This is a genomic window from Flavobacterium sp. N2820 (assembly GCF_025947285.1).
In the GTDB taxonomy this organism is placed as follows: domain Bacteria; phylum Bacteroidota; class Bacteroidia; order Flavobacteriales; family Flavobacteriaceae; genus Flavobacterium.
The window spans coordinates 460,772-518,442 of the sequence record NZ_CP110008.1 but is presented as its reverse complement, the minus strand read 5'-3'; the positions used below and the strand labels follow the sequence as shown (position 1 = coordinate 518,442).

Below are 57,671 nucleotides of genomic sequence, written 5' to 3'. Positions count from 1 at the left end.
TGAATTAGTTGCTGCAACACATCATTTTATCCAAAATAAGTCGATTTTTGAATCCTATTCTGTAGGTGATTTTGAGCAAGAAGCTTTAGCTAAATTGGACGAATTATTTCAGAAAAATAACATTCAAATTATGGTTGGCGGTTCAGGATTATATGTCGATGCGGTTTTAAAAGGATTTGATGATTTTCCAGATATTGATGATTCAGTTAGAGAAACTATTAATTCGAAATTTGATAGTTTAGGAATCGAATATTTACAACAACAATTGCAAGAATTAGATTCGGAATATTACACAAAACTTTCAGTTGAAAATCCACAAACACTACAAAATCCACAACGAATGAAACGGTTTGTTGAAGTTTGTTTGGGAACAGGAAAACCCTATTCAAGTTTTATAGGAAAGCGCAAAAATGTTAGAAACTTCACTCCTATTGTCATAGGTTTAGACGCAGATAGAGACGTAATGTATGACAGAATCAATCAACGTGTTGATATCATGCTAAATGAAGGACTTTTAGCCGAAGCGCAATCACTTTATCCAAACAAAAATTTAAATGCCTTACAAACCGTTGGTTATAGAGAATTGTTTGATTATTTTGATGGAAAAATCACTTTAGAATTCGCTATTGAACAAATCAAAATGAACACCAGACGATTTGCAAAACGCCAAATTACTTGGTTTAAGCGAACTGAAAATGTGAGTTGGTTTGATTATTTAACCGATAGAGAAGAGATTATCAGCGCTATAAAATCAAAAATTCATAATTCATAATTCATAATTCATAATTCATAACTCTTTTTTATGCCCATTTCACCCAATTTTACTTCAATTTTAGAACAAGAATACGAAATCAACTTTCTGCAATGCTATCCAAATGGTTTGTTGAAATATACCGATTTGTGCAATATTTTTCAAATCACAGCTGGAATTCATGCTGATTTAGGTGGAATTAGTTTTAGCGACATGCAAGAACATCATCAGGCTTGGGTAATGAGTAAAATGCGTTTAGAAATCATAAATTTACCCAAATGGAAAGAGAAAGTTACTGTAAAAACATGGATAAAATCGTTAGAAAATTCGCGTTCGACTCGTTGTTTAGAGTTGTATCATGGTAATGAAAAATTAGCAGGTTGTGAAACCTATTGGGTTGCTATGAATACACAAACTCGAAGACCGGAAAATTTGGCTTTGCAACACGAACATTTTACAAAATTTCCAGAACATAATGCTACCGAGAAAGAAGTTCAAAAAATTAATTTGAATATTGATTTTAAAGCTATGAATAATTACAAAGTGCAATTATCAGATATTGATATTGTGAACCATGCCAATAATGTAAAATATTTGGAATGGTGTTTAAATACGATAGATCCAAAAATGATTTTGAGACAAAAAATAAAAGGTTTTGAAATGAATTTTTTGAAAGAATTAAATTTGAATGATGATGTTGTAATTTCTAATTGCGAAACGACTTATACCATTGCTAAAGAAGACAAAATTTGTTTTGCTTTAGATTTGATTCTATAAAAAACGCTGTCAAAATTTATTTTTTGACAGCGTTTTTCTTCAATTATATTTGATTCCGAAACAAAATCGGAATTAAAAATATATACTTATTGTTTGATAAGTAATCTAAAACCTTCACCGTGAACGTTTAAGATTTCTACGTTTTCATCTAATTTTAAGAATTTTCTCAATTTAGCGATGTACACGTCCATACTTCTTGATGTAAAGTAGTTATCGTCTCTCCAAATTTTTGTCAAGGCTAATTCTCTTGGCATTAAATCGTTTTCAAAAAGTGCTAACATTTTTAATAATTCACACTCTTTTGGTGACAATTTAATTGGTTCTTGACCTGGAAAAGTTAAGAAACGTAGTTTTGAATTCAAATGAAACTTACCAATTGTAAACTCAAACTGATTGGTATCAGGTTTTACTTCTGAAGCTTTACGTTGAATAATTGCTTTGATTTTGACTAACAACACTTCTGAATCAAAAGGTTTGTTTAAATAATCATCTGCTCCAACTTTATAGCCTTTTAAAACATCTTCTTTTAATGTTTTTGCAGTTAAAAAGATGATTGGCACTTCTTGATTTTTCTCACGAATTTCTCTAGCTAATGTGTAGCCATCTTTGTAAGGCATCATTACATCTAAGATGCACAAATCATAAGTGTCTTTTTTAAATTTTTCAAATCCTTCCATTCCGTTTTTTGCTAACGTAACGTCGAAATCATTGATCATTAAATAATCTTTTAAAACGGCTCCAAAATTTGGATCATCTTCTACTAGTAATATTTTTTTTCCTTCCATAGTAATTGTATGTATCTTTTAATTTATTAATGGCATTTTTATAATAAAGGTACTACCCTTTCCTTTTTCGCTTTCTACATAAATTTGTCCGTTGTGGTCTTCTACAATTTGTTTTACATAGGCTAAACCAAGTCCGTGACCTTTTACATTATGTAAATCACCTGTGTGTTCTCTATAAAATTTTTCGAACACTCTTTTTTGAGCTACTTTGCTCATTCCTGCACCTTGATCTTGAATTTTTATCAAGATAAAATCTTTAATATTTTCAGTAAACACATCAATAACGGGTGCATTTGGCGAATATTTTATAGCATTATCCAGTACATTAACTAACACATTTGTGAAATGTACTTCATTTAATAAAATTGTATTTCGTTGTGCATTAAAATGTGGGTGAATAACACCTTCTCTATCTTCCACAATTAAGCTAACATGATCAATTGCATCTTCGATAATTTCTGAAACATCTCTTGGCTCTTTAGAAATATCTAATTCATTTTTTTCTAATTTTGAAATTCTAAGAACATTTTCAACCTGAGCATGCATTCGTTTGTTTTCCTCCTTAATCATTTGAAGATAACGTTGTACTTTTTCTTTATCATCAATAATTTTAGGGTTTCTTATTGCATCTAAAGCTAAATTAATTGTTGCAATAGGTGTTTTAAACTCATGTGTCATGTTATTGATAAAGTCGGTCTTAATTTCAGAAATTTGCTTTTGCTTAATCAACTGATTTAATGCGCTTGAATAAGTTAATACAATAACCAATGTAAACAACAGTGACAAACTTGTGATTCCAATTAATGACGAAAAAACGAATTTGCTTTTTTGTGGAAATCCTACTAATAACTGATATTTTGACAATCCTTCGTTATCTTGAAAAATTGGAATTCCGTAAGTTATTTTTTTGTCGTATTTAAATTTATCGGAACGAATTTTTGTCGCTAAACCATTGCTATAAATTCCGAATTCAAAAGGCGTTTTAACACCATATTTATTTAACTCTGCTTTTAATAATTTCTCAAGTTCTTCGTTAGAAATTCTTTGTTGTAAGGCTTTTTGAGCAACAATATCTTTAAAAGCAACTTCAAAATTAGCTCTATCCAAGCTTGACAAACTTCCCGATTTTTTAATCGTAATATTAGGCTGTGAATTCATTTGAAAACTTCCGTCGTTAATTGAGTTTCCATTGTATATTTCTGTTTTTCTTTTAGAAATAACTTTATCAAAATTGACTGAATTTGCATTTTTATCAAAGAACGAACCTGTAATTCCGTAATTTTCGGCAACAAGTGTATTAGAATAGATTATCGTTTCATTGGTTTTTGTATCACGTTCATAGAAGTAAATTTCTTTTAAATCTTCTTCTTTTGGTACGGTTCCAATACTATCTTTAATTTTATTATATTGTTTATAAAAAGAGACTAATTCTTTATCTTTTATTGCATTTGACACATTACCAAGTACTTGCTGCACATGATATTTGAATTCTTCTTCATTTTTATTCAAAGAAGTTGTTATCCAATACAATTGAACTACAATAATTCCAATTAATGACAAACTCATTAAAAAGACCAATAATCTAAACCTTGATTTATTCATCGAGACAAATTTAACATTTTAACATATCTTGTTAAAATACATTAACCAAAGATTAACATAAAAACCTTTTTTTATGGTTTTGATAAAATTTTAAGAATTTGGTCTACTTCTTTAAACGTATTTTGTAGTTCAATATTATATACTACAAAATCACTTTTTTGGATTTTTTCTTCTTCGGGTAATTGATTTTGAATGCGTTTCAAAATGCTTTCTCTATCCACATTGTCTCGTTTCATTGCTCTTTCAATACGAATTTCTTGTGGAGCTGTTATTAAAATAACCTTGTCACATGCTGTATTGCCACCTGTTTCAAATAAAATTGCTACCTCTTTGATAACAAAAGGAGCATTTTTATGCTTTTTAAGCCATTTTGCAAAGTGATTCTTGACTTCAGGGTGAACAATTGTGTTTAGTTCTGATAGTTTTTCTGGAGAATTGAAAACTATTGCTGCTATTTTTTTTCGATCTAAGTTTCCATTCTCGTCAAGAATATTTTCTAAAAAAATAGCTTGAATTTTTGTAGAAACTCTTTTAGAATTCATTAGTTTCTTGGCTTCCTCATCAGCAATATAAACTGGAATTCCTTTTGAAGCAATATAAGTTGCTACAGTCGATTTTCCGCTGCCAATTCCGCCAGTTAAACCAATAATTCTTGTCATTATTTAATTTTTAAAAAATAATTCTGGAAATGCCTTTTGTGGTTCTTGTTTTAAAACAAAAATTTTATAAAATGAAAGTAAAAATCCTTTTCCATAGCCATAAAATTGAATGATTGCCGCATACATTGAATACGTAGCAATTTTAAAACTTTTGTTCATAAACAAAGATGAACAAAATAAGAGTGCAAAATAAAACACATACAATCCCAAGAAATAAGGAAATTTTACAAAGGTCAACAAAACTGAAACAATGAATCCTAATAAAAATAAGCTTGGAAACCAAAACGTAATTTTTGAATATTCTGGATACCACGAATTCAGAATTGGTCTTGCTTTTCCGAATTTATTAACTTGTATTTGGAATTTTTTCCAGCTAATTCTTCTTTTATGATATACGAAAGCTTCTTTTATTAATTTGGTTCGGAAGCCTAAATTCCATAATCTAATTGATAAATCTGGATCTTCACCGGGATGAATATTTCCGAATCCATTTGATGCTTCAAATGCTTTTTTAGACAATCCCATGTTAAAACTTCTTGGTTGAAATTTATCAACTTTTTCACTTCCTCCTCTAATTCCGCCAGTAGTTAAAAAAGACGTCATAGTAAAATTTATAGCTTTTTGAACATCCGAAAAAGAATCTAATGCAGCATCCGGCCCACCAAAACAGTCGACATAATCTCTTTGTAAACTTGTGGTTATATGTTGTAAATAATCCTCTGGAATAATACAATCAGAATCTAAAATAATGAAGTAATCACCTTTTGCAACTCTCATTCCATAATTACGAGAATCTCCTGGCCCTGAATTCGCTTTAAAATAATATGATATTGAAAGCTTTGAATTGTATTTTTCAATTATGTGTTCACAAGGAATAGTTGAACCATCTTCAACCACAACTACTTCAAAAATAAATTCAGTCTTTAATTTTGACAAACTTTCTAATAGTTCGTCAATTTCGTCAGGTCGATTATATACAGGAATGATAAAAGAAAAATACATGTTCTAATTTTTACAAATATAGCAAAAAACAAAAGTCCCGCCAAAGCGGGACTTTTTAATATATTAGATTTTTATCTCTAATTATTGCTTAACAACTTTAATTGTTTTGATTGTATCTCCAACGGTTACATTAACAATATAAGCACCCGAACTTAATTGAGACATGTCAATTTGAGTTGAAGTTGCGTTTACCGCAGTTGAGATAACTTCTTGTCCTAATAAATTCATTACTCTTACAGAAGAAATTTCAGAAGAATAAGACACATTGAAAATATCTTTTACTGGGTTTGGATAAGCAACAAAGCTATTCTTATCAAAATTATCAGAACTTAATACTTGTTGTACTTCAATTCCAAAATCTCCGTTTGTAGCAGTTCCCCATCGGTCAACCTGAATATAGTAAGTGTTTCCAGGTGTTAAACCAGCTTGATTGATAACAGAGTTAAAATTAATTGTTGTTCCGCCATCTTGGTCACAAGCAAGTGCTGTACCTAAAGTAGTTAAATCTGAACAAGTAACACCCGTTGCAGCATAAAGAGCAATTTCAGTATCAATTAATGTAGCTCCTGCGATATCGGTAGTTATAATAACTTGACCAGAAGCTGGTGCTACAAAACTAAACCAAACTGAACCGTTGATTCCTGTGTTAAAACATGCAGGAACCGGCTCATTAGTTTCACCAGTAGCTGCTAAATTAGTAAAAGCTGTACCAGTTGAAACCGCATCAACTATTAATGGAATTGCATTACATAAGTTATCATTTGCTGGTGGCACAGGTAAAGTGGTAAATGAAACAGTTGTCCACTCACTGTATAAACTAGCACCACAATCTGTTCTAACATGGAAATAATATTGCGTGTTAGGAGTTAATGGGGTTGCATTAAATGTTTGTGCACTAATTACCGTTCCATTTCCAACAGGGTCAGCTGAATTGTTATCTAAAACATATTCATAATTTCCTGTAGTAGTTGTCCAAGATAAATCAGCTGAGTTCACAGTAATGTTAGCTACTGAAGCATTAGGTGTAATACATAATGGAGCTTCAATAACAGAAATATCATCTAAACTAATATCTCCATAAAAATCAGTTCCTCTAGTTGCTTTAAATCTGAATGTCAATAAATCAGCAACTGCATATGCAGATGCATCAATACCTACACTAACCCAAGGATCGGTTGTTGCTGTTTGTTGTTGTCCAGAAATTGACCAAATACTTGTCCAAGTTGTACCATCAAAAACTTCAACTTCTAAAGATCCCATAGTTGCTCCATACATGTGGTAATAAAATTCTAAATATGGTGTAGTTAAAGCGGTTACATCTACAGTACCTGGTGTTAAATATGCAATAGCACCTGTAGTCCCAGAACTAGCTTCTGTATAAAAATATTTAACTCCACTATTTGCTCCAGAAGGACCTGTATTTGTAGAAGGTGTTGAACCTGCACCATCCACATCCCATCTATAAGCAGCTGTAGTTGCAGTTGGATTAGAAGTCCAGCAATCACCAATTGTTGAATTGGTAGTTAAAGCAGCTGTTTCAACATCATATGTCCAAGGCGCAATGAAATTAGAACAAGAAGTTGTAAAAGATAATGGACCAACCCATACACTAGTACCTAAACCTCCACAATCTACTTGTACATAAAATTCATAAGTTGTGTTTGAAGTTAATCCTCCTAAAGTGTACGGATTTGTAGTAACTCCTAATTGTTGCATACCTGTTCCTAATGTAAAACCAGGTGCACCATATTCGATATTCCAAAGTGTAGCAGTTCCATTTTCAACCCATGATAAATTAGCTGAAGAAGAAGTAATGTTTGCAACAGCTAGAGTTGTAACTTCTGGACAAGCTGGCGTTGGTCTAATTTCAAAATTATCAACATAAAAATTAAGATCCGTAGTCCCATTTACTGCCCCTTCTAATGCTCTGAAAGCAAAACGAACATTTTGTCCTGCATAAGCATCTAAATCAATAATATTTGGTGTACCAGTTGTTGACGGTACATTTGTATTGTTATAAGTATATAATACAGTCCAGTTGGTAGTTCCATTTGAAACTAAAACTTCCACTACATCATCAGCTTCCCATGGATTTGTAGATGGAGCAGTTGTATTCCACTGAGTAACAGCTGCATCAAATTTCAATTCAAATCCTGTTGCAGGAATTGCATATAAAGGCGATATAATCCAATCGTTTAAAGTAGCTGTCCATATTTCAATTCTAGCAGAACCAGACGTTCCAACATTACCAAAACCATCAGCAATCCATGAACTAGCACCAAATGTAGCTGGTCCAGCAATTAAATCACCATTATCAGCTTCTTCCCAACAGTTAGGAACATAAGTAGTAAATTGTTCTAAAGAAGGTACTGTAAATACTGAACATGTTGTTGTGAAATTTATTGGCCCTACCCAAGCACTAAACAATCCACCACCACAATCAGATCTTACATAAGCCTCATAAGCTGTTACTGATGTCAATGAATTATCTATAACTGTAATGTCTGCAACTTGTATCCCTGCACTTGTTGGTGTTCCAGTTCCTTGAGGCTGAATTACATATTCAAAATCAAATTGTCCATCTGCTGACATATCACTCCAATCCAATTGAACCGATGTATCTGTAACATTACTAGCTACAATATTTGATGGTGGTAAACAAGCGGGTGCTTCAACAAAAGCGATATTATCTAATGAAATATCACAATTTCCTCCAGCACCTCTAATTGCTCTGAATCTAACTTGAATAGTTCCTGAATAAGTAGCTAAACTAACTACTTTTAAAACCCATGGATCACTTCCTGCAGTTTGTTGTTGACCAACGATAACATCAACGCTATTTGTCCAAGTTGTTCCATCAAAAATATCAACATGTAGTTCACCAATATTACTACCAAACATATGATAATAATATTGAAGTGATGGAGTTGCTAAGGCGTTAATATTAACTAATGGTGTATATAATTCTGCTTCAGCTCCTGTGGTTCCACTTGTCCCCTCGGTGTAAAAATATTTAACTCCAGAAAAAGCTCCAGAAGGTCCTGTAGTTGCAGTAGAAGGAGTTCCACCGTTGTCATCAACATTCCATCTAAATGCAGCTGTAGTTCCTGTTGGATTCGAATCCCAACAATCATCAATAGTAGAATTCGTTGTAGCTGCTGCTGTTTCAACATCATATGTCCAAGGTGCAACAACTGGTGCGCACAATGTAGTAAAAGATAATGGACCAACCCATACACTAGTACCTAAACCTCCACAATCTACTTGAACATAAAAATCATATGTAGTAATAGGAGCTAAACCACCTAATGAATAAGGATTAGTATTTACTCCTAAAACTTGAGTTCCTGTTCCCAAGGTAAAACCAGTCACTCCGTATTCAATATTCCAAAGTGTAGCGGTTCCATTTTCTAACCATGATAAATCAGCTGAAGCTGAAGTAATATTATTCACTGCTAAAGAAGAAACTTCTAAACAAGCAGGAGTCAATCTAATCTCAAAATTATCAACAAAAAATTCAATTGCAGCTGCACCATCATTTGGTCCTTCTACTGCTCTAAATGCAAATCTAACAGTTTGTCCTGCATAAGCATCTAAATTAATAAAATTTACATCCCCCATATTTGAAGGAACATTAGTATCATTATATGTATCCAACACTGTCCAATTTGTAGAACCTGTTGTTGAAACCAAAACCTCAACAAAATCATCTGATTCCCAAGGCGATGTTGGTGCTGTTGTTGCTCCCGATTGCGTAGCCGCTGCATCAAATTTTAATTGATAACCTGTTGTAGGAATAACATATTGTGGTGATACTACCCAATCATTATCTGCTGCTACAGACAAAAGTACTTTAATCGCACCTGTAGTGCCGTTATTCGCAAAACCATCTACAGCCCAAACTCCAGCACCAAAAGTTGCTGGACCAGCAACTAAATCTCCGTTATCTGCTTCATCCCAACAGTTTGGTAAAAAAGTATCAAACGGCTCTAAAGAAGGAACCGTTAAAGGTGCACATAAAGTAGTGAAATTTATTGGTCCTACCCAAACACTTTGGTCTGTAACATTACAATATGACCTAACATAAACTTCATAACTTGTTGCAGGTGATAAAGTTGAATTTGTAAAAGAATTTGAAGTGGTTGATGTTCCAGAACCAGTAGGTAAACCAGTACCTTGAGGCTGAATTACATATTGCCATTCTGTTTCAGATGCTCCTGTAGTCCATGATAAATCAACTGAAGACGAAGTTACATTTGTTGCAGTTAAATTTGTTGGTGCTGGACATAATACTGTAAAGTCAAATGCTATCCAAGGTCTTCTATAATTTGAAGTAGCAAGAGATGTTCCAAGAGTCCCAGTTGTATTATTAACATACTTGGTAGTATTATTATTTCCTGTATTAATACATGGAGCGCTATACTCATATTCCCAACCAATAGTGGTGGCATTTCCTGTATTTACATATTCCATGTATACAGCTAAATTATTTGTTCCGCTGTAAGTAAAGTTAGTACTAAATGCAAAATTTTTCCAACCAGCAGTTGTTCCAGCACTTGCAGCTGGATCAGCATCATAGACCAATGTAGCAGTCGCAATTTCTGTAGCCCAATCTATAGCTCCAGCACCGAAATCTGTTGCAGTTGTTTCTTTTAAATACACTTTGAAGTTAGGCGTTCCTCCTATTGCTCCAGCAGCTGTAAGTCTTTTAAAATAGACATCTGTAAGCTCTTGACCAGCAATTCCCACTAATTGAGAAGCAGGATAAATAACCGCCGTTCGGTTTGTTGCACTAGCATTTGTAGTACTATTCATGGGGCCATAAACATTACTAGCTATGGTTCCATTACATGTAGCAACTTGAAAGAGCTGAGCATTGACCTGCCAACTCAAAAAGAAAACAAATAATAGATACGTAATTTTTTTCATGATATTGTTCTTTAATAAATAATTTTGTGAAATTAATAATATTTACACACATAAAAACAATATAAATCAATATATAACATATTTAATTTACAATGTTATAATAAAACAAAAAAGTCCCGATAAATCGGGACTTTTAATTATAAAAGATTTAAAAATCTAATTATTGCTTAACAACTTTAATTGTTTTAATAGTATCTCCTACTGTTACATTAACAATGTAAGCACCAGAACTTAATTGAGACATATCAATTTGTGTTGAAGTTGCATTTACTTCAGTTGAGATAACTTCTTGTCCTAATAAATTAATTATTCTAACAGAAGAAATTTCAGATGAGTAAGATATATTGAAAATATCTTTCACTGGGTTTGGATACGCAACAAAGTTATTAGCATCAAAATTATCAGAACTTAAAACTTCTGTAACTTGTAAACCAAAAGAACCTTGACTTGTTCCAAAACCATAATCATCAACTTGAATGTAATAAGTATTACCAGCTGTTAAACCAGGTAAATTTAATACTGAATTATAATTAATTGTAGTTCCACTATCTTGGTCACAACCTAATGCAGCTCCAAGTGTAGTCATATCTGAACATGTTACCCCAGTTGCAGCATAAACAGCAATTTCAGTATCTGTTGCAGTAGCACCGGCGATATCAGTTGTAATAATAACTTCACCAGAAGCAGGAGCAACAAAACTAAACCATACTGAACCATTAATCCCTTGACTAAAACAAGCAGCTGAAGGCTCACTAGTTTGTCCTGTAGCACCAACATTATTATATTGTGTTCCTGTAGAAGTAGCATTAACTGTTATAGGAAGCGCATTACATAAATCATCATTTACAGCTGGACAAGTATATGTGAAAGACCCTAAAGGTAAATTACATGTAACATCTGAACCGTGTAACACTGTTAAAGATACTGAAGATCCATCAGCAAATGGACCAACATTTACAACACCAACTGCAGCTATAGGCCAAGTTGTTGTTCCATCTGTGATAGATGGTGTACCACTACCTAAAGCAGTTACATCAATAGCAACAGAGAATTGCGCATTTGCACAATCTGGAGTTACTGTAGATGAAGCAATTGCAGCAGGAGCACAAGAAGCAGCAACTATATTAATAGTAAAATCTGCTGTTTCACCGTAAGATGCAGAATAACATGGGTTTGAAGGTGTTTGTAAACCATCAGTAGCTACAATTCTCATTCTGTGTTGACCTAACGGTGCAGTACCAGGCATAACAAAAGAGGCATTTAAAGTATTTGGACTAGTTGCACTAGATAAACCAGTGTATACTATTTCAGATGGTGCAAAGTTAAAATCATCATTAAAATCAATCCAAATCACAGTGTTATAATCAAAAACTGATGTGTTAAAAGCAATCTGAACATTATTACTAATTCCTTGTGACATAGCTACAACTGTTGCAGTATGATCGTTATATACAGGAGCAGTTGCTACAGTATTTGGGAAATCAGTTGCAACAATTTGAACATTTGTAATACCCGTTCCATCAACAGATGTTGGTGCAGAAACACAGTAACAACCGTTTGAATTGGTAACAAAACTCATTTCTGTACAACTTGTTGCAGGTCCTACCCCATTATAAGGTAATAACGTATAGTAATAAGTAGTACCAATTGTTCCTACGAAAGAATAATTCAATACATTACCTAAGTCAGCATTATTTAAAACGTCTGAAGCACCAGTTGATGTACCTATTGTTAAATAATATCCATCAGCACCAACTGTAGCGTCCCAAGTAATTGAGTTTGCAAAATTCCCACAAGCAGCATCAGGAGTAGCGACTACGTTAGATGCACATGAAGGAGGTAAAGAAGGTGTTAATCTTACTTCAAAATTATCAACAAAAAACTGTAAGTCAGCACCACCATCAGTAGCACCTTCAACAGCTCTATAAGCAAAACGAACATCCTGACCAGCAAAAGCATCTAAGTCAATAATGTTAGTTGTTCCTGTTGGAGCTGGTACATTTGTATTATTATATGTATATAAAACAGTCCAGTTTGTATAACCAGCTGTAGATACTAATACTTCAACAAAATCATCAGCCTCCCACGCAGTAGTTGGAGCGTTAGTTCCACCATATTGTGTAGCAGCTGCATCAAATTTTAATTCATAACCTGAAGCTGGTATATTAATAGTAGGTGAAATAACCCAATCATTAGCTTGTGCTAACCAAATATTATAGTTAATAGCACCTGTAAATCCAACATTTCCAAAACCATCAGCAAACCAACCAGATGCTCCAAATGTAGCAGGACCAGCAACTAAATTACCGTTATCTGCTGCTTGCCAACAAGCTGGTAAAAATGTATTAAACAATTCTAAATATGGTGCTGCATATGTTGCACATTCAGTTGTAAAGTTAACTGGACCAACCCAATCACTATATAAACCACCACCACAATCTGCTCTTACATAAACTTCGTAAGGAGAATTTGGTGCTAATGGAGTAGCAGTAATATCATTAGTATCAACCACAGTAATATCTGCAACAGCAACACCTGCTCCAGTTGGAGTTCCTGTTCCTTGAACTTGGATAGCATATTCAAAATCAAACTGACCTACAGCTGACATATCCGACCAGTCAACTTGAACTGAACCAGAAGTAATGTTAGAAAGTGTCAAATTATTAACTGGTAAACAAGCAGGAGCTTCATCAAAAGTAATATCATCAATTGACATATCACTCTCGAAACCAGCGCCTCTAATTCCTCTGAAACGAACTTGAATTGTTCCAGTGTAAGCAGATAAATCAACCACTTTTTGTAACCATGGATCAGTAGCAGCAGCCTGTTGTTGACCAATAATCACATCAACATCATTAACCCATGCAGTACCATTGTAAACATCAACGTGAAGCTCACCCATATTTATACCACGCATATGGTAGTAAAATTGTAATGTAGGCTCTGTTAAAGCACTAATATTTACTAAAGGAGTATATAATTCTGCAACAGCTCCTGTTGCTCCACTTGAAGCTTCTGTGTAAAAATATTTCACACCTGAGTAAGCACCAGCTGGTCCTGTAGAAAAATTTGAAGGTGTTCCACCTGCAGCATCTACATCCCATCTAAATGCACCATTATTAGCAGTAGGAATTGATGACCAACAATCAGAAATAGAAGAATTCGTTGTTGCTGCAGCAGATTCTACATCATAAGTCCAAGGAGCTACAACTGCATTACATAATGTTTTAAAAGTAATTGGTCCAGACCAAGTACTAAAATCTCCACCTCCGCAATCAGCTCTCACATAAACCTCATAAGTTGTGTTTGCAGCAAGAGGAGCAGCATTAATATCTAAAGTTGCACCAGTAACCGAAGTACCCGTTACAGCTGTACCTGCTCCTGTAGGAATACCTGTACCTGGAGCTTGAATTACATATTCGAAATTTGTTTGAGATCCTGTAATATCAACCCAAGACAAATTAACAGAAGAAGAAGTAATATTCGACGCCGCTAATGTTGTTGGGTTTAAACAAGTAGGTGATAAAGCAATAGAAATATCATCTAGAGAAATATACCAAGGAGTACCATTCATAAATCCTTTAATCCCCACATAATAAGTACCTGAAGTAGCTGGAATAAAATCTCCAACAATTTCTTGATAATTACCATTAATTATTCCTGTAGCAGCAACAATTGAATTAGTCATAGCAGCTGCATTGTTTGCAACACCATAACTAATTGCCATATTTGAATTTGCTGCTGTTGCACCATCTTGACGAGCATAAAGAGAGACTCTGTAGCTAGTTCCTGCTACTAAATCTATAGGAATAAATAACCAATCTTCATTACCGTATCTTAAAAAAGCATTATAAGATCCAGTTCTTGGTGTTCTATTGTAATCTGTAAAAGTACTATTTGCTGTCCAAACTTGAGTACCTGTTACTGTAGCTTGAGTTAAACATCCACCAACTGTTGCGTTGTGAACATATCCAGATTCAAAACCTTCAAAATAAGGAACTGAGTATGGATTACATGGTGTTTGAAAAGTAAATGGTCCTGACCATGCACTAAAAGTTCCTCCACCACAATCTGAACGTAACCAAACATAATATGGTGTATTAACACTTAAACTAGTAAGGTTATCCGTTAATGCAGCAATTGGTGTTCCAGCTCCTGTTGGTGCTGTATTTACACTAGAATAGTAATATTCATATCCAGTTGAAGGAACTGGAACCGCAGCATTCCAAGAAATTGTTGCTGATGTAGGTGTTATTGCAGAAGCAACAAATCCTCCTGGCGCAGCACAACTTGGTGGTGTCCATGTAAAAGTTAAACCAGAAGCTGGAATAACTGTTGCTGTTAAAGCACAATTTGCAGCGTTTGTTCCACCAGCTGTAGTCGCTGACCAATCAGCAGTTGTAGTTCTATTATTAAAATCTGCATTAGAAGCGCCTCTCAAACCAACTTGTCTAGTTCTATCTGTTGCATTTTGAGCAAAAGTTCCATAAACTACTTCAATTAAATTAGTAGTTTCATGCAGTTTAATTTGGAAATTATAGTTATCTCCAGTTGCATTGTAATGTCTATAACTTTTCCATTGAACAGTTAAAACTTGATTTGGAGCAGTTCCTGATAATTGGTAACTTAATTCTCCAGTAGTTGCATTACCTTGCAAATCGCCATTTAATGCAGCTACAACATTATTTGAAGTTCCATCTGTTAATGCAGTGTATGAACTTGCAACAGTAGCTCCAAGTGCTAAAAAACCATTAGAATTCACACTAAATTGAGTGTAATTTGCACCATTGTAATAAAAACTAAATCCGATTGGATTCGCAGGAAACGAAGTGTCATCATTAGTTGCAATTCCAAGAACTGTACCGCCAGTAATTTCATTATAGGTTCCGGTCGATTGACTAAAACCATATGAACTTACTTGGGCATTTATTTGCCAACACGTAAAGAGGGCAAACAACCATAAAGTAATTTTTTTCATAAATAATAATTAATTAATTGTTAAGCAAATGCTAATATATTAATTAATATTATATCAAAAATTAATATTTATTTCACTATCGTTAAAATGCAAAAAAAAACGATGAAAAACAAAAAAATCCTGAACTAGTCAGGATTTCATAACAAATTTATTAAAATTGTGATTATTTTATACTTGGCACTTTTACCATTTCATTTGTATCTGCAAGGTAATCAACACCTTCAAAACCAAAGCCAAATAAATTTAAGAAATCTTGCTTATATCCTGCTAAATCTCCTAATTCTACTAAAGATTCTGTTGTTGATTCTAACCAAAGTTTTGCTATTTTTTCTTGTACATCTGCACGCATTTCCCAATCATCAATACGAATTCTTCCTTTTTCATCTGTTGGCACTTCATTACCAGTATATAATCGATCTGCATATAATCTTTGAATTTGCTCGATACAACCCTCATGAATTCCTTCAGCCTTCATAATTTTATACAATAAAGATATATATAAAGGAATTACTGGAATTGCTGAACTTGCTTGTGTTACTAATGCTTTATTAACAGAAACATAACCTTTTCCATTGATATCCTTTAATTTATCTGTGATTTCAAAAGCCGTCGCTTCTAAATGATCTTTTGCTCTTCCAATAGTTCCTTTTCTGTAAACAGCTTCAGTTACTTCTGGCCCAATATATGAATAGGCAATAGTGGTTAATCCATCGGCTAAAACACCAGCTTCTTTTAATGCATCAATCCACATTGACCAATCTTCACCTCCCATAACAACTACTGTGTTATCAATGTCTTCTTGATTAGCTGGCTCGATAGAAACTTGTGTTACATTTCCGGTATGAAAATCAACTGTTTTATTGGTAAAAGTTGAACCAATAGGCTTTAAAGTTGAACGATGTAAAACACCTGTAACAGGATGTTGACGTACCGGAGAAGCTAAACTATAAATAATTAAATCAATCTGACCTAAATCAGCCTTAATCATATCAATTGTTTGTTGCTTTACTTCGTTTGAAAATGCGTCTCCATTAATGCTTTTTGCATACAAACCCGCCTTTTGAGCTTCCATTTCAAATGCTGCAGAATTGTACCAGCCTGGAGAAGCTGTTTTTCCTTCTGATGGTTCTTTTTCAAAAAATACACCTATTGTTGATGCATCAGAACCAAAAGCAGATGTAATTCTTGAAGCTAAACCAAAACCTGTTGAAGCTCCAATTACAAGAACTCTTTTTGGTCCATTAATTTTTCCTTTTGATTGTACATAAGCAATTTGATTTTTTACATTTTGTTCGCAACCTTTTGGGTGAGCTGTCAAACAAATAAATCCTCTCATTCTTGGTTCTATAATCATCTTGTAAATTTTATATTGGTTTGTAATTATTCTATTTGAATAACAAAAGTAGGCTAAAATTTTAATTCAGCAAAGCTTTTGCATGTTGTAAGGCAGATTCAGAAATGTCTTTTCCAGAAAGCATTTCTGCAATTTGTTGAATTCTGTCTTCAGGCGATAACAGTAGTAATTCTGAAATTGTAGTTTCACCTTGACTTCTTTTTACCACTTTATAATGCGAATTTCCTTTAGCTGCAATTTGTGGTAAATGTGTAATTGCAAATACTTGCATGGTTTTACTCATTTCTTTCATGATTTCACCCATTTTTATAGCAATTTCTCCAGAAACACCTGTGTCAATTTCGTCAAAAATAATGGTTGGCAGCTTTGAATAATTAGCCAAAATAGCTTTAATTGCTAACATAATTCGCGACATTTCTCCTCCAGAAGCTACTTTTTTAAGCAATCCGAAACTAGTTCCTTTATTTGCCGAAAAAAGCAAACTCACTTCATCTTTTCCATTTGAAAGATAAGAGGCTGTAGTTGTAATTTCAAACTGAAAATTAGCTTCTGCCATACCTAATTGAGAAAGAATATATTTGATTTTTTCTACTAAATTTGGAATTGCATTTTTTCTGTTTTTAGAAATTATTGTTGCAATAGAATCTATTTCATTGGTAATTTCTTGAAGCTCTTTTTGTGTTTTTAAAATAGCAATTTCCAAATCATCTACTTTCATTACTTTGCTATCTAATTCATTTTGAATCACCAACAATTTTTCTATCGAATCTACTTGATGCTTTTTCTGTAGATTATATATGGTTTGCAATTTTGTATTGACCAATTCTAATCGTTCAGGATCGGCAATTATTTTTTCGTTATTTAGCTCGCATTCGTTAAAAACATCTTCTAATTCTAACAAACTACTTACCAAACGCTCATGAAGATTTGTATAACTTGGAGAAAAAACAGAAAGCTTTTGAAGCGCTAATTTAATTTCTTTAAGATTTACCAATGCGCCCACTTGTTCCTCATTTGCAATAACTAAAATGCGTTCAAAATTTTCTTTAATCAATTCCACATTGCTTAATTGCTCTAATTCTTGCTCTAATGATTCTTGTTCACCATCGGTTAAATTAGCGGCTAAAAGTTCGTTCAATAAAAAAGAATGATATTCGTGCTCTTTCTCTAAAGTTTCTTTTTCGGCAATCATTTGCTTTACTTCTTTTTGTTTTGCTTTTAAAGAAGTAAGTATTTTTTGGTAATTAGAAATAGTCTCCTGATTATTTGCCACCGCATCCAAAATTTCCAATTGGTAGGCTTCTTCGGTCAATTCACGAGTTTGTTGTTGAGAATGTATATCCAACAAAAAAGAACTTAATGCTTGAAGTTCTTGGAGATTTACTGGGCTATCATTAATAAAGGCTCTCGATTTTCCAGAAGGCAAAATTTCTCTTCTAATGATAGTTTTAGCCTCATAATCCAAGTCATTTTCTTCAAAAAAGGGTTTTAAGTTGTAGTTAGAAATCAAAAAAACAGCTTCAATAATACATTTTTGTTCTTTATCTTTTAAAGAAGTTAAATCGGCTCTATTTCCTAAAACTAACCCTAAAGCACCTAAAAGTATTGATTTTCCAGCTCCTGTTTCTCCAGTAATAACAGAAAACTGATTGGAAAAATCAGTTTCAAGCGATTCAATTAACGCATAATTTTTTATTGAAAGTGAAAGTAGCATATTTTTTTTTTGAATAAAACGTTATCTTATTTTATTCCATTTTTGAGAATTTAAAGGCGAAATCTTATTTAATGTTTCTACAAGTTGTGATACATTCATTTTTGGTCCGCCAGAAAAAATAGAAACAATTTCATCTGATTTAATATCAAAAAATGTTCTTGTAATCAATGAATTTGGTCTTATTTTTTGAATTTCGGAAAGTAGTTCTAATGATTTAGCAACCCCTTCTTTTCCTTTTAAAACATTTTCCGACATTTTATCCATACCTTCTCTGTGGTACACATACATTGCTGTTCTAAAGGGTTCAAATGTATTAGAAAGCATATCTGAAATTAAAAAATTTCTATTATTATTTCCACTTTCTGCTTGACTCCAACCTTTAAAACCACTAGATTGAGCAACATTTACAATATTAGCCGCTACTTCTAAATAATCTGTTCCTCCGAGTTTTGAAAATGAATCCATTTCAATACCGATAATTAAATTAGAATAAAAAGCCAAAACCGATACTAAATTTGAGGTAAAATTATTAGCATCATAAATCATATTTTCAAATTCAATAAATCGAAAAACAAAATTTTTGTCATTTATATTTAAAATTGGACTTGACATGGTTGAATTAAAAACAGGTCTAGATGCTTGCACTTGCAATGTAGCTTCAAAATTATTTGAACCATAAGAAGTAACATTTATAAAAAAATTGCAATCTATTTTTTCTATATCTTTTACTTCGTTTTCTGTCCATTTAGTATTATTCAAAAATTCGGTAACTTGTTTTTCTAAATTTTTGAATAACTGCGGATTTCCGTTATTTACTTGATTGTAATTTACTGATACCGTTGCACGTAACTCTTGAGAAAGAGCAACATTAGTATATAAAAAGACTAAAAGTAAAAATAGATTACGCATCATAATGTTGGATGATTTTATTAATAATATCTAAAGCAACTGCTTCTTTTGATTTTAAATCCATTGGTTCAATTTGAAAATTTTTATCAATAAAAGTAACTTTGTTGGTCGATTTTCCAAAACCAGCACCTTCATCATTTAATGAATTTAAAACTATCAAATCTAAGTTTTTTTTCTGAATTTTAAGCTTTGCATGTTCAATTTCATTTTCTGTTTCCAATGCAAATCCAATTAAAAACTGATTTTTCTTGATTGTTCCTAGCGAGGCTAAGATGTCTTTTGTTTTTGCTAACTCTATAGTAAACGTTGCATCATTCTTTTTTATTTTCTGATGGGCAACATTTTTAGGTTTATAATCGGCAACTGCTGCAGCTGCTATTGCAACATCAACTTTATCATAATACGTATGGCATGCATCATACATTTCCTGTGCAGAAGTAACTCTTACAAGGTTAATTAGGGGATTGTCTATTTTAAAGTGAGTTGGTCCAGAAATTAGGATTACTTCTGCCCCTTTATTAGCTGCTTGATTAGCTATATCAAATCCCATTTTACCAGAAGAATGATTCCCAATAAATCGCACAGGATCAATTGCTTCATAAGTAGGACCTGCGGTGACTAATATTTTTTTCCCTTTTAAAGGTAATTTTTCTAAAACATCATTTTCTAAAAAGGCAATAATGTTTTCTGGTTCCGCCATTCTACCTTCTCCAGATAAACCACTTGCTAACTCACCAGTTTCGGCAGGAATAATAATGTTTCCAAATGATTTAAGCTTGTGAAAACTATCTAAAGTTGAAGGATGTTTGTACATATCCAAATCCATTGCTGGCGCAAAATAAACAGGACATTTGGCGGATAAATAGGTAGCAATAAGTAAATTATCACAATTGCCATTTGCCATTTTAGATAATGTATTAGCAGTTGCAGGTGCTATTAGCATTAAATCTGCCCAAAGCCCTAATTCTACGTGATTATTCCATTCCCCAGTACTTTCTTCTTCATTATAAAAAGTAGAATACACCGGCTTTTTAGAAAGTGTTGCTAAAGTTAGTGGTGTAACAAAATGCAAAGAAGCAGGCGACATTACAACTTGTACTTGTGCACCTGCTTTTATAAAAAGTCTAACCAAATTGGCTGTTTTGTAAGCAGCTATACCACCAGATATACCTAGCAAGATTTTTTTACCGCTTAAAACAGACATATTGAATTATTTAGAGTCTCTGTAGTAGATTTTACCTTCTTCCCACTCTTGTACTGCTAAAGCGTGAGGTTTTGGTAATTTTTCATAGAATTTTGAAACTTCAATTTGCTCTTTGTTTTCAAAAACTTCTTCTAAACTATCGTTGTATGTAGCAAATTCTTCTAATTTCTCAATTAATTCCTTTTTAATTTCGGTATTAATTTGATTAGCGCGTTTAGCCATGATAGTTATCGCTTCATAAATGTTTCCAGTAGGCTCTTCTAATTTACTTTTATTGTAAGTAACAGTGTTTACAGGAGCATTTGTTTTCTTTAAATCCATGATTTAGTTTTATTTAGAAAATTGTTGTAATTCTTTTTCGATTTCAGCTAACATTTCATCAGCTTTTTCTTTGTACTCTGTTGCACTGTTGAATTTCATCAAACTGCTGTGAGTAGATTTAGCATAAGCTAAACGTTCTTGTTTCTTAGACTCAATACTATTGATTGCTAATTTGTATGCCGAATCTAATCTATAATATAATGCTTGTTCTTTAAAAGGCGTTCCTGGGTAATCCGCAATAAAATTATCAAAAGCTTTCAACGCGCCTTTAAAATCAGAAATTGTATTGTATTGCTTTGCAATTTCAAACGCTTTCTTTTCTTGTTTTTCTCTTAACTCTTTAACATAAACATTTGCTTTTTCTAAGTATTGAGAATTTGGATATATATCAATAAAACGTTGTAATTTATCCAACGCTTTTTGAGTATCAACTTGGTCTAAACTATAAATTGGTGACAATCTGTAAAAACATTCTGCCGCTAAAAACGCTGCTTCTTCTCTTTTTTCACTTTTTGGATAAGTCGCTACAAAATTTTCAAATTGATACCCCGCTAAATAGTATTGTTCAGATTTATATAACGAATTAGAATACAAGAAAAACATACGCTCTGCACTTGGCTTACCTTTGTATGCCGGAGCTATTTGCTCATACAAACGTATTGCTTTTATGTATTTTCCTGTTTCATACATTTGATTTGCGGCTTCACTTTTTACAGCTACATCATCAGACTTTAAAGCTTTTTGATATTGACTGCAAGATGCCAACAAAATTGAAACAAGAAGGAAACTAAAAATTTTATTCATTTTTTCTACTTTTAACTTTTTAAATACCCAATAAACCGATACCTAAAAAGCAACTGCAAATTTAGATATAATTTACTTACTATAAAAATCTTTTTTTTAACTTAATTTTTTGGTGAAATTATGCAATCTTAAAGCTAAATCTTCATTTACATTTACTAAAGGTAATCGCATTGTATTTTCTGATAAGCCTAATGATTTAAACACTTCTTTAATTCCTCCTGGATTTCCTTGTTCGAAAATCATATCAATACTGTCTGCTAAAAGATAGTGCAATTTATAAGCTTCGTCAACCTTTCGCTGTAAACCTAAACGCACCATTTCTGAAAATTCTTTTGGAAAACCTTCGCCAATTACAGAAATTACTCCTGCTCCACCCGCTAAAACCATTGGTAAAGTAATCATATCATCCCCAGAAATTACTAAAAACCCTTCTGGTTTATTTTGAATTAATTTCATTGCTTGAACAATATCGCCAGCAGCTTCTTTAATTCCGATGATGTTTTTAAAATCATTTGCTAATCTAATTACGGTTGATGGCAACATATTGCTTGCCGTTCTTCCGGGAACATTATACACAATTACGGGAATTGGAGATGCTTCGGCAACCGCTTTAAAATGCTGATAAATACCCTCTTGTGTAGGTTTATTATAGTAAGGAGAAACCGATAAAATTGCAGAAAAATTAGAAAAATTTCTAGTTTTTAATTCTTCAACAACTTTCATGGTGTTATTTCCACCAACACCTAAAACCAAAGGCAATCTTCCTTCATTAGCTTTAACAATTGTATCAATTACTAATTCCTTTTCATCTTGAGAAAGTGTTGCCGTTTCTGCAGTGGTTCCTAAAACCACAAGATATTCAACTCCTCCATCAATTACATGATTTACAATTCTTGTTAAGGCCTCAACATCAACCGAAAAATCTTTTTTAAATGGCGTAACAAGTGCAACACCAGTTCCTATAAATGATTGCATTTTTATATTTTGTTTAAAATTTTTAAATATTTGAATAATTCCGATGTAAATTCTTTGTAGTTATCAACTAATTCTTTGATAATAAAATGATTTACTCTTTTATCCACGGTATCAAATCCTACCTTAAAATTTGCCTTAGATTTAATAGATAAAAGTAAAATTCCATATTTATTTACGTCATAATAGTTGATCAACAAGTCAAATGGTTTTTCTAAAAAGTCGACCACTTCTGCCTTGTTAATTTCTCCAGAAAGCGAAATGTTTTTTAACGACAAGAAAGGTTCGCTAATCACTTCTTTTGATTTGATTTTATCTTTATAAACTAAAATTGTAATTTGCTCTTTTCTAAAACCTTGACTTAAAATAGCTTCTACCAAGCTCGCTGTCTTTGAAAAATAAGTTTCATCAACTAGCAATCCAATTGTTTCTATTTTTTGCTGTTCTAAAATGGGCTGCTGATTTTGTAACCTTTTAGTAACGTTTTTTTTTAGAAAAAAATTCTTTAAAATCTTATAAAACATAGTATTTTTACATCTCGGACAAAATTATAAATTAAGTCTTTTATTATGATGGTAAATGTAAAAAAGAATACGATATCTTTTCGTTATTTTGTTATATTATTAACATTTAGTTGCTTCTTTTCGTGTAAAACTAATGAATATTATAATTATAAAGTTGAAGGTAAGAAAATTGGAGTAACTGCCGAAAAAGGAGAAAACACTCAAATCGAAAGCTATATTGCTCCCTATCGGGAACACATCAAGAAAGATTTAGATAATGTTTTAGCATATTCTCCTGAAACGTTAGATAAAAGTAAAGGTAAATGGCAAACCACTATTGGTAATTTATTAGCGCAAGTTGTTTTTGATTTTGGCAATCCAATTTTTCAAAAAAGAGAAAATAAATCCATCGATATATGCCTTTTAAATCATGGTGGTATTCGCTCCATTATTCCACAAGGAAATGTAACTACTCGGACTGCTTTTGAAGTGATGCCTTTTGAAAATAGCCTGATTGTTGTAGGATTAAAAGGTAGTAAGGTCAAAGAAATGGCTACTTATTTAATGACCGAAAAAAAGCCACACCCTCTTTATGGAATCAAAATTTTTGTAAATAAAGATAATTTGAATGTTAACCGAATTGAAATCAACGGAAAACCTGTTGAAGACGATAAAATATATTATGTTGCAACATCTGATTATCTTTCAAATGGCGGTGATAATATGACTTTTTTCAAGGAAAGTGACCTGAAATTTGATATGGATTACAAGTTGCGAAATATGCTGATTGACTATTTCAAAAAAGCAGATACATTACCTGTAATTACTGATGAAAAAATTATTTTAGAATAACTTAATCCTAAAAACATGAAAAGAAGAGATTTTATCCAAAAAACCGCTGCAAGCTCTGTAGTATTAGGGTTAAGTAATATAGGAATTAGTACTATTATTTCACCAGAAACCAAAAAAATTACAATTCTTCACACAAATGATGTACATAGTCATATAGATCCTTTTCCAGCAGATCATCCCCGAAATGCCAATATGGGTGGCGCTGCCCGAAGAGCGGCTTTAATTGAAAGTATTAGAAAAGAGGAAGAAAATGTATTGTTGTTAGATGCTGGCGATATTTTTCAAGGAACACCTTACTTTAATTACTATGGTGGTGAATTGGAATTCAAATTGATGAGCATGATGCAATATGATTTAGCCACTATGGGAAACCATGATTTTGATAACGGAATTGATGGCTTTTATGCGCAATTACCCCATGCAAAATTTGAATTTGTATCTGCTAATTACGATTTTAAAAACACGATTTTAAACGATATTGTAAAACCTTACAAGATTTTCAATAAAGACGGAATCAAGATTGGAATTTTTGGCTTAGGTGTTGAACTGGATGGCTTAGTTGATAAAAAACTATACAAAGAAACCGTTTACAACCACCCTATTGAAGTGGCACAAGATATGACAAGAATTCTAAAAGAAGAACAAAAATGTGATTTGGTTATTTGTCTTTCTCACTTAGGATTTTCCTATAAAAACGAACCTTACAAAGTTTCCGATTTGGAATTAGCTAAAAAAACAAAAAATATTGATTTAATTATCGGTGGCCACACACATACTTTTTTAGACAAACCTGTGGTTGAAAAAAACAGCGAAGGCAAAGATGTTTTAATCAATCAAGTGGGATGTTATGGTATTAATTTAGGTAAAATTGATTTTTATTTTTCTAAGGATAAAGCGGTGAAAAATAGTGGTAAAAATATTATGGTGTAATCTCAGATTCGATTCTTAAAAAATTATTTTTTTCATAAATTTTAAATCGGGTTCTATAAATAAAATAGCCAACAAATAAACAATAAGACAATTGTTGCGAAATAACGTTTATTAATTTTAACGCAATTACGTCTTTCATTTTAGTTGAAAAAATAAAAAACAAATCTGAAACAATAAAACTTGACACCATTAAAACCATATATAAAATGGTTCTATTATTGAAATTAAACTGGATTAGAAAAGTCAAAATTCCCATCACAAACAATAAAATTCCATAAATTATATAAATACTAAATTCCAATTGAGAAGACTCATTAATAAACGATAACACATTGTATAATAAGTAGAATAAGAGTAATATTATGATGTAAAATGAAATACTGTTTATCTCATATTTTTTTTTATTCAAATAGTACAAAAAGTCTTGACACAAAAAATAAGTAACAATAAAATAAGGTATTCCAAAACAAATTAATCCCTGAATTAAAAAATCAGAAGCGCTAATTAAATACAGAATTTCGCCAATAAAAAAAGATAAAATTGAAATTGAAAACAATAAATTAATTCTGCCTTTAACAGAAATAAAGTAAAAATAATAGATCGAAGGAATAATAATTGGTCTTGAGAATAACTCTAAATTTGGGCTATCAAAAAAAATTGAAAGCACGTACAAAATAAGTGCTCCAAAGTAAAATACTAATGCCGAATTTAGATTAGCCATCTATCATATTTTTAAAATCTATTTCTGATATTATTGTAATTTTTAATTGATTCGCTTTCTCTAGTTTTGATGGTCCCATATTATCTCCAGCAATCACAAAATCTGTTTTTGATGAAATAGAACTTCCTACTTTTCCACCGTTATCTTCTATTGCTTTTTTGAGTTCGTCTCTTGAATAAATTTCAAAAACACCAGAAACCACAAAGGTTTTTCCTTTTAACTTATCAGAGAGTAAAACATCGTCTGCTCCCGATTCTAATTGAACACCATATTGCTTTAATCGGTCAATGATAGTTATATTTTCTTGATTTTCAAAAAATTGAACCACACTTTGTGCAATTTTATCTCCAATTTCATCTACCAAAATCAAATCCATTATGCTGGCTTGTGCAATCGAATCTATTGATTTGTAATGTTTGGCTAGTTTTTTGGCAACAGTTTCACCCACATAACGAATCCCTAACGCATACAAAACACGTTCAAAAGGAATCGTTTTTGATTTTTCAATTCCGTTGATTAAATTTTCGGCAGATTTCTCAGCCATTCGTTCTAAAGGAATGATTTGCTCTTTTTTCAGTTCATACAAATCCGCATAATTGGTAATCAAACCAGCATTAAACAATAAAGCAACCGTTTCACCACCCAAACCATCAATATCCATGGCTTTTCGGGTAATAAAATGCTGAATTCTTCCTATAATCTGAGGTGGACAACCGTAAAAATTAGGACAAAAATGATTGGCTTCTCCTTCAGTTCTAACTAATTCTGTTTCACATTCAGGACAATGCGTAATGTATCTTGTGGGCTCAATTTGATTTCCTCTTTTGGCAACTGCGATAATCTTTGGAATAATTTCTCCACCTTTTTCAACAAAAACTTCATCACCAATTCTAATATCTAACTTTTCAATTTGGTCGGCATTGTGTAATGACGCACGTTTTACAATTGTACCCGCCAATTGTACGGGTTCTAAATTCGCAACTGGAGTAATAGCACCTGTTCGCCCAACTTGATATGAAATCGAGTTTAATTTCGTAGTTACTTGTTCGGCTTTAAACTTATATGCCATCGCCCAACGTGGCGATTTTGCAGTAAAACCTAATTCATCTTGATGTTGCAAGTTATTGACTTTAATTACTACTCCATCTGTTTCATAAGGCAAATCATGACGGTGTTTGTCCCAATAATTAATGTATTCAAAAACTTCATTAAGATTTTTTGCTAATTTAGATTGTGTTGGTACTTTAAATCCCCAATCTCTTGCTTTTTGTAAGCCTTCAAATTGCGTTTTAAATGGTAAATTATTCCCAATCACAAAGTATAATAAACAATCTAAAGGACGTTTTGCCACTTCAGCACTGTCCTGTAACTTTAAACTTCCTGAAGCGGTATTTCTTGGGTTTGAATAAGGTGTTTCACCAATTTCAATTAATTCTTGATTCATTTTTTCAAATCCGGCAAACGGAAGAATAATTTCGCCACGAATGTCAAATTTATCAGGAAAATCACCTTTTAAATGAATAGGAACAGCCTTAATGGTTTTGATGTTATTGGTTACATCATCGCCTTGAAAACCATCGCCACGCGTTACAGCACGCACTAAACGACCATTTTCATATGAGATACTAATCGAAGCACCATCGTATTTTAACTCGCAAGTATATTCCATTGGAACATCGCCTAAAACCTTTTGAATTCGGGTTTCCCAATCTTGCAAATCTTCGATTGAATAGGAATTATCCAACGAATACATGCGATATTCGTGTTTTATGGTTTCAAAATTTTTGGTCACCATTCCTCCTACTCGTTGAGTTGGTGAATTTTCATCAAAAAAATCAGGATGTTGCGCTTCTAAATCTTGTAATTGTTTTAGCTTTTGATCAAATTCAAAATCAGAAATTGTGGGTTTATCCAATACATAATAGCTGTAATTATGCTGATTTAATTCGTCTCTTAAATTTTTAATAGTATCTAAAACGTTCATATTTACTGATTGATTAGGCTGTCTAATTTGGTAAACAATTCTCCTTTGCTAATAATTCCACCTTGCTTTATGATTTCAAACAACGATTCATTTCTGTTTTCTGACAAGTCTTTTTTACCTCTTGTAATTTCTACATCATCGGAAAACAAATTTTCAGATAACCAATGAATTCCATCGGCAGAAACAAAATCAATTTGTGGATTATTGGTTTTAATTACGAAAGAAAAAACCGCATTTTGCATACATTTAAAAAGAAAAATGTAGTTTTTAGAAAAATGATCAATGTGCGTGACATTCGTCAGTGCTTTTTCCCAAATCATATCAGAAAAAACATCAATCTCTTGTTCGGCAATGTGTGGTTTATTTTGTTTGATTTCATCCCATTCCTTTTTATCTATCGATTGTGTGGCTAAAAAAGTAATAAATTCGGGATGCAATTCTTCTAATTGCTCTTTGGTTAATCTTGCGTACTTCATTTAGTAATTTTATAAAGTAAAGATAAAAAAAAAGCCCCGAAAAATTCGGAGCTAATTTATATTTTTAGAAAAATTATGCTTTTTCGCCTACGATTTCGTAAGGTAATTCAACGATAACATCTCTGTGTAATCTTACGTTTGCAGTATATTTACCTACACGTTTTACTACTCCACTTGTGATGAATTTTCTATCAATTGAGTGACCGTTAGCTTCTAATGCTTCAACAATGTTAGCGTTAGTAACTGAACCAAACAATTTATCACCACCTGCTTTAGCAGTAATTTTGATATCTAAAGCTTTTAAAGCCTCAGCTAATTTCTTAGCGTCGTCTACAATTTTAGCTTCTTTGTGTGCTTTTTGCTTAAGGTTTTCAGCTAAAACTTTTTTAGCAGAAGGAGTAGCTAAAATAGCAGCACCTTGAGGAATTAAGAAGTTACGTCCGTATCCGTTTTTCACAGTTACTACATCATCTTTAAATCCTAAATTTTGAACGTCTTGTTTTAAGATAAGTTCCATGTTGTTGTCCTTTTAATTAGAAGTTAGCCCGCCAATGGCGAAGCAACAACTATTTGTTAAATATTATTTTAATAAATCGGCCACGTATGGCATTAAAGCTAAGTGACGAGCTCTTTTAACAGCTACAGAAACTTTTCTTTGGTATTTTAATGAAGTACCTGTTAAACGTCTTGGTAAAATTTTACCTTGCTCGTTAACAAATTTCAATAAAAAGTCTGCGTCTTTATAATCGATATATTTGATACCTGATTTTTTGAAACGACAGTATTTTTTAGTTTTGTTTGTATCAATATTTAAAGGCGTAAGATATCTAATATCTCCGTCTTTTTTACCTTTTGCAGATTGCTCTAATGTAGACATGATTAGTTTGTTTTAGATTTTAATTTTGCTCTTCTTCTCTCTGCCCAAGAAATTGCATGTTTGTCTAAAGACACTGTTAAGAAACGCATAACACGCTCATCACGACGGAATTCAGTTTCAAATGCAATAATAATTTCAGCTGGTGCTTTGAATTCGAATAAGTGGTAAAATCCACTTTTCTTGTGTTGAATTTCGTAAGCTAATTTTTTTAAGCCCCAATCTTCTTTCGATACCATCTCAGACCCTTTAGAAGTAAGAAAATCTTCAAACTTGCTTACTGTTTCCTTTACCTGTTGCTCAGATAAAACGGGATTCAAGATGAAAACAGTTTCATAATGATTCATAATCTTTATATTTATTGTTATAAAATTGGGTGCAAAAATAGTAATTTTATTCAAATAATCAAGCATTAATCAAATAAAAATTTTACTATATAAAAACTTGTTTTGTTACATTATTTGTTATACTTTTAACTTTATTAAATTTATATGCCCATGAAGTTGAATTGTATTGTTGTTGATGATAGTGCTATACAAAGAATAACTATCACAAAATTAGTAAACGAATCAACATTATTGAACTTAATTGGTGATTTCGCTAATGCCCTAGAAGCTAAAAATTGTATTAATAACAATACGATAGATTTGATATTTCTGGATATTGAAATGCCGCTTATTAATGGTTTTGACTTATTAGATGGTCTAAAGACCAAACCTCAAATTATATTTATTACATCAAAAGCAGATTATGCTGTAAAAGCTTTTGATTATGAAGCTACGGATTTTTTACAAAAACCAATCTCTAAAGAGCGTTTTAACAAAGCAGTAAAAAAGGCAACTGAAATGCATGCACTTCGTTATGAAAATCATGAAGACCAAGGAGAAAGCATTGTAATTAAAAGTAATTTAAAGAAATTAAAAGTTTATTTATCAAGAATTAAGTGGATTGAAGCTTACGGTGATTATATCAAAGTTGTTACAGATGATGAAAGTCACTTGGTGTTATCAACCATGAAAGGTTTTGAAAAAGAACTTCCCTCAGGAAAATTTATTCGTGTACACAAATCTTACATTATAAATTTAGATCGAGTGGAAAAATTCAATAGTAAGTTTGCAGAAATTGGAACTACTAAAATTCCGTTGAGCAGAAATAAGAAAGAAGAAATTGTAAAAGCAATTGAAAATTCTTAATATACATCTACATTTACAGTAACCTTAATAGAACGATATTGCGGAATAGCTTCAAAACTGTTTCGCATTTTGTTTATAATCGTTTTAGTTTGTCCCAAATTTGAATTTACAGGAATTTTTACCATAATCGTTCTTATGTATTCATTACGAATTCGATTAATTGCTGGTTCTTCAGGACCTAAAACAGGAATAGGTAAACTTTGCACCAATACGTTATAAAACCAAAGTGAACCTTCTTTCAACTTATCAAAATCACGGTGTTTTAAAGTCAGTTTTATCAAACGAAAGAAAGGAGGATATTTAAAATTCTGACGTTCATAAATTTGCTCCTTGTACATTGACATATAATCATTACTCAAAACCTGCTGAATGGTGTTATGATACGGATTAAAAGTCTGAATCAATACTTTTCCTTTTTTTTCAGAACGTCCTGCCCTACCCGAAACCTGTGTCATCATTTGAAACGCTCTTTCATAAGCTCTAAAATTTGGTTGATTCAATAAATTATCAGCATTTAAAATCCCTACTAAGGTAACATTATCAAAATCCAAACCTTTGGCAAGCATCTGAGTTCCCACCAAAACATCTATTTCTCTATTTTTGAACGAATCAATTATTTTTTCAAAACCAAATTTGCCTCTAGTAGTGTCTTGATCCATTCTTCCGATGTTTTTCTCAGGAAAAAGCGTTTTCAATTCCATTTCGATTTGTTCAGTTCCAAAACCCTTCGTAGTTAAATCCACCGATTGACAACTATGACAATGCGTAGGCTTTGCAATTGAATAGCCGCAATAATGACAACGCAATTGATTTTTGAACTTGTAATAGGTCAAACTCACATCGCAACTAGGACAATGTGGCACATGACCACACGTCATACATTCCACATAAGGCGAAAATCCTCTGCGGTTTTGAAATAAAATAACTTGCTCACCATTAGACAAAGTTTCTGTAATTGCTTCCAGAAGTTCATCTGAAAAATGTCCGGTCATTCTTTTTCTAAAATACTTGTCTTTTATATCTATAAGCAAGATTTCAGGTAAAACCACATTTCCATAACGTACTTTCAATTCAGTTAAATCGTATTTCTTTGATTGCACATTATGAAAAGATTCTAAACTTGGCGTAGCACTTCCTAAAAGCACTTTTGCATTATGTTGCTTTGCTAAAACTATGGCCGCATCTCTTGCATGATATCTTGGTGCTGGGTCATGTTGTTTATAGGTTTGCTCGTGTTCTTCGTCAACTATAATACATCCTAAATTTGAAAATGGTAAAAATAAAGCACTTCGAACACCAATTACCACTTTCGCTTTTGGCGAATTTTCTAACACTTGATTCCAAACTTCAATACGTTCGTTATTAGAATATTTCGAATGAAAAACAGCAACTTCATTTCCAAAATAAGCCGTTAATCGTTGAACTAATTGCGTGGTTAAAGCAATTTCGGGCAATAAAAACAAAACTTGTTTATCTTGTTGTACATATTGTTCTAAAAGCTTGATGTAAATTTCTGTTTTTCCAGAAGCTGTAACACCTTGCAATAAATTCACATCAAAATTTTCAAAATTAGCTTGAATGCTATCAAAAGCTATTTGCTGTGGTTCACTTAACTTGAAATGGCTATTTTCTTCTTGTGTAAAAGCGACTCTATCTTGTGCGATATAATATTCCTCAAATATAGTTTTATCTACCAACGATTTAACAATGGCTGAAGAACTTCCTGATGTTTCAATTAATTTTTTTACAGCAATTGGATTTTTATCCTGAGCCTGCAATTGAAAATAATGCAAAACCAACTCCCGTTGTTTCTTTGCTTTGGACAACACTTCTAATAATTCGGCTAGTTTATCTTGTTGCAAAAATTCGTCATGCAATTTAATATAGCGCACTAACTTCGGTTTGTACTGTTCCGAAATTTCTTCTTGTAACACCAGAGCACCTTTTGCTAATAGTCTGTTAATAATTGGAAAAACCGTTTTCTTTCCTAAAATTTTAATCACATCTTGAACTGTAATTGACGATTGGCTTTTTAAGGCTTCTAAAATCAAATATTCATCATCTTTTAAGTCACTTGCGTCAATTTCAAGGTTTTCTTTAGCCGAAATAATCGTTTCGCTTTCCAATATATAACCCGAAGGCAATGCACTTCGAAATACTTCTCCTAGCGAACACATATAATAGGAGGCAATCCATTTCCAATGTTCTATTTGGAACGAATTGACAACTGGTTTTTCGTCTAAAATTTGATGAATTTCTTTGGCTTCATATAATTGAGGTGGGGTATTGTTTTTATCTAAAACTAATGCGGTATAAATTTTAGTTTTACCAAACGGAACAGCCACTCGCATTCCAATTTGAATGTAGTTAAATTCAGCTTCAGAAACCTGATAAGTAAAGGTTTTTGAAACTGCTAACGGCAAAACAACTTCGATAAAATACAACATACAACAAATATAGTTTGAAAAAGAGAATAGAGAAAAGAAAATAGAAAAAAGATATATAATGATGGGTGATCTTATTCATAAAAAAAGCGCCCTCAATAGAGAACGCTTTTGTGTGTATTTTTAGGAATAAAATTATTTACCTAACATTCCGTCTTTTAGATCAGCATCAGCTGGTTTATCACACAACCAAATTCCGAATAAAGCTTTTTTGAAGTCATGCCCTTCAATAGTTCCTTTTTTAACCCCGTTTTTAAATACTACTACACCTTCGTTTGGAACGTTCATAATAATAAATACGTCACCTTTTTTAATTTCTTCTTTAAAGAAACCTTTGAATTTATCAATTTTTGCTTTTAAAGGTGCTGTTTTTTTACCCGTTGAGTTTTCAAAACCTTCGTTTATAGCAGAAATCATTTTATCAGAAGTAATCATTCCTGAAATGATATTTAATTTTATCGCTCCAGCTTCTTTACTATCCATGATTTCTTTTGCATTCGAACTCTTTTTTGGTAAATATAAAGAACCTACATACAAATCTATCCACATTTTTTCTCTAGTTCCAGCTCCGTTTAAAACTAAACTTTGTCCTTCTAAAGACAATTTAGCATCAACTTTAACACCAGAAACCGTTTGTTGTGCATTTACAGTTAATGTTGTTGCAATAACCATTAACAGGGTAATAATCTTTGATTTCATAATAATTTGTTTTAATTTTTGTTAAATATATAAATTTTTTCTTTTCAATTTTGAAATAGTTGCATTTAGTTCGAAACCCAAAAGTAAAACCATGCAATTGATCCAGATGTAAAACATTAATACAAGAAGCGTACCAATTGAGCCATAGAGTTCATTATAGCGCGCAAATTTTTCTACATAAACCCCAAATATATAGGAAGATAGAATAATTAAAATTGTCGTAAAAACGGCTCCATAACTGATAAAAGAAATTTTTGAAGTTTCTTTTGCACCAAATTTATAGAGTACAGATGTAGTAACTAAAATCATCAAAATAATAAATCCATATCGGCTCCATTCAATAACTGAAACATCTGCTACATAACCATGTATATTGATTTTCTGAATCATTACCTCTGCAATTACAATAGCAGCCACTGTGACAATTAAAATCAAAGACAATATCAATGAAATCGCTAGTGAAATAAAATACTGTCTAAAAAAACCTCGTGTTATTGTAATATGTTCAGACATTTCAAATCCGCCCAAAATAGCATTTATTCCGTTCGTCATCAATAAAATCGACAAAATAAACCCTGATGATAGCAATCCTTGGTGACTGGTTCCCATAATATCTTTTAGAATCATTTCGATGGCATCATACGTATTTGGCGGAACACCATTTTCGACAAACTCTAAAAAATCGGCTTGAAAATTTTCTAATGGAATGAAAGGAATTAAATTCAAAATAAATAAGGCAAATGGAAATAATGCCATAAAAAAACTAAATGCGATAGCACTTGCTCTGTATGAAAAAGCACCTTTAAAGATTCCTAAAACATACATTTCCAAAATATCATACAGCGATAAGCCTTCTAAAGTTTTTAATTTTATTGCTTTAGTAAACACTACCAATTGTTTGATAACTGGAATTTTATTGAGTTTATTTTCTATTTCTTCCGACATTAATTATAGTGCTTTTAAACTTAAATCCATGTTATAAACCGAATGTGTTAATGCTCCTGAAGAAATATAATTTACACCACATTCAGCATAATAGCGAATGGTTTTTTCATTGATATTTCCTGATGATTCTGTTAAACATTGTGTTCCAATCATTTGAACTGCTTTCTTAGTCGTTTCATAATCGAAATTATCCAATAGAATTCGGTAAACACCTCCACTACTCAATATTTGTTGTACTTCGTTTAAATTCCTTGCTTCAACAATGATTTTCAAATCTTTATTATTATCTATCAAATATTGTTTTGTTTTTGCAATTGCTTGCGGAATTCCTCCGGCAAAATCGTTGTGATTGTCTTTCAACATTATCATGTCATACAAAGCAAAACGGTGATTTTCACCACCACCAATTTTTACTGCCCATTTTTCGATGGCACGAATTCCTGGAGTGGTTTTCCGCGTATCTAATATTTTGGTTTGCGTTCCTTCTAATAAATCAACAAACATTTTGGTTTTAGTTGCGATGGCGCTCATTCGTTGCATCGAATTCAACACCAAACGTTCTGCTTTCAAAATGGATTGTGAGCTACCCGAAACATGAAAAACAATGTCGCCATATTTTACTCTTTCACCATCGTTAATAAAAGTTTCCACTTTCATTTCTTTATCCACATAGTTGAAAATCATTTTGGCAAATTCTACTCCAGCAATAATTCCCTCATCTTTAACTAATAACTTTGCTTTTCCTTGTGCTGAAGCAGGAATACAGGCCAACGAACTATGGTCGCCATCTCCAACATCTTCACGAATGGCATTCGTAATAATCAAATCTAATTCTTTTTGAAATTGCACTTCTGAAATCATGATCATTTAATTGAATTGCTAATGTAAGAAATCCTTTGTTGTTTTAAAAATTTAGAGTCGTAAAAACAAAAAACTCCCAGATAAAATCTGAGAGTTTCGTTATGATTGAATTTTAAATTCGATTAAGACAAAGCTGCTTTTACTTGATCAGCTGCTTCTTGGAATTGAACTGCAGATAAAATTGGCATACCTGAATTATCGATTAATTCTTTAGCAATTTCTGCATTTGTTCCTTGTAAACGAACGATGATTGGCACTTTAATAGCGTCACCCATATTTTTGTATGCATCAACAACACCTTGTGCCACACGGTCACAACGAACGATACCTCCAAAAATATTAATCAAAATAGCTTTTACGTTAGGATCTTTTAAGATGATACGGAAAGCTGTTTCAACACGTTTTGCGTCAGCAGTTCCACCTACGTCTAAGAAGTTAGCTGGTTCAAAACCTGCATATTTAATTAAATCCATAGTAGCCATTGCTAAACCAGCACCGTTTACCATACAACCTACAGTTCCATCTAAATCTACGTAGTTTAATCCTACTTCTTTAGCTTCAACTTCGATTGGATTTTCTTCTCTAACGTCGCGCATTTCAGCATATTTTGTTTGTCTGTATAATGCGTTATCGTCGATATTTACTTTAGCATCAACTGCTAATATTTTGTTATCTGAAGTTTTAAGAACTGGGTTAATTTCAAACATTGAAGCATCTGAACCAATGTAAGCATTGTATAGTGCATCAATAAATTTAACCATTTCTTTGAAAGCATTTCCAGAAAGACCTAAATTAAAAGCAATTCTTCTTGCTTGAAATCCTTGTAAACCTACAGCAGGATCAATTTCTTCTGTAAAAATTAAGTGTGGAGTATGTTCAGCCACTTCTTCGATATCCATTCCACCTTCAGTAGAATACATAATCATATTGCGACCAGTAGCTCTATTTAATAAAACAGAAACATAAAATTCTGATGTTTCACTTTCTCCAGGATAATAAACGTCTTCAGCAATTAAAACTTTATGTACTGTTTTTCCTTCTGGTGGCGTTTGTGGTGTAATCAACTGCATTCCGATGATTTGCTCAGAAATTTCAGTAACTTGGTCTAAGTTTTTAGCTAACTTAACTCCTCCACCTTTTCCTCTACCACCTGCGTGAATTTGTGCCTTTACTACGTACCAACTTGTACCTGTTTCAGCAGTTAATTGTTTAGCAGCAGCAACCGCTTCAACTGGATTGTTAGCTACAATTCCACGTTGTATGCGTACACCATAACTTGCTAAGATTTCTTTACCTTGATATTCGTGTATGTTCATAATTATTATGCGTTTATCTTGTTTTAAAAAGTGCCACAAAAATAACAAAGTAATTTTTAACTGACTAACTTTTTTCGGTTTAATTTGGGAATTTGGTATACATATATTACAAAAAATAGATGAGAATAAAACCATACAATGTTACAAATTAAACATTTTGTTATATTTTGTTATTTAATGTTGTAAAAATTGTAAGAAATAAATATTGAATTACTTTTGCAGCAAATAAAAAAATAATGAAACCAGAAGTATTACAACAATTAGCAACAGAATTTGGAAGTCCACTTTATGTTTATGATGCAGAAAAAATTGCCTCACAATATCAACGTTTGACAAGCGCTTTTAGTAAAGTTGAACGTTTTAAGGTGCATTATGCTGTTAAGGCATTGTCAAACATTTCGGTTTTAAAATACTTGAAAAGTTTGGGTTCGGCTTTAGATACAGTATCTATTCAAGAAGTACAATTGGGATTACATGCAGGTTTTGAACCAAACCAAATTATTTATACACCAAACGGTGTTTCAATGGAAGAAATTGAAACTGTAGCGGCTTTAGGTGTACAAATTAACATCGATAATTTATCAATTTTAGAACAATTTGGCACAAAACACCCAACAATTCCTGTTTGTATTCGAATTAATCCGCATGTAATGGCAGGTGGAAATGCAAATATTTCAGTAGGTCATATTGATAGTAAATTTGGAATTTCGATTCATCAATTGCCACATATTTTGAGAATTATTGAAAACACCAAAATGCACATCAACGGCATTCACATGCATACGGGTTCTGATATTTTAGACGTAGAGGTGTTTTTATATGCTGCGGAAATCTTATTTCAAACGGCAAAACATTTTCCTAAATTAGATTTTATCGATTTTGGAAGCGGTTTTAAAGTGCCTTACAAAAAAGGTGATATTGAAACAAATGTAGAAGAATTTGGAAGGAAATTAACAAAGCGCTTTTTAGCTTTCGAAAAAGAATATGGTCGTCCATTAACTTTAGCTTTTGAACCAGGAAAATTCTTGGTAAGCGAAGCGGGTTATTTCTTAGCAAAAGTAAATGTGGTAAAACAAACTACGTCAACTGTTTTTGCTGGAATTGATTCGGGATTCAATCATTTAATTCGTCCGATGTTATATGGAGCACAGCATCATATTGAAAATATTTCTAATCCAAAAGGAAAAGAGCGTTACTACTCGGTTGTAGGTTACATTTGCGAAACAGATACTTTTGCCAGTAACATCAGACTAACTGAAATTCATGAGAATGATGTTTTATGTTTTAAAAATGCCGGTGCCTATTGCTTTTCAATGGCTTCTAACTACAACTCACGACTAAAACCTGCAGAAGTGTTATGGAAAGACGGAAAAGGACATTTAATCAGAGAACGCGAGACGTTTGATGATATTTTGAAAAATCAAGTGATGATTGAAGTGTAAGTTTTGTCACCGATTTCACAACTTTACGTAGATAAAAAAGCATCAAATTTTAGTTTGATGCTTTTTTTTTATTTTTCTATATTTTTTTTTAGCTTCAACTAATGTTCTACTTATAAATTTTTCACCAAACTCATTTTCAATTTCATTTTCCATAGTACTTGCATAACATTCTTCCTTAAAATTTGGATTACAGTTTGCTTCAACACTAATATTATATTTATTCAACATATAATCTTTGTAAAACATCTGAAATTCATCTGCTACTACTAATCCTATAATTATGTATATTTTTTTTCCATTTTTATAATCTTCCTTTGCTCTATTAATCTCTCCTTGACAATAAGTTTCACTAAAAAATGGTTCACTAGGAATACTTTTTTTAGTATTGCAACTCCAAAAAAATATAAACAAAAAAATAAATCTCATTTTCTCACTGTAATCAAATTTATTTATCCAAAACTTCCAACAAAACCTTACCATCTGAACTATTTGGCATAGTGATTTTTAGCATTTGAGTGATAGTTGGTGCTATTTGTGTGATTTCTTTTCTATCATGGGTTGCTCCTTTTTGAATGTTCCAACCAAAGAAAATTAATGGAACATGGGTATCATAAGAATAAGGCGAACCGTGGGTTGTTCCGGTTGAAGAATATTCAACATAACCTGGTTTGAAAATCAATACTAATTCTCCGTTTTGTGTTGGGTCATACCCTTTGGAAACGAAGTTTAAATAATAATCACTTACGTTAGCATTGGCAACTTCTTCTTCGGTGTAAACACGCTTGATGTAGTCTTGTTTTTGCAAATAATCTTTAAAATTTTGTTTTACGTCTTGTAAGTTTAAGCCTTTTGATTTGACTTTATTTTTATCGATAAACACATTATAATTTGAGTAATCTAATACTAGATTTTCTCCAAAAGTAGTTTCAGAAAATTCCTTTAACTCTTTTTGAATGTTTTTATAATTGATGTTATCCACTTTGTACTTGTTGTCTTTTAAATACGTTACATTTTCAGCTCCAGCATGATCTGCCGTTAAGAAAACCAAGTAATTTCCTTTTCCAACGGTTTTATCTAAGTAAGCTAAGAAATCAGCAATAGTTTCGTCCAAACGTAAATACGTATCTTGCAATTCAATTGAACGTGGTCCTAAAACGTGTCCAATGTAATCTGTGGAAGAGAAACTTACGGCTAAGAAATCGGTGATATTGTCTTTTCCTAAATTCTCACTTTCAATGGCTTTTTTAGCAAAATCGGCTAATAAATTATTTCCGAAAGGTGTTGAACGCAGTACTCCAGCGTCATTTGCATCATACATGTCTTGCAAATTGTAAGGCATAAACGGTGCTTTTTTATACAATTTTCCTTCGTAAGGATTATTATCGGTTAAACTTTCATTGTAGGCTTCTTTTGGTTTTAGCAAATCCCAACCTTTGTTTACGTATTTCAAATAATTTTTCTCAGCATTAAATTGCGTTGCCCAATCTGGAAGTTTTTCTCCGTAATAGGTACTTGATATAAAAGCTCCGGTTTTGCTGTACCAAAATGCCCAATCGGCAAAATGTCCTGCAGGAAGAATTGCACCTCTATCTTTAATACTCATTCCAATCACTTTTCCTTTGAAATTGGTTGAAAGCTTTAATTCGTCAGTAATAGTAGAACTTTGCAAGTTTCTTGGTGACATTTTTCCTTCTTTATCCGAATCGTCTCCAATAGTTGAAACCGTTTCGTCATCGGTACAATACATTTCTTTTCCAGTAGCTTTATTGAACCATTCGTTACCTACAATTCCATGAACCGCTGGCGTAGTTCCGGTGTAAACTGAAGCGTGTCCTGGCGCCGTGTATGTTGGCATGTAATTGTAATGCGTGTTATGAAACGTGTAGCCTTGATTCATTAATCGTTTAAAACCATTTTCTGAAAAGTCGTTTGAGAAACGGTATAAGTATTCCATTTTCATTTGGTCAACAACAATTCCAACAACTAATTTTGGTTTATCTTGTGCAAAGTTTGCTGTTGCAATTAACGACACAATTATAAGTAAGGCTTTTTTCATTTTTTGAATAAATTTATACAAAAGTACATTTTTGATAGAATAACTATGTTAAGAAAACAAAAAGACTCTGAATTGCGAATACAACTGAGAGTCATTCTTATGGTATAACTGAATTTTTATTTTGTTACTTCCTCTACAATATCATAACAGAATACAAAATCTTTAAAATAGACATACAATTGTGGTTTATTTCCTTGATCGATTCTTGTCATAAACGAAATTTTCACAGGTGTTCCCAATTGATTTTTACATAAATACGAATTGATTTCATCTGTTTTTGTAACTTCTTTATCAAAATACTCAACAATTGTATAGTGCTGAATTTCTCTTGAGTAAATTACAATTTTATCTTTATCATAGTCTAAAGTAACAAACATTTCTGTTTTTTCAGGAGTTGACCATTTTCCCCAATTGTTTTTGTTGTCTTTTTCTAAAACCGTCATTTGAGTCGTTTTAAAACGAAACTGCTGAGCAAAACTCGAATATGAAGTTAAAAAAAGAAAAAATAATACGTATTTAAAAAAATTCATTTGATTAATATTTTAAAATTCAAAGGTAGTCACCTCATTTTTAGCAACGATAAATTCGGTCATTATATTATCAACAATAGTTTCAACAGGCAAAATATCGTGAATTAAACCTGCAATTTGACCTATTTCTAATTCGCCTTCGATTAAATCCCCTTCAAACATACCTCGTTTTGCTCTTCTTTTTCCTAATAATTCAACCAAATCTTCTTTTGATGGGCATTTTGCATAAAGTTCCTGAACATCGTTGTAAAATTTATTTTTAATCAATCGAACAGGAGCTAACTCTTTCAAAGTCAATTGTGTATCACCTTCACCCGTTTCAACGATTGTTCTTTTAAATTCATCATGCGCAGAACTTTCAGTTGAAGCAGCAAAACGACTTCCCATTTGAACGCCATCTGCACCTAATGTCATGGCTGCAAGCATTCCTCTGCCCGTTGCAATTCCACCAGCTGCTATTAACGGAATTGAAATTTGCTCACGTACCATAGGAATTAGTGTCAATGTAGTAGTTTCTTCTCTTCCATTGTGTCCTCCCGCTTCAAAACCTTCAGCAACAACAGCATCAACACCCGCTTCTTGTGCTTTTAAGGCAAACTTTGAACTGCTTACTACATGTACAACAGTTATGCCATTTTCTTTTAAAAAAGGGGTCCAAGTTTTTGGATTTCCTGCCGAAGTAAAAACAATTTTTACGCCTTCTTCTTTCAGAATTTGCATGATTTCTTCAATGTTTGGATACAACATTGGTACATTAACTCCGAAAGGTTTATCAGTAGCTTTTTTACATTTTTGAATGTGTTCTCTTAAGACTTCTGGATACATTGATCCTGCTCCTATTAAACCTAAACCGCCAGCATTACTTACTGCACTTGCTAATTTATATCCACTATTCCAAATCATTCCACCTTGAATAATTGGGTATTTTATGTTGAAAAGTTGCGTGATTTTATTCATTTATAATTTCAATAATTTTCCTTGAAGCGTTTTATTTTGAGTTGAAAGTTCATAGAAATACATTCCAGAAGCTAAATTTTCAACATTTATTTTTTGAATTGTTCCTGTAATTTTAAATTCTTGAACTTTTTGTCCTAAATTATTATATAAATGTAAAACTGAATTCACAGCTTGATCAGGTACCTTGACAAAAATTGAGTTATTTACTGGATTTGGATAAATTAAAAACACTTCGTTTTCAAATGATTCTGAACTTAATGCGTTCGTTAAAGCCAATTGAAAATCAGGAATTCCATAACCATATTGATTTGTAGGCAATGTAAATCTATCTGAAGATTCTTTTACAAATTGCACAACATCAGCTGCTGTTAAATTAGGAACTGCTGACCAAAAACTTGTAATCATTCCAGCCATAATTGGACCAGAAAATGATGTCCCATTTGCAGTAACAATTGTTCCGCTTGTGTTTGATACAACTGACGCTTGCCCTTGAGCCATGACATCAGGTTTTACTCGTCCATCAAAAGAAGGTCCTATAGAACTAAATGTTGCGTAAACTTCATCATTTCTAACAGCTCCAATCGCTAATACATTTGTAGCTTCTGCTGGAACACCAACGTATGGATCTGCTGTTGCTCCAGAGTTTCCTGCGCTTGCAATTACAACAATTCCTTTAGAAAATGCAATATTTGCACCTCTTGAAGCAAAAGCTTGGTTTCCTGTCATTTGACTATAAGTGTGACTATAATTTGGATTATCGTAACCAAAATACCCTAAAGAGGAAGTAATTACATCTACTCCTAACCTATCTGCTTCTTCGGCTGCTTCTACCCAATAGCTTTCTTCAACTGGATTTTCAGCTGCAACATCTTCTGTAACAAATAAATAATATTGAGCATCAGGAGCTGTTCCTACTAATTGTCCATCTACATAACCTCCCATACAAGAAAGCACCATAGTTCCGTGATTGTGTAAAGCATAAACGTTTGTGCTTTGATTCACGTAATTGTATCCGCCTAAAATCAAATTGTTGGTAAATAATCGTTGAAAAGGTGCGGCAACATTTACATTTTGAAAACCAGAATCTAAAACGGCTATGATTTTCCCAGCTCCTGTAAAATCTTGTTGGTGCAACAAATGTCCGTTTAACATTTGAATCTGATTTGCTGAAGTTCCGTAATTGAAAGTAACTTCAACATTCATATTTTTATTTATTGCAGAAAAATCTGAAGCTTTGGGTTGTCCAATTTTAGTATTTAATGCCTGATTTGCAAATTCAATTGAACTCACGAAAGACAAATTTGTTAATGCTTGTATGTCTGTTTGTGTTCCTCTTACGTGAAGCGCATTCAGCCATTTTGATTTTGCCATAACTGTAATTCCTGTTGAAGCAGTTACTTGATCAATATAGATTTGAGCAATTGGCACATCGGTATTGTTTAAAGCAATTCCTTGTGCAGTTCTTCTGTCCAAAGAACGTTGCGTTAACATGGTCAATGGATTGGCTAAAAAAGTAGCCGCATCAGGTTTGTCGGTAAAATAAACCCAAGCATCTTCTTGAGAAAACCCAAGATTAAAAGCAAGCAATAGTAAAAGTAACGTTTTCTTCATAGCTTAAGAATTTTATCAAAAATAATCATTTTTAATGAAGATATTACAACTTTTTTAAGCAATAACTCCACTTCCTAAAATTTCATCGTTATGATGCCATGCCACAAATTGTCCTTCTGTAATGGCAGATTGCGGTTTTTCAAACACAACATACATTCCGTCTTCAAACTGGTGTAAAGTTGCTTTTTGTAAGGGTTGACGATAGCGAATTCTAGCCATGACATCCATTTTTTCACCCACTTTTAAGGCTAAATCTTTACGAATCCAGTGAATCTCTTCGTTTGCAATGAACAATGCTTTTTTGAATAATCCTGGATGATTATTACCTTGGCCGGTATAAATAATATTTTTATCTACATCAGTTTCAATAATAAATAATGGCTCTTTTGTGCCACCAACATTTAACCCTTTTCGTTGTCCTTTTGTAAAATAGTGAGCTCCTTGGTGCTTTCCAACCACTTTTCCTGGCACTTTTAAATAATCAATTCGTTTGGCTTCAAAAGCAAAAGCTTCTTCTTCTGAATCGAATTGTGGCTTTTCTTGAGTAAATATTGTTGCTTCTGAAGGAATTTCAACAATAATTCCTTCTTTTGGTTGCAATTTTTGTTGTAAGAATTCAGGTAAACGCACTTTTCCGATGAAACAAAGTCCTTGAGAATCTTTTTTTTCGGCTGTGATTAAATCTAATTTTATAGCAATTTCACGAACTTCAGGTTTTGTTAATTCGCCAATTGGAAATAAAGCTTTTGCCAATTGTTCTTGTGATAATTGACATAAAAAATACGATTGATCTTTGTTATCGTCTTTTCCTGCTAATAATTGAAAAAATTCTTTTCCGTCTTTTTCAATGGTTCCTTTACGACAATAGTGTCCAGTTGCTACATAATCTGCACCTAGCGAAAGCGCAATTTTCATAAAAACATCAAACTTGATTTCTCTGTTACACAATACGTCGGGATTTGGTGTTCTTCCCTTTTCGTATTCGTTGAACATATAATCGACAATTTTTTCTTTGTATTGTTCTGATAAATCTACTGTTTGAAAAGGAATACCTAATTTTTCAGCAACTAAAAGCGCATCATTACTATCTTCTAACCAAGGACATTCGTTTGAAATGGTAACTGAATCATCGTGCCAATTTTTCATAAAAAGACCAATTACTTCGTAGCCTTGTTCTTTTAATAAATAAGCTGCAACACTAGAGTCTACCCCACCTGAAAGCCCAACAACAACTCTCTTCATAATTATTTTCCTTTCTCTTGTTCTTTTTTTACTTGCTCAAATGTTTTCGAAACTTTTTCAGTATAGCGTTGTTCGTATTTGATTAGTTCTTTACTGAATTTAATAGCTTTAACTTCTTTAATAACTTTGTTATTTTCAAAAAATTTCCAATTTCCAACGCGTTTTCCATTATCATAATTTCCTTCATACATTTTATTTCCGTTGCCATCATAATAAGAAGCTAATCCATTATATTGTCCATTTTTATAAATATGCTCATCAATTAATTTTCCTTTATCAGAATAGGTTTTAGCAATTCCTTCTTTAATACCAGCTTTGTAATTAGTGTCTTCAGCTACTGTTCCATCTTTATAAAAAACTTTTCTATTTCCTTCTAATTTTCCCTCTTTATAAAATTCAATAGTCATTAATTGTGTTGATTGGAAATGATAGTATTTCCAGGTTCCATCCGAAATTTTATCAACCAACTTTCCTTCACTTACTTTATTTCCTTTTTGATCATAAAAAATAACATAACAAGAACCATCACCTTTTGAAAAATCTCGGGTAGCAATTACAGTTCCAGCTTTAGTATCGTCAAAATATTTAAAAACACCCGTTTCTTTGCCGTGATTAAAAGTACCTTCATATCTTGGGCGGTTTGATTCTTTGTGCATTCCTTTCCACAATCCATGGCGATTTCCTTGTTCATCTAACTGATTGATTTTGTCTTGACAAAAACCCAAAAAGAATTTAAAATCAAAAAAAGGACAACAATTTGTTTCATTTTATATATTGTTTAATTTTTATTATTCACTAATTATCAAATACTTAACAAAATCAATAGTTTGTTTTTTTTAAATATTAAACAAAAAATAAATATGCGTTAAATATACTGCAAAACACGTTCTAACATTTTTTTATTTGTTTAATCTTTTTTAATTTTGGTTAAACAAAAAAAACAAATTCCCTATGAAAAACTTTGCAAAATTAATCAAATTAAGTTTAATAGTAGTAACTTCTACTATTATGTTTTCATGTTCTGATGATGACGGAACAACTAACGAAAATAATTCAATTGCTGCAATTGCTTCAAGAACACCCGATTTATCAATTCTTGTAGATGCGCTTGAAAGAACCGATTTAGTTGAAACGCTCGATCAGAGTGGTCCTTACACTGTATTTGCTCCTACAAATGCTGCTTTTACCGCATTTTTATCCGCAAATGGTTTTGCTAATCTTGATGCCGTACCAACTGCTGCTTTAAAAGAAATCCTATTGAATCATGTTGTTAATGGAACTAATTTATCAACAGGTCTTTCTACAGGGTATATCAAAACGCTTGCCAAAGGAAGTGCTTCATCAACAAATACATTGAGCATGTTTGTAAATACAGCTTCTGGTGTTCGCTTAAATGGTGTTTCAAGTGTTAGTACAGCTGATGTTGTTGCATCTAATGGAGTGGTTCATATTGTTAATGCTGTTATTGGACTACCAACTGTAGTTACACACGCAACAGCTAATCCAAATTTCTCAAGTTTAGTAGGCGCTTTAACTAGCGCTGGTCAACCTGATTTTGTAGGTATATTATCTGGTAGTGCTGGTTCTCCTTTTACCGTTTTTGCCCCATCAAATACAGCTTTTACAACATTTGAAACCGAAAACCCAGGAACTTTAGCAAGTTTAACATCAGCGCAATTAACTGCAGTTTTAAGTTACCATGTTGTTGCTGGAGCTAACGTGTTGTCGAATGCTATTCCAACAGGTCCTATAACAACTTATGAAACTGGAACATTTACCGTATCTGGTACTGTAATTACTGATGAAGCTATGAGACAAACAAATATTGTTGCTGTTGACGTTCAAGCTTCAAATGGTGTAATTCATGTTTTAGATAATATTATATTACCAAATTTAAATTAAGGTTTGTTTATATAAAATTGCTATGATAAAAACGCCTACATAATAGTAGGCGTTTTTTATTTTCCTAATTCAAAAGCTCTTTTATTTGCAGATTCGATAGCTTTAACCACAATTTCTGTCATTTCAAAAGATTTAAAAATTGATAATGCCGCTTCCGTTGTTCCTCCTTTTGAAGCAACGCGCTGGATCCAATCTTCATTAGATAACTTACTTCTATTTTGCAATTGAACAGCACCTGAAAATGTTTGGCTAACCAAAAACTCAGCTTCTGATGGTGAAAAACCTAATTGAATTGCGCTTTGAATCATTGCTTTCATGAAATAAAACACATAAGCTGGTCCGCTTCCTGAAACCGCTGTTGCAGCATTAAGCATTACTTCTTTTTCAATATAAATCGATTTTCCAGTGGTATTGATTAAATTTTGAACAATAAAAAGTTCTTTTCTGTCAACTGAATTTGATGCACAAAAAACAGTCATTCCCTCACCTATTTGTGTTGGTATGTTTGGCATTGAACGCACAATTTTAGTGACGTTTAATGCTTTTTGCATCATTTCAATTGAAATTCCAGCCATGACTGACAACACCACATGCTCTGGATTTAAAAACGCTTTTATTTCAGAAGCTAATTGTTTGAAATCTTGTGGTTTTACAGCCAAAATCAAAATGTCAGATTCAAAAATTAGAGGATTTGGTTCGGTATAAAAATTCGCAATATCAATTCCAAAACTATTCTTTTCTTCAATTTTGGTTTTATTCAAAATTAAAATATCTGAAACTCCTACAAATCCCGAACTCATAAAACTATTGGCATAGGTTTGTCCCATATTACCAAATCCGATAATCGCTATTTTCATTACTATTATAAAAAAAGAAACCCTGTCGGTGCAGACAGGGTTTGTATTAAGATAAAATTTATTTTTTCTTTTGTGCGGCTTTTTGAGCTTCTGCTTGCTCCATCATTTCGCGCATTTTTCTTTGGAATTTACTTTCCTTTTTCTCTTTAGTTTTATTCTCTTGAATTTGAGCGTGAATCTTATCTTCTTTCACAATGTAATTTTTAATCACCAACATAATTCCAATGGTAATTAAGTTAGAAATGAAGTAATACAAACTCAATCCTGACGCATAATTGTTAAAGAAAAATAACATCATTACAGGCGAAATATAAATCATAATTTTCATGATTTTACCCATATCTGGCATACCTTCTTGTGGTGGCGTGCTCATCGCTTGGTCACCCGTTGTCATTTTCATGTAAAAGAAAATTGCTACAGAAGCCAATATTGGGAATAAACTCACGTGATTTCCATAAAAAGGAATACTAAAACCATTTGGAAAATAATAAATCGCGTCAAATGAAGATAAATCATCTGCCCAAAGGAAAGATTTTTGTCTTAAATCAAACATCGACGGGAAGAACTGAAACAACGCATAGAAAATTGGCATTTGCATCAATGCTGGTAAGCATCCTGCCATAGGATTTACGCCAGCTTTAGAATACAACTTCATAGTTTCTTGTTGCTTCTTCATCGGATTGTCCTTGAATTTTTCATTCAATTCTGTGATTTCAGGACGTAACACTTTCATTTTTGCTTGTGACAAGTATGATTTATAAGTTACTGGCGACATTACTATACGCACTAAAATCGTAAATAAAACAATTGCAATTCCGTAACCAACACCTAACGCTGAAATAAATCCGAAAACTGGGATAAAAATATAACGGTTAATCCATCCAAAAATTCCCCAACCTAATGGCATAATTTCGTCAAGATTTTTGTTATAATCATTTAAGATAGTATAATCTGAAGGACCATAATACCAATTCATGTTATAATTCAAAGCACCATTTTTAAATTCTAAAGGAACTTGTGCTGTGAAATTTTTTGTAAAAACAGTATCAATTTCTTCATCATCTACTAAATTATCTGATTTGAATTTTGCTGTTTTAAACTTCGTATCGGTTAATAAAATAGAGGTAAATAAATGTTGTTTGAAAGCAATATAAGAAACATCATTTGCATCATCTTCAGAATCTTTTGCTGCGTTTAAATAATCATCTTTACCGTCTTCATATTCGAAAACCAACTCCGTATAACGATTTTCATACGAAATACTTTTCTCGTTTCTGTATGATTTTAATTGCCATTCTAAATCTAATGGTTTAGCCGTATTCACAACTTTTTCTAAACCTTGCGAACGGATAGCAAAATCTAACATATATTCGTTAGGTTTTAACACATAACGATATTCTAAAAACTGATCTGGACCCGCTTTTAACTGTAGGGTTAAGACTTGATTTTTACCTTCAGTAGTTAACTTAGGTTCAAAATACATGTCTTTTGTGTGCAACGTTCTGTTATCTGTTGTATTTAATGCGATGTCTAAAGAAGCATTTTTATCTTTGATAATTTGAACCGCTTTTTTAGAATTTTTCTCAAATTGATCAAATCCTAAAACAGTAGCTTCAGTGATATAACCTCCTTTATTAGAAATTTTAAGTGCTAAAACTTCATTTTTGATTTCGGTAACTGCATCTGTAGCTGACGGAAGAGTTGCAGAATATCCAAACGAACCTAATTGTGCTTGTGCTGCGGCATTATTAGTAGAATCTGCTACTGGAGTTGCCGCAACCGTTGAAGTTACATTTTTAACTTCTTTGGCTTGTTTTTCAACTTGCTCTTTTTTCTCTTTTTCCTTTAATTCTTCTGGTGTTGGAGCATTTGACCAAAGCATCCAAATCAAAATTCCAGAAATTAATACAAATCCGATAATCGAATTAAGGTCTAATTTTTTTTCTTCCATCTATTTATTAGTGTTCAGTGTTCCGTTTTAAGTGAACCAATTATTTAGTTTTATGTTGTACAGCTGCTGCTACAAAACTCACAAAAAGTGGGTGCGGATTAGCGACAGTACTTTTATATTCAGGATGGTATTGAACGCCGATAAAGAAAGGATGTGTAGGAATTTCAACAATTTCTACCAACTTCGTATCTGGATTTACTCCAGAAGCTACTAATCCTGTTTTTTCTAATTCGTTTAAATACGCACCATTGAATTCGTAACGGTGACGATGACGCTCCATAATCTCAGTTTTACCATAGATTTTTTGTGCCAACGTATTTTCTTTTATGCTACATTTCCATGCACCTAAACGCATAGTTCCTCCTTTGTTTTCAATATTTTTTTGCTCTTCCATTAAATTAATAACGGGATGCGTTGTATTTTCATTCATTTCGGTTGAATTGGCATCAGCATAACCTAAAACATTGCGCGAATATTCAATTACAGCCATTTGCATTCCCAAACAAATTCCAAAAAACGGAATATTATTTTCTCTGGCATAACGAACAGTGTCGATTTTACCTTCAATTCCGCGACCGCCAAAACCTGGTGCAACAAGTATACCATCTAAATCTTTCAACTGACTATCTGCCGAATTGGCATCTAAATATTCAGAATGAATAGAAATAACATTCACTTTGGTCTCATTTGCCGCTCCTGCATGAATAAACGCTTCTAAAATCGACTTGTAAGAATCTTGCAATTCCACATATTTCCCTACTAAACCGATATTTACTTCGTGCTTCGGATTTTTCAATCTAAATAAGAACTCGTTCCAGTTGTTTAAATCTGGTGTATTTTTTTCAGGTAAATCTAATTTTTTCAAGGCTACTTTATCCAATCCTTCTTCCAACATTAAATTAGGAACTTCATAAATAGTAGACGCATCGATAGATTGAATTACCGCTTCTTTTTTCACATTACAAAATAACGCTAATTTCTGACGTAAATCTTGCGAAATTTCATGTTCAGTTCTGCACACTAAAATATCCGCTTTGATACCGCTTTCCATTAAGGTTTTCACCGAATGTTGTGTTGGTTTCGTTTTTAATTCTCCGGCAGCAGCCAAATAAGGCACCAACGTTAAATGAATTACGATTCCGTTATTTTCACCTAATTCCCAAATCAATTGACGCACTGACTCGATATAAGGTAATGATTCAATATCACCAACTGTTCCACCAATCTCTGTAATTACAATATCAAAATCACCCGATTTTCCAAGCAACTGCATGCGTTCCTTGATTTCATTTGTGATATGAGGCACCACTTGAACCGTTTTTCCTAAAAATTCTCCTCTGCGCTCTTTTTCAATAACAGAAAGATAGACTCTTCCTGTAGTTACATTATTCGCTTGCGAAGTAGGAACGTTTAAAAAACGCTCGTAGTGACCTAAATCTAAATCCGTTTCTGCTCCATCGTCTGTTACATAACATTCTCCATGTTCGTAAGGATTTAATGTTCCTGGATCCACATTGATGTAGGGATCAAACTTTTGAATGGTCGTTCGGTATCCTCTGGCTTGCAATAATTTGGCTAACGAAGCTGCGATGATTCCTTTTCCTAAAGAAGAAGTCACACCTCCGGTAACAAAAATGTACTTAGTTTGGTTCATTGTATTGTTGTTGTGTTGTTGTTGCGATAAAAATCTTTTATCTATAATAAAATCGTGCAAAGATAACACTAATTAGTCAATGTGCCAATTAGTCGATGTATCAATTTTGTAATTAAATTGTAAACAATTTATTTTTGTTTTGGAAAGTTTCTACGGATGTTTCGTACTAATTCTTCTAAGCCGTTTAACTTGAGTTCGTGAACCAACTTCAATTGTTCACCTAATTGCCCTTTTGGAAAACCTTTATTGGCATACCAAACCACATAATACTCTGGAAGGTCGATTAAGTAATAGCCTTCGTATTTGCCAAATGGCATTTTAGTGTGTGCGAGTTTTACAAGGAGTTCTTGGTTGGTCATTTTTTTTAGAGGATAGAAGAAAAGGGAATCATTTTGTTTTTTAACCCGCTAAATGTAAAAATTTAACATCAGAAATTTTATTGTTTTCAAATTTAAAAGAAAACAAATAAGATGATTCTGGACACCAATCCAAATCTTCTTCAAAGAATTCTTCATAAATATTCAACTCAAATCTTTGATTTTCTTTATTGTAGGAAATTGATAATTTATCTTTACAATTACATTTAATATCTTCAAACAGAAATTCTTTTTCTATTGACTTTCCGTTTTTCAAATCTGAAATATCAACTTTATATAGAAATTCAACTAATATTTTTTCTGATAATTCACTTTCGAACTCACTATTTTTCTTTAATTCTTTGAATAAATTCTCAATACTAGCTTTTTCAAAATTAGAATTAATTTCACAACTTATTAAAAAAGTAAAAATAAAACTTACTAAAATTATTTTTTTCATAAATTGAAGTACTTACTTCCAATTAAAAACAATCTCTTTCTTAATATCTGGATGCAAACTATAGAAAACAGGGCAAGTCATTGCGGTTCTTTCTAAAATTGTTTTTGTTTTTTCGTCTGGATTGATAGAGAAATGGAAGGTTACTTGAATTTCTGTAATTCTTCTTGGTTCGGTTCCCATGATTTTGGTTACTTCTGCGGTAGAACCTGAAAAATCTACGTCTAAATCACGCGCTTTGATTCCCATAACGGTAAACATGCAACTTGCCAATCCGTTAGCAACAGTGTCGGTTGGAGAAAATGCAGCCCCTTTTCCGTTATTGTCTAAAGGTGCATCAGAAATAATTTCTGAACCCGATTGTAAATGTATAGAAGAGGTGCGTAAATCACCTAAATAAGTCACTTTTGAAGTTGCCATTATTGTGCTTTTTTAATTGTTAAATCGTTGTCATAATATAATAAATAACAACCATTATTATTATTTGCGCCGTTTTCATTCGAATAGTCAAAACTATTTCCAACATATTCCGTTTTGTATTTTGAAACCGAATTTACAAATCCTTCTTCTTGACAAATGCGTAAAATGGTATCAAAAGTAATGTCAAAACCTTTTACAGCTGCTGCGTTGGGAGCAATGTTATTGTCTTTTTTAAATGCTGCCGCAAAAATGAATTCTTCAGGTGTTTCAATAACTTTACTTACCGATGGATACATCATTTTTAAAGCGGTTAAATTCTTAATCGGAATTTCCTCAAAATTAAGCGCATCATACACTTCAAAAACCACCAATTGAATGTCATATTCCTTTTGCAAGTTCTTTAAAGTATTGGTAATACTCAGAATTGTTCCAGATTTTTCTATTTCTAAAATCACAAAATTTGGTTTACCTTTAACCAATTGCGCTTTAAAATGAACCATATCCAAAGCGCCTTTATCGTTAAAAATAGCATGCTTAGCTTCTGGATAATTTGCCGTTAAATAATCTCTCGATGTATTTTTCTTTGTACTAATAATTGCCACTACATTTCCTTCTTTTTGTTTGAAATAAGCAAATAAATTAGCTTTTAATTTTTCTTCTGAAGGAATCGCATAATATAAATTAGGCAAAGCCAAACCTTTTTCTTTTGAAAGTGGCGAAATTACTGGAATATTATATTTTGATAGTAATTGTGCAGCACTTTCAACATGAGAACTTTGGAACGGACCAATAACCGCATCTACATTAGAAAAATCATTTTTTGCAATAATTGAAGCGATGTTTGAGGTATATTTTGAACTTTCAACATCATAAATTTTAACATTTACTGGCAATCCTAATACTTTAGCAGAATCAACTGCTTTTAAAGCTCCAGCATAAAAATCTAACGTTAAGTTTAAAAATTTATTTGTTTTTAGATGTTCTGTTTTTGATTTTAATGAATCATTTTCAATTTTATCCATACTAAACGGAAGGAATAAAACCAATTCTTTTTGTTCGTTTTTATCAATCGTTTGCAATAAATCAACTTTTGGTTTTGCAGAAAAAACAGTATCTCTTGCCATTTTTCTAGAAGGCACATTTAAAACCATTCCTTCTTTTAAACCATTTTTCAATTCAGGATTCAAATCCAATAAATCTTCTTGAGAAATATTGAGTTTTTTGGATAAACTAAATAGTGTTTCTTTGGGTTGCACTTCGTATTGTCCTTTTCCTACAATGGTGACTTTCTTTTCTTGTGTAGTTTTAATTTTTAAGATTTCGCCCACTTTTAATCCTTCTGCAATTTGCGGGTTTAATTTTTCTAATTCCTCAACTGAAAGTCCGTATTTTGTAGCAATTCCATATTTGGTTTCTTGTGCAACAACCGTGTGTGAAAAAGTTGAAATTGTAGTTTTTACTTTTTCTTCTTTAACAACATCTAAAGTTTTAACTTCAGGTTTGATTTCCTTTTGAATGTTGGGTTTGCTTGAAACAGAAGGCTTTGAAACATAAATTTCTTGACCTATTTTCAATCCTTCTTGCAAGGTATCTTTATTCCATTTTTCAATATCAGAAACAGACACATTGTATTTTTTTGCAATACCAAAAAGTGTTTCTTTTGGCGCAACTTTATGGGTAATCCCTGAGGTGTTTGAACCTGCTTTTGGAATTAACAAAGTCGTATTTTCTTGTACTCCATTTTTTGCATCCGGATTTAACCGGTAAATATCAAAAGGCGTTACTTGATATTTTTTAGCAATTTGATATACAGTTTCTCCTTTTGCAACGTTGTGCTTAATTTGAGCTTCAACGGCAAATGTGAACAAAAAAATGTAAATAAAAAATACGTTCTTCATGGTATAAAATATAAAAAATGGCAATTTCAAAATCCAATTCAAATGTACTAAAAATCTAAATTGAAACTTGTAATTGCCATTATATTGTTATTAACTTAACTATTCCCACTCAATAGTAGCAGGTGGTTTTGAGCTGATATCATACACCACTCTATTTACACCTCTAACATTGTTTATGATTTCGTTAGAAATTTTCATTAAAAACTCATATGGCAAATGTACCCAATCTGCGGTCATTCCATCGGTTGATTCTACAGCGCGCAATGCCACTACTTTTTCATACGTGCGCTCGTCTCCCATTACTCCTACACTATTTACAGGCAATAAAATTGCTCCTGCTTGCCAAACCTTATCGTATAATCCGTGTTCTTTTAATCCGTTGATGAAAACGGCGTCTACTTCTTGCAAAATAGCTACTTTTTCTGGCGTAATATCCCCTAAAATACGAATCGCCAATCCCGGTCCTGGAAACGGATGACGACCTAATAATTCATCATCAATTCCTAATGACCTACCCACTCTACGCACTTCGTCTTTGAATAACATTCGTAAAGGTTCAACCACTTGTAATTTCATGAAATCTGGTAATCCACCTACATTATGATGCGATTTAATTGTTGCTGATGGTCCACCTGTTGCTGAAACAGATTCAATAACATCTGGATAAATCGTACCTTGACCTAACCATTTAACATCGGTTAACTGGTGTGCTTCATCATCAAAAACTTCAATAAACGCTTTTCCAATAGCTTTACGTTTTGCTTCTGGATCATCTAACCCCGCTAAGGCATCCAAAAAGCGTGCCGAAGCATCTACTCCTTTTACATTTAAGCCCATTCCTTGGTACTGATTTAGCACATTTTGGAATTCGTTTTTACGTAATAATCCATTATTTACGAAAATACAATATAGGTTTTCTCCAATTGCTTTGTTCAATAAAACCGCTGCTACAGTTGAATCTACACCACCAGAAAGTCCTAAAACTACTTTATCGTTTCCGATTTTAGCTTTCATTTCTGCAACTACTTCCTCTACGAAAGCATTTGGCGTAAAAGTTTGAGGCACTTGTGCAATTTTTACTAAAAAGTTTTCCAACATTTGTTTTCCATCTGTTGAATGATATACTTCTGGATGAAATTGAATAGCATAAGTCGTTTCGCCTTCAATTTTATAAGCTGCGTTTTCTACGTCTTTTGTACTCGCAATTTTAACTCCGTTTGTTGGCAATTGCTTGATTGAATCCGAATGACTCATCCAAACCTGACTATTTTCAGAAACACCTTCTAAAAACACTTCATTTTCTTTGATGTACGAAAGATTGGCTCTTCCGTATTCTCTTGTGTTAGAAGCCGCCACTTCTCCACCTGAAAAATGGGCTAAATATTGCGCTCCGTAACAAACTGCTAAAACTGGTAATTTTCCTCTAATTTGAGATAAATCAGGGTGAAGTGCCTCTTCTGAACGAACTGAACAAGGGCTTCCGCCTAAAATAACGGCTTTATATGTTGATAAATCTGCTGGAATTTTATCGAATGGAAAAATCTCGCAGAAAATGTTTAATTCTCTTACTCTTCGGGCAATTAATTGGGTGTATTGCGAACCGAAATCTAAAATTAATACGTTGTGTTGCATTTTATTGTTGTTGTGTTGTAAATTTTAATTTCATTAAAAACAGAAAGACAAGTCATGACTTGTCTCTACAGATTAATATTCAAATGTTCCGTATTCGGATGTAATTGTTAATTTCTTATTATTTGATTTCTCGACTCTACCAACGATTTGTGCATCGATGTGGAATGATTTTGAAATTTCGATGATGTCTTGTGCTACTGCTGCAGGAACATATATTTCCATGCGGTGACCACAGTTGAATACTTGGTACATTTCTTTCCAATCGGTTTTTGATTGTTCTTGAATTAATTGGAACAATGGTGGTACTGGAAATAAATTATCTTTAATCACGTGAACGTTTTCTACAAAGTGAAGCACTTTTGTTTGTGCTCCTCCGCTACAGTGCACCATTCCGTGAATTTGATTTGAATTGTATTTTGATAAAATCTTTTTGATAACTGGCGCATACGTTCTCGTTGGAGAAAGTACTAATTTTCCAGCGTTTATTGGACTATTGTCAACTGCATCAGTTAATTTGGTTTGACCTGAATAGACTAATTCATTTGGAACCGAAGCATCAAAACTTTCTGGATATTTTTCAGCCAAATATTTTGAAAAAACATCATGACGTGCCGAAGTTAAGCCATTGCTTCCCATTCCTCCATTATATTCCTTTTCGTAAGTTGCTTGCCCAAAAGAAGCCAATCCTACAATAACATCACCCGCTTGGATATTGGCGTTATCAATTACATCAGCGCGTTTCATACGAGCCGTTACGGTTGAATCAACAATAATTGTTCGCACTAAATCGCCTACATCAGCGGTTTCTCCACCAGTTGAATGTATGGTAACTCCGTGATTTTTTAAATCCGAAATTAATTCTTCTGTTCCGTTGATAATCGCAGAAATTACTTCGCCTGGAATTAAATTTTTATTTCTTCCGATAGTGGATGAAAGTAGAATGTTATCGGTTGCTCCGACACATAATAAATCATCAATATTCATGATTAATGCATCTTGAGCAATTCCTTTCCAAACTGAAATATCGCCTGTTTCTTTCCAATACATATAGGCTAAGGAAGATTTTGTTCCTGCGCCATCAGCATGCATAATAATGCAATATTGGTCGTCGTTGGTTAAATAATCAGGAATGATTTTACAAAATGCTTGTGGAAATAAGCCTTTGTCGATGTTTTTGATAGCTTGGTGCACATCTTCTTTGGAAGCCGAAACTCCTCTTAAATTGTAGCGTTTGCTCGTATCAGAACTCATGAATGTTGTGTGTTGTAGTTGTGGCGCAAAGATAGTTTTAAAATTTAGAATTTAGAAGTTTGAATTTAGAAATTGTTAAATTTTTACAACATAAATTGCATTCACTACTTCAGAAGGATTATTTGGCGCTTGCACATTTTCTATTGTATAGGTGGTGTAACATTCCTCTTTGTTCTCAGCAACATCGTGCGTAATGGTAATTTCTTCAATTGTAGAAGTAGTTTCGTTATTTAGCGTTATGATAAAGGTGTTACCAATCGGATTTTCAGTATTTGGAAACAACTGTATTAAATTCGTATTGGAAATAAAATTAAAAGGAATTGGCTCATCATCTAAATCTTTAACTGAAATATTAGCTGCTGTAAAGGTTGCATTTGCAAAAACATTTTCTAACGTTGTTTCATCAATAACCTCTATAAAAATTGAGGCTGGAGTAGCATTATCTCCTTCATTACATTTGTCGCAACTTGAAATTAATAGCGTAAGGGTTAACAGTAAAAACGGAATATATTTTTTCATTGGTATTGAATTTATTTACTTAAAATTTGAATCTCAACTCTTCTATTCGCTGCAGCTTGTTCTTCACTAGCTTCTGGAATTGGATAAATAGGTTGCGAAACACCAAAGCCTTTAGTTTGAATGCGATGCTGAGGAATGCCACTATACACTAAAAAACGTTTAATTTGTTTTGCTCTATCGGTAGATAGATTTCGATAATCTTTAGCTATGCAACAAATATGACCTTGAATTTCGATTTTTAAATTGGGATTATTTTGCATCACATATAACAAATCATACATGGCCCCTTGTGATTCTGGAACGGTTGCAAACGTATTTTGGTAAAAATTAATATTCTTCAAAACAATTTTCGCGCCTACTTTAGACAACTTTACTTT

At 32.5% G+C, this 57,671-nt stretch carries 50 protein-coding genes (2 of these 50 running past the window's edge); 7 read left to right on the top strand and 43 right to left on the bottom strand.

Going from position 1 to position 57,671, the window contains the following annotated elements; translation table 11 throughout:
• Together miaA and OLM52_RS02420 are read left to right on the top strand one after the other, a co-directional pair.
• Positions 1–772: the 3' portion of a tRNA (adenosine(37)-N6)-dimethylallyltransferase MiaA gene (gene miaA, locus OLM52_RS02425; RefSeq protein WP_264549557.1), read on the top strand. Its footprint begins 155 nt before the window's first position; only the last 772 of its 927 coding nucleotides appear in the window; its start codon lies beyond the left edge, outside the window; its stop codon occupies positions 770–772.
• A gap of 30 nt (positions 773–802) precedes the next feature.
• A complete protein-coding gene (locus OLM52_RS02420; RefSeq protein WP_264549556.1) occupies positions 803–1,528 on the top strand; it encodes an acyl-[acyl-carrier-protein] thioesterase in 726 nt (241 codons plus the stop codon).
• A gap of 86 nt (positions 1,529–1,614) precedes the next feature.
• Here OLM52_RS02420 and OLM52_RS02415 read toward each other — a convergent pair whose 3' ends face one another.
• The 14 genes from OLM52_RS02415 to OLM52_RS02350 form a co-directional block, all read right to left on the bottom strand.
• On the bottom strand, positions 1,615–2,313 hold the full coding sequence (locus tag OLM52_RS02415) for a response regulator transcription factor (protein WP_262317607.1): 699 nt from the start codon (positions 2,311–2,313) through the stop codon (positions 1,615–1,617).
• Positions 2,314–2,331: 18 nt separating this feature from the next.
• Positions 2,332–3,915: a sensor histidine kinase gene (locus OLM52_RS02410; RefSeq protein ID WP_264549555.1), complete on the bottom strand. Its 1,584-nt coding sequence runs from the start codon at positions 3,913–3,915 to the stop codon at positions 2,332–2,334.
• Positions 3,916–3,986: 71 nt separating this feature from the next.
• Entirely contained in the window at positions 3,987–4,574 is a 588-nt protein-coding gene (gene coaE / locus OLM52_RS02405) for a dephospho-CoA kinase (RefSeq protein ID WP_264549554.1), read from the bottom strand.
• A 3-nt stretch (positions 4,575–4,577) separates the two neighbouring features.
• A complete protein-coding gene (locus OLM52_RS02400; RefSeq protein WP_264549553.1) occupies positions 4,578–5,576 on the bottom strand; it encodes a glycosyltransferase in 999 nt (332 codons plus the stop codon).
• Between the two features lie 81 nt (positions 5,577–5,657).
• Positions 5,658–10,505, bottom strand: a complete 4,848-nt coding sequence (locus OLM52_RS02395) for a fibronectin type III domain-containing protein (RefSeq protein ID WP_264549552.1) — start codon at positions 10,503–10,505, stop codon at positions 5,658–5,660.
• A 160-nt stretch (positions 10,506–10,665) separates the two neighbouring features.
• Positions 10,666–15,483: a fibronectin type III domain-containing protein gene (locus tag OLM52_RS02390; RefSeq protein ID WP_264549551.1), complete on the bottom strand. Its 4,818-nt coding sequence runs from the start codon at positions 15,481–15,483 to the stop codon at positions 10,666–10,668.
• Positions 15,484–15,646: 163 nt separating this feature from the next.
• A complete protein-coding gene (fabV, locus tag OLM52_RS02385; protein ID WP_264549550.1) occupies positions 15,647–16,837 on the bottom strand; it encodes an enoyl-ACP reductase FabV in 1,191 nt (396 codons plus the stop codon).
• A 61-nt stretch (positions 16,838–16,898) separates the two neighbouring features.
• Complete coding sequence (gene recN, locus OLM52_RS02380; protein WP_264549549.1) at positions 16,899–18,551, bottom strand: DNA repair protein RecN; 1,653 nt, start codon at positions 18,549–18,551, stop codon at positions 16,899–16,901.
• Positions 18,552–18,572: 21 nt separating this feature from the next.
• Positions 18,573–19,463 carry a DUF4835 family protein gene (locus OLM52_RS02375; RefSeq protein ID WP_264549548.1) on the bottom strand — a complete coding sequence of 297 codons (891 nt, stop codon included), beginning with the start codon at positions 19,461–19,463 and terminating at the stop codon, positions 18,573–18,575.
• The gene (coaBC, locus tag OLM52_RS02370; protein WP_264549547.1) at positions 19,453–20,664 is read right to left on the bottom strand and encodes a bifunctional phosphopantothenoylcysteine decarboxylase/phosphopantothenate--cysteine ligase CoaBC; all 1,212 of its coding nucleotides are present in this window, start codon (positions 20,662–20,664) and stop codon (positions 19,453–19,455) included. The genes OLM52_RS02375 and coaBC overlap by 11 nt, the downstream gene beginning before the upstream one ends.
• A gap of 6 nt (positions 20,665–20,670) precedes the next feature.
• Positions 20,671–20,985 (bottom strand): DNA-directed RNA polymerase subunit omega, encoded by a 315-nt coding sequence (locus OLM52_RS02365; RefSeq protein ID WP_264549546.1) that lies wholly within the window; start codon positions 20,983–20,985, stop codon positions 20,671–20,673.
• Positions 20,986–20,994: 9 nt separating this feature from the next.
• Positions 20,995–21,789, bottom strand: coding sequence for an outer membrane protein assembly factor BamD (locus tag OLM52_RS02360; protein ID WP_264549545.1), 795 nt, complete (start codon positions 21,787–21,789; stop codon positions 20,995–20,997).
• 96 nt (positions 21,790–21,885) lie between these two features.
• Complete coding sequence (gene dapA, locus OLM52_RS02355; RefSeq protein ID WP_264549544.1) at positions 21,886–22,764, bottom strand: 4-hydroxy-tetrahydrodipicolinate synthase; 879 nt, start codon at positions 22,762–22,764, stop codon at positions 21,886–21,888.
• Between the two features lie 2 nt (positions 22,765–22,766).
• A complete protein-coding gene (locus tag OLM52_RS02350; RefSeq protein WP_264549543.1) occupies positions 22,767–23,285 on the bottom strand; it encodes a DUF6913 domain-containing protein in 519 nt (172 codons plus the stop codon).
• A gap of 45 nt (positions 23,286–23,330) precedes the next feature.
• Here OLM52_RS02350 and OLM52_RS02345 point away from each other — a divergent pair, with 45 nt between their 5' ends.
• Positions 23,331–24,116, top strand: a complete 786-nt coding sequence (locus OLM52_RS02345) for a 5'-nucleotidase (RefSeq protein ID WP_319800216.1) — start codon at positions 23,331–23,333, stop codon at positions 24,114–24,116.
• Positions 24,117–24,131: 15 nt separating this feature from the next.
• Positions 24,132–25,046 carry a bifunctional metallophosphatase/5'-nucleotidase gene (locus OLM52_RS02340; RefSeq protein WP_264549542.1) on the top strand — a complete coding sequence of 305 codons (915 nt, stop codon included), beginning with the start codon at positions 24,132–24,134 and terminating at the stop codon, positions 25,044–25,046.
• Here the strand turns inward: OLM52_RS02340 and OLM52_RS02335 are convergent.
• From OLM52_RS02335 to rpsF, 6 genes are all read right to left on the bottom strand, one after another.
• On the bottom strand, positions 25,036–25,767 hold the full coding sequence (locus OLM52_RS02335; RefSeq protein WP_264549541.1) for a hypothetical protein: 732 nt from the start codon (positions 25,765–25,767) through the stop codon (positions 25,036–25,038). The two genes, OLM52_RS02340 and OLM52_RS02335, sit on opposite strands and share 11 nt — an antisense overlap.
• Positions 25,760–27,751: an NAD-dependent DNA ligase LigA gene (ligA, locus tag OLM52_RS02330; protein ID WP_264549540.1), complete on the bottom strand. Its 1,992-nt coding sequence runs from the start codon at positions 27,749–27,751 to the stop codon at positions 25,760–25,762. The genes OLM52_RS02335 and ligA overlap by 8 nt, the downstream gene beginning before the upstream one ends.
• A 2-nt stretch (positions 27,752–27,753) precedes the next feature.
• Positions 27,754–28,227: a DUF6495 family protein gene (locus OLM52_RS02325; RefSeq protein ID WP_264549539.1), complete on the bottom strand. Its 474-nt coding sequence runs from the start codon at positions 28,225–28,227 to the stop codon at positions 27,754–27,756.
• Between the two features lie 73 nt (positions 28,228–28,300).
• Complete coding sequence (gene rplI, locus OLM52_RS02320) at positions 28,301–28,744, bottom strand: 50S ribosomal protein L9 (protein ID WP_264549538.1); 444 nt, start codon at positions 28,742–28,744, stop codon at positions 28,301–28,303.
• Positions 28,745–28,807: 63 nt separating this feature from the next.
• On the bottom strand, positions 28,808–29,104 hold the full coding sequence (gene rpsR / locus OLM52_RS02315) for a 30S ribosomal protein S18 (protein ID WP_008253655.1): 297 nt from the start codon (positions 29,102–29,104) through the stop codon (positions 28,808–28,810).
• Between the two features lie 2 nt (positions 29,105–29,106).
• The gene (gene rpsF, locus OLM52_RS02310; protein ID WP_166235845.1) at positions 29,107–29,448 is read right to left on the bottom strand and encodes a 30S ribosomal protein S6; all 342 of its coding nucleotides are present in this window, start codon (positions 29,446–29,448) and stop codon (positions 29,107–29,109) included.
• A 150-nt stretch (positions 29,449–29,598) separates the two neighbouring features.
• Between rpsF and OLM52_RS02305 the strand changes: the two genes are divergently transcribed.
• Positions 29,599–30,294: a LytR/AlgR family response regulator transcription factor gene (locus OLM52_RS02305; protein WP_264549537.1), complete on the top strand. Its 696-nt coding sequence runs from the start codon at positions 29,599–29,601 to the stop codon at positions 30,292–30,294.
• Here OLM52_RS02305 and priA read toward each other — a convergent pair.
• The 5 genes from priA to sucC form a co-directional block, all read right to left on the bottom strand.
• Positions 30,291–32,741 carry a primosomal protein N' gene (gene priA, locus OLM52_RS02300; protein ID WP_264549536.1) on the bottom strand — a complete coding sequence of 817 codons (2,451 nt, stop codon included), beginning with the start codon at positions 32,739–32,741 and terminating at the stop codon, positions 30,291–30,293. The genes OLM52_RS02305 and priA overlap by 4 nt on opposite strands.
• Before the next feature lie 132 nt (positions 32,742–32,873).
• Positions 32,874–33,437 carry a chalcone isomerase family protein gene (locus OLM52_RS02295; protein ID WP_264549535.1) on the bottom strand — a complete coding sequence of 188 codons (564 nt, stop codon included), beginning with the start codon at positions 33,435–33,437 and terminating at the stop codon, positions 32,874–32,876.
• Positions 33,438–33,458: 21 nt separating this feature from the next.
• On the bottom strand, positions 33,459–34,382 hold the full coding sequence (locus tag OLM52_RS02290) for a YihY/virulence factor BrkB family protein (RefSeq protein WP_264549534.1): 924 nt from the start codon (positions 34,380–34,382) through the stop codon (positions 33,459–33,461).
• A gap of 3 nt (positions 34,383–34,385) precedes the next feature.
• Positions 34,386–35,243 (bottom strand): carboxylating nicotinate-nucleotide diphosphorylase, encoded by an 858-nt coding sequence (nadC, locus tag OLM52_RS02285; RefSeq protein ID WP_264549533.1) that lies wholly within the window; start codon positions 35,241–35,243, stop codon positions 34,386–34,388.
• Between the two features lie 122 nt (positions 35,244–35,365).
• On the bottom strand, positions 35,366–36,559 hold the full coding sequence (gene sucC / locus OLM52_RS02280) for an ADP-forming succinate--CoA ligase subunit beta (protein ID WP_264549532.1): 1,194 nt from the start codon (positions 36,557–36,559) through the stop codon (positions 35,366–35,368).
• A 236-nt stretch (positions 36,560–36,795) separates the two neighbouring features.
• Here sucC and lysA point away from each other — a divergent pair, with 236 nt between their 5' ends.
• Positions 36,796–38,001 carry a diaminopimelate decarboxylase gene (gene lysA / locus OLM52_RS02275; protein WP_264549531.1) on the top strand — a complete coding sequence of 402 codons (1,206 nt, stop codon included), beginning with the start codon at positions 36,796–36,798 and terminating at the stop codon, positions 37,999–38,001.
• A 42-nt stretch (positions 38,002–38,043) separates the two neighbouring features.
• Here lysA and OLM52_RS02270 read toward each other — a convergent pair whose 3' ends face one another.
• The 7 genes from OLM52_RS02270 to OLM52_RS02240 all read right to left on the bottom strand — a co-directional run bounded on the left by OLM52_RS02270 (position 38,044) and on the right by OLM52_RS02240 (position 45,122).
• Entirely contained in the window at positions 38,044–38,427 is a 384-nt protein-coding gene (locus OLM52_RS02270; protein ID WP_264549530.1) for a hypothetical protein, read from the bottom strand.
• A 19-nt stretch (positions 38,428–38,446) separates the two neighbouring features.
• A complete protein-coding gene (gene pafA / locus OLM52_RS02265; RefSeq protein ID WP_264549529.1) occupies positions 38,447–40,057 on the bottom strand; it encodes an alkaline phosphatase PafA in 1,611 nt (536 codons plus the stop codon).
• Between the two features lie 116 nt (positions 40,058–40,173).
• Entirely contained in the window at positions 40,174–40,500 is a 327-nt protein-coding gene (locus tag OLM52_RS02260) for a hypothetical protein (RefSeq protein WP_264549528.1), read from the bottom strand.
• 99 nt (positions 40,501–40,599) lie between these two features.
• A complete protein-coding gene (locus tag OLM52_RS02255; RefSeq protein ID WP_264549527.1) occupies positions 40,600–41,544 on the bottom strand; it encodes an NAD(P)H-dependent flavin oxidoreductase in 945 nt (314 codons plus the stop codon).
• Complete coding sequence (locus OLM52_RS02250) at positions 41,545–43,155, bottom strand: S8 family serine peptidase (RefSeq protein WP_264549526.1); 1,611 nt, start codon at positions 43,153–43,155, stop codon at positions 41,545–41,547.
• Positions 43,156–43,209: 54 nt separating this feature from the next.
• Positions 43,210–44,397, bottom strand: coding sequence for a tRNA 2-thiouridine(34) synthase MnmA (gene mnmA / locus OLM52_RS02245; protein ID WP_264549525.1), 1,188 nt, complete (start codon positions 44,395–44,397; stop codon positions 43,210–43,212).
• A gap of 2 nt (positions 44,398–44,399) precedes the next feature.
• Positions 44,400–45,122 (bottom strand): toxin-antitoxin system YwqK family antitoxin, encoded by a 723-nt coding sequence (locus OLM52_RS02240; protein WP_264549524.1) that lies wholly within the window; start codon positions 45,120–45,122, stop codon positions 44,400–44,402.
• Positions 45,123–45,348: 226 nt separating this feature from the next.
• Between OLM52_RS02240 and OLM52_RS02235 the strand changes: the two genes are divergently transcribed.
• Positions 45,349–46,299 carry a fasciclin domain-containing protein gene (locus OLM52_RS02235; protein ID WP_264549523.1) on the top strand — a complete coding sequence of 317 codons (951 nt, stop codon included), beginning with the start codon at positions 45,349–45,351 and terminating at the stop codon, positions 46,297–46,299.
• Positions 46,300–46,355: 56 nt separating this feature from the next.
• Here OLM52_RS02235 and proC read toward each other — a convergent pair whose 3' ends face one another.
• The 11 genes from proC to OLM52_RS02180 all read right to left on the bottom strand — a co-directional run.
• Positions 46,356–47,156 carry a pyrroline-5-carboxylate reductase gene (gene proC, locus OLM52_RS02230; RefSeq protein WP_264549522.1) on the bottom strand — a complete coding sequence of 267 codons (801 nt, stop codon included), beginning with the start codon at positions 47,154–47,156 and terminating at the stop codon, positions 46,356–46,358.
• Between the two features lie 58 nt (positions 47,157–47,214).
• Entirely contained in the window at positions 47,215–49,107 is a 1,893-nt protein-coding gene (gene yidC, locus OLM52_RS02225) for a membrane protein insertase YidC (RefSeq protein ID WP_264549521.1), read from the bottom strand.
• A gap of 40 nt (positions 49,108–49,147) precedes the next feature.
• Positions 49,148–50,761, bottom strand: coding sequence for a CTP synthase (locus OLM52_RS02220; protein WP_264549520.1), 1,614 nt, complete (start codon positions 50,759–50,761; stop codon positions 49,148–49,150).
• Positions 50,762–50,889: 128 nt separating this feature from the next.
• Complete coding sequence (locus tag OLM52_RS02215) at positions 50,890–51,120, bottom strand: DUF3820 family protein (protein ID WP_133607617.1); 231 nt, start codon at positions 51,118–51,120, stop codon at positions 50,890–50,892.
• 40 nt (positions 51,121–51,160) lie between these two features.
• Positions 51,161–51,577, bottom strand: coding sequence for a hypothetical protein (locus OLM52_RS02210; protein WP_264549519.1), 417 nt, complete (start codon positions 51,575–51,577; stop codon positions 51,161–51,163).
• 12 nt (positions 51,578–51,589) lie between these two features.
• Positions 51,590–51,994 (bottom strand): OsmC family protein, encoded by a 405-nt coding sequence (locus OLM52_RS02205; protein WP_264549518.1) that lies wholly within the window; start codon positions 51,992–51,994, stop codon positions 51,590–51,592.
• Positions 51,994–53,892: a LysM peptidoglycan-binding domain-containing protein gene (locus tag OLM52_RS02200; protein WP_264549517.1), complete on the bottom strand. Its 1,899-nt coding sequence runs from the start codon at positions 53,890–53,892 to the stop codon at positions 51,994–51,996. The genes OLM52_RS02205 and OLM52_RS02200 overlap by 1 nt, the downstream gene beginning before the upstream one ends.
• Before the next feature lie 99 nt (positions 53,893–53,991).
• On the bottom strand, positions 53,992–55,524 hold the full coding sequence (gene guaA / locus OLM52_RS02195) for a glutamine-hydrolyzing GMP synthase (protein ID WP_264549516.1): 1,533 nt from the start codon (positions 55,522–55,524) through the stop codon (positions 53,992–53,994).
• A gap of 72 nt (positions 55,525–55,596) precedes the next feature.
• Positions 55,597–56,775 (bottom strand): AIR synthase related protein, encoded by a 1,179-nt coding sequence (locus OLM52_RS02190; protein ID WP_264549515.1) that lies wholly within the window; start codon positions 56,773–56,775, stop codon positions 55,597–55,599.
• A gap of 75 nt (positions 56,776–56,850) precedes the next feature.
• Positions 56,851–57,294, bottom strand: a complete 444-nt coding sequence (locus tag OLM52_RS02185; protein WP_264549514.1) for a hypothetical protein — start codon at positions 57,292–57,294, stop codon at positions 56,851–56,853.
• Positions 57,295–57,305: 11 nt separating this feature from the next.
• On the bottom strand, positions 57,306–57,671 hold the 3' portion of the coding sequence (locus OLM52_RS02180; RefSeq protein WP_264549513.1) for an OmpA family protein. Its footprint extends 450 nt past the window's final position; the window shows 366 of its 816 coding nt (coding positions 451–816); the start codon falls outside the window, past its right edge; the stop codon is at positions 57,306–57,308.

Excerpts from the sequence above, each read along its gene's own strand:
- OLM52_RS02420 (WP_264549556.1), top strand. The coding sequence starts at position 803 with ATGCCCATTTCACCCAATTTTACTTCAATTTTAGAACAAGAATACGAA.
- OLM52_RS02415 (WP_262317607.1), bottom strand. The coding sequence starts at position 2,313 with ATGGAAGGAAAAAAAATATTACTAGTAGAAGATGATCCAAATTTTGGA.
- OLM52_RS02410 (WP_264549555.1), bottom strand. The coding sequence starts at position 3,915 with ATGAATAAATCAAGGTTTAGATTATTGGTCTTTTTAATGAGTTTGTCA.
- coaE (WP_264549554.1), bottom strand. The coding sequence starts at position 4,574 with ATGACAAGAATTATTGGTTTAACTGGCGGAATTGGCAGCGGAAAATCG.
- OLM52_RS02400 (WP_264549553.1), bottom strand. The coding sequence starts at position 5,576 with ATGTATTTTTCTTTTATCATTCCTGTATATAATCGACCTGACGAAATT.
- OLM52_RS02395 (WP_264549552.1), bottom strand. The coding sequence starts at position 10,505 with ATGAAAAAAATTACGTATCTATTATTTGTTTTCTTTTTGAGTTGGCAG.
- OLM52_RS02390 (WP_264549551.1), bottom strand. The coding sequence starts at position 15,483 with ATGAAAAAAATTACTTTATGGTTGTTTGCCCTCTTTACGTGTTGGCAA.
- fabV (WP_264549550.1), bottom strand. The coding sequence starts at position 16,837 with ATGATTATAGAACCAAGAATGAGAGGATTTATTTGTTTGACAGCTCAC.
- recN (WP_264549549.1), bottom strand. The coding sequence starts at position 18,551 with ATGCTACTTTCACTTTCAATAAAAAATTATGCGTTAATTGAATCGCTT.
- OLM52_RS02375 (WP_264549548.1), bottom strand. The coding sequence starts at position 19,463 with ATGATGCGTAATCTATTTTTACTTTTAGTCTTTTTATATACTAATGTT.
- coaBC (WP_264549547.1), bottom strand. The coding sequence starts at position 20,664 with ATGTCTGTTTTAAGCGGTAAAAAAATCTTGCTAGGTATATCTGGTGGT.
- OLM52_RS02365 (WP_264549546.1), bottom strand. The coding sequence starts at position 20,985 with ATGGATTTAAAGAAAACAAATGCTCCTGTAAACACTGTTACTTACAAT.
- OLM52_RS02360 (WP_264549545.1), bottom strand. The coding sequence starts at position 21,789 with ATGAATAAAATTTTTAGTTTCCTTCTTGTTTCAATTTTGTTGGCATCT.
- dapA (WP_264549544.1), bottom strand. The coding sequence starts at position 22,764 with ATGCAATCATTTATAGGAACTGGTGTTGCACTTGTTACGCCATTTAAA.
- OLM52_RS02350 (WP_264549543.1), bottom strand. The coding sequence starts at position 23,285 with ATGTTTTATAAGATTTTAAAGAATTTTTTTCTAAAAAAAAACGTTACT.
- OLM52_RS02345 (WP_319800216.1), top strand. The coding sequence starts at position 23,331 with ATGATGGTAAATGTAAAAAAGAATACGATATCTTTTCGTTATTTTGTT.
- OLM52_RS02340 (WP_264549542.1), top strand. The coding sequence starts at position 24,132 with ATGAAAAGAAGAGATTTTATCCAAAAAACCGCTGCAAGCTCTGTAGTA.
- OLM52_RS02335 (WP_264549541.1), bottom strand. The coding sequence starts at position 25,767 with ATGGCTAATCTAAATTCGGCATTAGTATTTTACTTTGGAGCACTTATT.
- ligA (WP_264549540.1), bottom strand. The coding sequence starts at position 27,751 with ATGAACGTTTTAGATACTATTAAAAATTTAAGAGACGAATTAAATCAG.
- OLM52_RS02325 (WP_264549539.1), bottom strand. The coding sequence starts at position 28,227 with ATGAAGTACGCAAGATTAACCAAAGAGCAATTAGAAGAATTGCATCCC.
- rplI (WP_264549538.1), bottom strand. The coding sequence starts at position 28,744 with ATGGAACTTATCTTAAAACAAGACGTTCAAAATTTAGGATTTAAAGAT.
- rpsR (WP_008253655.1), bottom strand. The coding sequence starts at position 29,104 with ATGTCTACATTAGAGCAATCTGCAAAAGGTAAAAAAGACGGAGATATT.
- rpsF (WP_166235845.1), bottom strand. The coding sequence starts at position 29,448 with ATGAATCATTATGAAACTGTTTTCATCTTGAATCCCGTTTTATCTGAG.
- OLM52_RS02305 (WP_264549537.1), top strand. The coding sequence starts at position 29,599 with ATGAAGTTGAATTGTATTGTTGTTGATGATAGTGCTATACAAAGAATA.
- priA (WP_264549536.1), bottom strand. The coding sequence starts at position 32,741 with ATGTTGTATTTTATCGAAGTTGTTTTGCCGTTAGCAGTTTCAAAAACC.
- OLM52_RS02295 (WP_264549535.1), bottom strand. The coding sequence starts at position 33,437 with ATGAAATCAAAGATTATTACCCTGTTAATGGTTATTGCAACAACATTA.
- OLM52_RS02290 (WP_264549534.1), bottom strand. The coding sequence starts at position 34,382 with ATGTCGGAAGAAATAGAAAATAAACTCAATAAAATTCCAGTTATCAAA.
- nadC (WP_264549533.1), bottom strand. The coding sequence starts at position 35,243 with ATGATTTCAGAAGTGCAATTTCAAAAAGAATTAGATTTGATTATTACG.
- sucC (WP_264549532.1), bottom strand. The coding sequence starts at position 36,559 with ATGAACATACACGAATATCAAGGTAAAGAAATCTTAGCAAGTTATGGT.
- lysA (WP_264549531.1), top strand. The coding sequence starts at position 36,796 with ATGAAACCAGAAGTATTACAACAATTAGCAACAGAATTTGGAAGTCCA.
- OLM52_RS02270 (WP_264549530.1), bottom strand. The coding sequence starts at position 38,427 with ATGAGATTTATTTTTTTGTTTATATTTTTTTGGAGTTGCAATACTAAA.
- pafA (WP_264549529.1), bottom strand. The coding sequence starts at position 40,057 with ATGAAAAAAGCCTTACTTATAATTGTGTCGTTAATTGCAACAGCAAAC.
- OLM52_RS02260 (WP_264549528.1), bottom strand. The coding sequence starts at position 40,500 with ATGACGGTTTTAGAAAAAGACAACAAAAACAATTGGGGAAAATGGTCA.
- OLM52_RS02255 (WP_264549527.1), bottom strand. The coding sequence starts at position 41,544 with ATGAATAAAATCACGCAACTTTTCAACATAAAATACCCAATTATTCAA.
- OLM52_RS02250 (WP_264549526.1), bottom strand. The coding sequence starts at position 43,155 with ATGAAGAAAACGTTACTTTTACTATTGCTTGCTTTTAATCTTGGGTTT.
- mnmA (WP_264549525.1), bottom strand. The coding sequence starts at position 44,397 with ATGAAGAGAGTTGTTGTTGGGCTTTCAGGTGGGGTAGACTCTAGTGTT.
- OLM52_RS02235 (WP_264549523.1), top strand. The coding sequence starts at position 45,349 with ATGAAAAACTTTGCAAAATTAATCAAATTAAGTTTAATAGTAGTAACT.
- proC (WP_264549522.1), bottom strand. The coding sequence starts at position 47,156 with ATGAAAATAGCGATTATCGGATTTGGTAATATGGGACAAACCTATGCC.
- yidC (WP_264549521.1), bottom strand. The coding sequence starts at position 49,107 with ATGGAAGAAAAAAAATTAGACCTTAATTCGATTATCGGATTTGTATTA.
- OLM52_RS02220 (WP_264549520.1), bottom strand. The coding sequence starts at position 50,761 with ATGAACCAAACTAAGTACATTTTTGTTACCGGAGGTGTGACTTCTTCT.
- OLM52_RS02215 (WP_133607617.1), bottom strand. The coding sequence starts at position 51,120 with ATGACCAACCAAGAACTCCTTGTAAAACTCGCACACACTAAAATGCCA.
- OLM52_RS02210 (WP_264549519.1), bottom strand. The coding sequence starts at position 51,577 with ATGAAAAAAATAATTTTAGTAAGTTTTATTTTTACTTTTTTAATAAGT.
- OLM52_RS02205 (WP_264549518.1), bottom strand. The coding sequence starts at position 51,994 with ATGGCAACTTCAAAAGTGACTTATTTAGGTGATTTACGCACCTCTTCT.
- OLM52_RS02200 (WP_264549517.1), bottom strand. The coding sequence starts at position 53,892 with ATGAAGAACGTATTTTTTATTTACATTTTTTTGTTCACATTTGCCGTT.
- guaA (WP_264549516.1), bottom strand. The coding sequence starts at position 55,524 with ATGCAACACAACGTATTAATTTTAGATTTCGGTTCGCAATACACCCAA.
- OLM52_RS02190 (WP_264549515.1), bottom strand. The coding sequence starts at position 56,775 with ATGAGTTCTGATACGAGCAAACGCTACAATTTAAGAGGAGTTTCGGCT.
- OLM52_RS02185 (WP_264549514.1), bottom strand. The coding sequence starts at position 57,294 with ATGAAAAAATATATTCCGTTTTTACTGTTAACCCTTACGCTATTAATT.